Annotated in this window: 23 protein-coding genes; 12 read left to right on the forward strand and 11 right to left on the reverse strand. The window is 72.4% G+C overall.

Annotated elements, in window-relative coordinates; translation table 11 throughout:
* Positions 1-143 precede the first annotated feature (143 nt).
* On the reverse strand, positions 144-887 hold the full coding sequence (locus tag ACFVH0_RS34320) for a TetR/AcrR family transcriptional regulator (RefSeq protein WP_385826672.1): 744 nt from the start codon (positions 885-887) through the stop codon (positions 144-146).
* Positions 888-1,055: 168 nt separating this feature from the next.
* Here ACFVH0_RS34320 and ACFVH0_RS34325 point away from each other — a divergent pair, with 168 nt between their 5' ends.
* From ACFVH0_RS34325 to ACFVH0_RS34335, 3 genes are all read left to right on the forward strand, one after another.
* Positions 1,056-1,289, forward strand: coding sequence for a hypothetical protein (locus ACFVH0_RS34325; protein ID WP_385826674.1), 234 nt, complete (start codon positions 1,056-1,058; stop codon positions 1,287-1,289).
* A 118-nt stretch (positions 1,290-1,407) separates the two neighbouring features.
* Complete coding sequence (locus tag ACFVH0_RS34330; protein ID WP_385826676.1) at positions 1,408-1,797, forward strand: hypothetical protein; 390 nt, start codon at positions 1,408-1,410, stop codon at positions 1,795-1,797.
* 60 nt (positions 1,798-1,857) lie between these two features.
* The gene (locus tag ACFVH0_RS34335; protein ID WP_385826678.1) at positions 1,858-2,610 is read left to right on the forward strand and encodes a thioesterase II family protein; all 753 of its coding nucleotides are present in this window, start codon (positions 1,858-1,860) and stop codon (positions 2,608-2,610) included.
* A gap of 67 nt (positions 2,611-2,677) precedes the next feature.
* On the opposite strand, the gene ACFVH0_RS34340 is transcribed toward ACFVH0_RS34335, so the two are convergent.
* Genes ACFVH0_RS34340 through ACFVH0_RS34370 form a run of 7 tightly spaced genes read right to left on the reverse strand, consistent with a single transcriptional unit; the run spans position 2,678 to position 22,614 of the window.
* Entirely contained in the window at positions 2,678-4,726 is a 2,049-nt protein-coding gene (locus ACFVH0_RS34340) for a beta-ketoacyl synthase N-terminal-like domain-containing protein (protein ID WP_385826680.1), read from the reverse strand.
* A complete protein-coding gene (locus ACFVH0_RS34345; protein ID WP_385826682.1) occupies positions 4,723-8,022 on the reverse strand; it encodes an amino acid adenylation domain-containing protein in 3,300 nt (1,099 codons plus the stop codon). Before ACFVH0_RS34345 ends, ACFVH0_RS34340 begins: the two co-directional genes overlap by 4 nt.
* A gap of 5 nt (positions 8,023-8,027) precedes the next feature.
* On the reverse strand, positions 8,028-12,002 hold the full coding sequence (locus ACFVH0_RS34350) for an amino acid adenylation domain-containing protein (protein ID WP_385826684.1): 3,975 nt from the start codon (positions 12,000-12,002) through the stop codon (positions 8,028-8,030).
* Positions 11,999-16,678, reverse strand: a complete 4,680-nt coding sequence (locus ACFVH0_RS34355) for an amino acid adenylation domain-containing protein (protein ID WP_385826686.1) — start codon at positions 16,676-16,678, stop codon at positions 11,999-12,001. Before ACFVH0_RS34355 ends, ACFVH0_RS34350 begins: the two co-directional genes overlap by 4 nt.
* A complete protein-coding gene (locus ACFVH0_RS34360) occupies positions 16,678-17,730 on the reverse strand; it encodes a MupA/Atu3671 family FMN-dependent luciferase-like monooxygenase (RefSeq protein WP_385826688.1) in 1,053 nt (350 codons plus the stop codon). Before ACFVH0_RS34360 ends, ACFVH0_RS34355 begins: the two co-directional genes overlap by 1 nt.
* Positions 17,715-21,239: an amino acid adenylation domain-containing protein gene (locus tag ACFVH0_RS34365; RefSeq protein ID WP_385826690.1), complete on the reverse strand. Its 3,525-nt coding sequence runs from the start codon at positions 21,237-21,239 to the stop codon at positions 17,715-17,717. Before ACFVH0_RS34365 ends, ACFVH0_RS34360 begins: the two co-directional genes overlap by 16 nt.
* On the reverse strand, positions 21,223-22,614 hold the full coding sequence (locus ACFVH0_RS34370) for an MFS transporter (RefSeq protein ID WP_385826692.1): 1,392 nt from the start codon (positions 22,612-22,614) through the stop codon (positions 21,223-21,225). Before ACFVH0_RS34370 ends, ACFVH0_RS34365 begins: the two co-directional genes overlap by 17 nt.
* A 276-nt stretch (positions 22,615-22,890) precedes the next feature.
* Here ACFVH0_RS34370 and ACFVH0_RS34375 point away from each other — a divergent pair, with 276 nt between their 5' ends.
* Complete coding sequence (locus tag ACFVH0_RS34375; protein ID WP_385826694.1) at positions 22,891-23,277, forward strand: hypothetical protein; 387 nt, start codon at positions 22,891-22,893, stop codon at positions 23,275-23,277.
* Positions 23,278-23,417: 140 nt separating this feature from the next.
* Complete coding sequence (locus ACFVH0_RS34380) at positions 23,418-23,777, forward strand: hypothetical protein (protein ID WP_385826696.1); 360 nt, start codon at positions 23,418-23,420, stop codon at positions 23,775-23,777.
* Positions 23,778-23,878: 101 nt separating this feature from the next.
* Here ACFVH0_RS34380 and ACFVH0_RS34385 read toward each other — a convergent pair whose 3' ends face one another.
* The gene (locus ACFVH0_RS34385) at positions 23,879-26,569 is read right to left on the reverse strand and encodes a BTAD domain-containing putative transcriptional regulator (RefSeq protein ID WP_385826698.1); all 2,691 of its coding nucleotides are present in this window, start codon (positions 26,567-26,569) and stop codon (positions 23,879-23,881) included.
* Positions 26,570-27,169: 600 nt separating this feature from the next.
* On the opposite strand from ACFVH0_RS34385, the gene ACFVH0_RS34390 reads away from it, so the two are divergent.
* Together ACFVH0_RS34390 and ACFVH0_RS34395 are read left to right on the forward strand one after the other, a co-directional pair.
* Positions 27,170-28,531, forward strand: coding sequence for a helix-turn-helix domain-containing protein (locus ACFVH0_RS34390; RefSeq protein ID WP_385826700.1), 1,362 nt, complete (start codon positions 27,170-27,172; stop codon positions 28,529-28,531).
* A 52-nt stretch (positions 28,532-28,583) separates the two neighbouring features.
* Positions 28,584-29,510: an ornithine carbamoyltransferase gene (locus ACFVH0_RS34395; RefSeq protein WP_385826702.1), complete on the forward strand. Its 927-nt coding sequence runs from the start codon at positions 28,584-28,586 to the stop codon at positions 29,508-29,510.
* 235 nt (positions 29,511-29,745) lie between these two features.
* Here ACFVH0_RS34395 and ACFVH0_RS34400 read toward each other — a convergent pair whose 3' ends face one another.
* Together ACFVH0_RS34400 and ACFVH0_RS34405 are read right to left on the reverse strand one after the other, a co-directional pair.
* Entirely contained in the window at positions 29,746-29,958 is a 213-nt protein-coding gene (locus ACFVH0_RS34400) for an MbtH family NRPS accessory protein (RefSeq protein WP_093549323.1), read from the reverse strand.
* A gap of 141 nt (positions 29,959-30,099) precedes the next feature.
* A complete protein-coding gene (locus ACFVH0_RS34405; RefSeq protein WP_385826704.1) occupies positions 30,100-30,381 on the reverse strand; it encodes a hypothetical protein in 282 nt (93 codons plus the stop codon).
* Between the two features lie 262 nt (positions 30,382-30,643).
* Between ACFVH0_RS34405 and ACFVH0_RS34410 the strand changes: the two genes are divergently transcribed.
* From ACFVH0_RS34410 to ACFVH0_RS34430, 5 genes are all read left to right on the forward strand, one after another.
* Complete coding sequence (locus ACFVH0_RS34410) at positions 30,644-31,096, forward strand: cobalamin B12-binding domain-containing protein (protein ID WP_385826706.1); 453 nt, start codon at positions 30,644-30,646, stop codon at positions 31,094-31,096.
* Positions 31,093-32,499, forward strand: a complete 1,407-nt coding sequence (locus ACFVH0_RS34415) for a methylaspartate mutase (protein WP_385826708.1) — start codon at positions 31,093-31,095, stop codon at positions 32,497-32,499. Before ACFVH0_RS34410 ends, ACFVH0_RS34415 begins: the two co-directional genes overlap by 4 nt.
* Complete coding sequence (locus ACFVH0_RS34420; RefSeq protein WP_385826710.1) at positions 32,496-33,512, forward strand: asparagine synthetase A; 1,017 nt, start codon at positions 32,496-32,498, stop codon at positions 33,510-33,512. The genes ACFVH0_RS34415 and ACFVH0_RS34420 overlap by 4 nt, the downstream gene beginning before the upstream one ends.
* Positions 33,509-34,777, forward strand: coding sequence for a glutamate synthase-related protein (locus tag ACFVH0_RS34425; protein ID WP_385826712.1), 1,269 nt, complete (start codon positions 33,509-33,511; stop codon positions 34,775-34,777). Before ACFVH0_RS34420 ends, ACFVH0_RS34425 begins: the two co-directional genes overlap by 4 nt.
* 113 nt (positions 34,778-34,890) lie before the next feature.
* Positions 34,891-44,324, forward strand: a 9,434-nt coding sequence (locus ACFVH0_RS34430; protein WP_385826714.1) for an amino acid adenylation domain-containing protein, incomplete at its 3' end; no start/stop codon positions are given.

Below are 44,324 nucleotides of genomic sequence, written 5' to 3' on the forward strand. Positions count from 1 at the left end.
CCCGTGGACCGCCACGGGCGCCGGACCGGATCAGTGCCCCGGCGAACCCTCGTCCGCGCGGAAGACCGGCCGTCCCTGACCCGGCGGGCGGCTGCCCTGTCGATGGGCAGGGTTCTGATTGCCGAGTCGTTCATGGCAGGACTCTATGAGCCGCCTCTGACACCTGGGTCGTCTCCGGAGGTGATCTGGGCCGTGCCCGGAGTGCCGTCGGCGACGGACGGCGCGGGTACGCCGCCGCGGCCGGCGTCGAGCGCGCCGCCGCGCCCGGTGAGCGTGCCGATCTCCAGGCCGAGTTCGCGTTCGGCCGTGCTCACGGCCATCCGCGTGACCGCCTCGGGCCGGTCCGCGGCCTCGGTATTGGCGTGTGCGCCGAGGCCGTCGATGACGACCAGGATCTGAACGGTCGCCACATACGGGTCGGCGGTACGGAATTCACCGCAGGCCACGCCGTCACGCACGAGATCCTCCAGCCGGCCCCGCCACAGCGCCTCCTGGCGGCCCACCCGGTCGCGGAGGGCGGGGCGGTAGCGGCTGAGGTGCCGGGCGTTGATCCACAGCCGGCTGATGTCGTCGTACGCGGGGCCTGTCGCGAGCGAGAAGAAGCGGGCGAGCCGGTCCGTCGGCGGTTCCGTTGCCGGGTCCGCCGGGAGCAGAGTGTTCAGTTCGGCACCGGCGGCGGTGCCGAACGCCTCGGCCACCAGGTCCTCGACCGCCGGGAAGTAATGGCTGATGAGACCGGGGCGGACGCCGAGCTCTTCGCCGATCCGGCGCAGTGTGATGCACTCCAGCCCTTCGGTCAGGGCGATGGCCGCCGCCGCGTCGACGATTTCCGCACGCCGGTCCGCCGGGGACTTCCGGATCCGCTTCCGCTGAGGGCTTGACGACATACCGCCGATGCTATTGACGTCGCGACCAATGAGCAACCAGCGGGTGGACCGGTGGCCGGGGGCCACGGAAAGCCGCCCCCGAGCCGCCGCCGTAACTGCCGACCGGGGCGGAACGCGGACCCTAGCGTCGATTCCTGCAAGCCATCACCGATGCCATGGAGGACAGGGATGAACAACAGCATGCGTACGGCGGCCGCTGCCGCAGCCCTCGTTGCCGGTCTCGTCACGGTCGGCGGTACCACCGGTGCCGCCGCCGCCGAGCGCCCGGAGCGGATCACCAGCCAGGAGCAGCTCGCCAGAAGCATCGCGCAGGCGGTCGCGGCCGAGCAGCAGAGGGGCGCCGTCACCGACGGCGTCATCGGCGGCTTGGTGGTCAACTCGACCGGCCCGCGATCCTGCTGACGAATCGGAGGTGAGCACCGTGGACAGCACTGCGGACCCTGCCCGGGACGGGCGGGAAAGCCCCCTCAGATGGTGTCCGAGCGGCGATGCGAGCCGCCCGGAGAGCGTGGTTCTCGGCGTGCGGTCCGGGGAGGGTGACCAGGTCTCCTACCTGGCCGAACCCGTACCCGCCGCCGATGTTCTCGGCAGTATCCCGGAGGGGATCGCCCCCAACCGGGTGCTCCGGTTCGCCTCGCACTGCGTGTCGGACTGCGCGAACCGGGTCGGCGAGGCCTGCGGGCTGATCGAACGCATCACGAGCGTACCGGCCGAGCCCGGACCGGCCGCAGTGCCACGGTGCCACCTCCGCCCGCACTGCAAGTGGTGGAACCAGGTCGGTGTCGAGGCCTGCCACCGCTGCCCCGCCCTGACGACACTGGAACCCCGCGACGACGAACTCGCCGTTCTCGTCGCGGACCCGGCGACCACGCGTGAACAATTGGAGAGCTGGATCGCCGCGGCCCGATGAGCGGATACCGTTCACGGAGCCGGTCGAGGACCGGACCGAGGACATGAGAGAAGGGATGTCGTGGACAACTGGATACGGTGTTTCCGCCCGGCCCCCGACGCCGCAGCACAGTTGTTGTGCTTCCCGCACGCAGGTGGTTCGGCCAGTGGCTACGTCCCGCTGTCGACCCAGGTCGCGGGGACCGCGGAAGCACTGGTCGTGCAGTACCCCGGGCGGCACGACCGCATCGCCGAGCCGTTCGCCGAACGGTTCGGCGATGTCGTGCACGCGGTACTGGCCTCGCTCCCCGCGAGCGGTGGCCGGCCGCTGATTCTGTTCGGCCACAGCATGGGCGCGCTCCTGGCGTACGAGACCGCACGGGAGCTCGCGGCACAGGGGCGTGAGCCCGCGGCCCTGTTCGTCTCGGGCAGCGGGGGGCCGTCGCTGCCGCGGCGCTCGCGGCTGCCCGCCCGGCCCAGCGACGCCGAGCTGATCAGGGAGATGCGGCTGCTGTCCGGCACGGACGAGGAACTGCTGACCCATCCGGAGATCCTCGAACTCGCGCTGCCGCCACTGCGCGCCGACTACGCCATGCTGTCCTCCCGCGTCCACGTTCCCGGGCCGCCGCTGCGCTGCCCGGTCATCGCGCTGACCGGCGACAACGACCCCCGGGTCTCCGTCGAGGGCGCGCAGGCGTGGGAGCGGGAGACCGAGGGGCACTTCGAGCGGCATGTACTGCCCGGCGGCCACTTCTTCCTGGGCGACCATCTGCCCCTCGTCGCGGAGCTCATCGCCGCGCACGTGCCCGGACGAACGGCCCGCACGGGCGTCTGACACCGCACCGCACAGGGCTTGGGCCCCGACCCCTTCCGGGTCGGGGCCCAAGCCCTGTGCGCGTCACTCACTCCGCCTCGAACTCCGAGAGCAGGGCGTCGAGGGAGTCGTCGCCGTCCTGCGCCGTGATGATCCGGCGGGCCATCTCGTGCAGCGTCAGCTGCTCCAGGAACAGCGTGATCGGGACATCGAGGTCGAAGTCGTCCCGGAGGCAGCCGACCAGGTGGACGGCGGTCAGGGAGTCGCCGCCGGCCGCGAAGTACGTCATCTCCGGGTCGTCGGCGTCCTCCAGCCCGAGGGCCTCGGCGATCAGCGCGCGGACGTCCCGCTCCAGGTCGGCGGAGCGGCCGCCCTGCTTCGGCTGCTCCCCGGCCGGTGCGACCGGTGCGACCGGTACGAGGCGGTACGCGCCGTGGCTCTCACCGGCGAACGGGTACGTCGGCAGCGCGACCCGCCGGCCGGCCCCCTCCCGTACCACCTGGCCGCCCGCCAGCCAGGCCTCGCCGAGCGGGTCGGGCCCGCCGAGGCCCGCCGCACCGCCCGAGGCCAGCTCGGCGAGCAGATCCGCCGCCTCCGCCCGGCTCCCGGCCCGCACATAGCCGCGTACGGCCAACGGGGCACGGCCCACGCCGAGCGTGTGCGCGGTGTCGGCGAGGGACGGGGCCCCCGGGGCCCGCAGCGCCCCGGCCAGCCGGCCGGCCACCGCGGTCAGGGACTCCCGGGTGCGGGCGGACAGCAGCAGCACCTCCGGCGCGCCCTCGGCCTCCGGCGCCGCGGCGTCGCCGCGCCGGGGCGCCTCCTCCAGGACCACATGCACGTTGGTGCCGCCGATCCCGACCGAGCTCACCCCGGACCGCCGGGGGCCGTGCTCCGGCTCCGGCCAGTCGGTCGCCCGCCCGACCAGGTGGAACGGCGAGTCCTCGAAGCCGAGTTCGGGGTGCGGGCGGCCGGCGTCGGCGTTCGGCACCAGCGTCGCGTGCTCCAGCATGAGCACCGATTTGATCAGCGCGGCCACGCCCGCCGCCGCGTCCAGGTGGCCGATGTTCGACTTCACCGAGCCGATCCCGATCCGCCCGGTGCCGAGCGCCCCCTTGAACGCCGCGGTCGCCGCCGCCGCCTCGATGCGGTCACCGAGCGCGGTGGCCGTGCCGTGCGCCTCCAGGTACTGGGCATCGGCCGGGTCGAGACCGGCCGCCGCCCAGGCCTCCACGATCGCCGCGGTCTGCTGGTCGACGCCGGGCGCGGTGAACCCGACCTTGGTGGCCCCGTCGTTGGTGACGGCACTGCCCCGGATGACCGCCCTGATCGGGTCGTTGTCGGCGATCGCGTCGGACAGCCGGCGCAGCACCACCACACCCACCCCGTTGCCGGGCACCGTACCTCCGGCCCGCTCGTCGAAGGGCCGGCAGCGGCCGTCCGGCGAGTAGATGCCGCCCTGCTGGTGGACGTAGCCCCGCTTGCGCACCGTGTCCACGGCGACGCCGCCGGCCAGCGCCGTGTCGCACTCGCCGAGCAGCAGGGACTGCACCGCGAGGTGCACCGCCGTCAGCGAGGTCGAGCAGGCCGTCTGCACCGTCAGGCTCGGGCCCTCCAGACCAAGCCGGTAGGAGACCCAGGGGGCGAGGAACTCGCGGTCGGTGAGGATGCGCACCTGGAGCGCCCCGATGGACGCGGCGAGCCGCGGGTCGGTCTGCGCGGCCAGCATGTGCTCGGTGGGGCCGCCGCCGACGTACACGCCGGTACGTGCCGACCCGCCGAGCGGGCTGCGGCCGGCGTCCTCCAGCGCGGACCAGGCCGTCTGGAGGAGCAGCCGGTGCTGGGGGTCCAGGGCCGCGGCCTCGGTGCGGTTGAAGCCGAACAACTCCGCGTCGAAACGGTCCGCGTCCGCGAGATGGCCCTTGGCCGGTATGTGGTCGCGGCCGCGTACCTCCTGCGGGTCGGCGCCGTCGGCGATCAGCTCCTCCTCGGTGAAGTCGGTCACCGAGCAGCGCCCGCCGAGCAGATTCTCCCAGTAGGTGTCCAGGTCCGGGGCGCCGGGGAAACGGCCGCTCATCCCGACGACCGCGATCGCGGAGTCGGCGGCGAGGGGCTCGGCGGCGCTTGCGTTCTCGGTCATCGTGTGGAGCCTTTCCGGTAGCTGAGTCGTCGGGCGGCGGCGGTGCGTCGTGCGTGCCGGTCACCGCCGCGCGCGGCGGCCGTGTCGGCGGGAGGAGCGGTGTCGGGAGCCCCTGCGGCGGCCCCGAGGGCCGCCCGGTCGAGGTGGGCGGCCAGGGCGCTGACGGTGGGGTGGCGGAACAGGTCGACCAGGCTGAGTTCGCCGTACGTACCCAGCTCGCGCAGGGCGGACAGGACGCTCAGCAGCCGGATCGAATTGCCGCCCAGATCGAAGAAGTGGTCGGTGACGGCGACGAGTTCGAGGTTGAGCACCCGGGCCCACAGCCCGGCCACCAGCTGCTCGGTCGCGGTGCCCGCGACGGTGGTCGAGCCGTCCGGCCGGCACCGCACGGTGGCGGGTTCCGGCAGCCGGGCCCGGTCGATCTTGCCGTTGCTGCTGAGCGGCATCTCGTCCAGTCGCACGAACACCTCGGGCACCATCGATCCGGGCAGCCGCCGGGCGAGATGGGCGCGCAGCTCGGCATCCGCGGGCGCCGCCCCGTCCCGGCCCACGACATACGCCACGAGCCGCTGTGCCGTTCCCGTGCCGCGGACGGTGGCCGCCGCCAGGGCGACGCCCGGCGCACCCGCCAGCAGGGTCTCGATCTCGCCGAGTTCGATGCGTACGCCGCGCAGCTTGACCTGGAGGTCGGAGCGGCCGAGGTAGTGGATGAGCCCCTTCGCGTCGATCCGGCCGAGGTCGCCGGTGCGGTACATCCGGGTGCCCGGTGCGCCGTGCGGGTCGGCGACGAACCGTTCGGCGGTCAGGGAGGCCCGGCCGATGTAGCCGCGCCCCAGCGAGGCACCGGCCACGTAGATCTCACCGGCGACCCCGGCGGGGACCGGCCGGAGCCGCTCGTCGAGCACATAGACCCGGGCCCCGGGCACGGCGCCGCCGAGCACCACGGGCTCACCGGGTGAGAGGTCCCCGGTGGTCGCGTAGACGGTCACCTCGCTGGGGCCGTAGGCGTTCACGATCCGGCGTCCGGGCGCACTGAGCCGGCCGACCAGCTCGGCCGGGCACGCCTCGCCGCCGACCGCGACGGTCCGCAGCTCGGGCAGCTGCCCGGTCAGGTCGGGCAGCAGCATCGCGGCGGACGGCGGCAGGAACACATAGGTGATGCGGGAGTCCCGCAGCCGGTCCAGCAGGGCCTCGCCGATCCGCTCGTCCTCCTGCGGGATGTGCAGCTCCGCCCCGGCCACCCAGGGGAAGAAGAGGTCGGACACGGCGACGTCGAAGCCGAACGACACGAACTGCAGCACCCGGTCCCCGGCCTCGACCGGGAAGGAGTGCCGGACCGCCCGGGTCAGGTTGACCAGCGCCCGGTGCTCGATGGCGACCCCCTTGGGGACGCCCGTGGAGCCCGAGGTGAACAGGACGTAGGCGAGGTCCTCGGGGGCCGGCGCGGTGCCGGCCGTCGCGGGCGCCCCGGGTGTGACGGGGTCCGTGACGGCCGGGCGGTCGACCCGGATGCACGGCACCTCCAGGCCCGCCGCCTTCTCTGCCGTCTCCCGGGAGGTCAGCAGGAGCCCGGTGCCCGAACTGTCCACCATGTGGCGGAGCCTGGCCTCCGGGTGGGCCTGGTCCAGTGGTACGTAGGCGCCGCCCGCGCGCAGCACGGCGAGGGCCGCGATGCCCTGGTCGGCCGAGCGGGGCAGGAGCAGACCGACGCGGAAGCCGGGCCGCACCCCGGCGGCGCGGAGCCGGGCGGCCAGCGCGTCGGCCCGGTCGAGCAGTTCGGCGTAGCTCAGCCGGAGGTCGCCGCAGACCAGGGCCGTGGCGTCCGGGTGTCGGGCCGCCCGGTCGGCGATCAGATCGGGTACGAGGCGGTCCAGCGGCGCCGCCTCCGCGAGCCGGTCGGCACCGGCGATGGTGCGGCGGCGCTCCTCGGCCGGCACCAGCTCCACGGTGGACAGCGGTGCGGACGGGTCCGCGAGGAGCCCGGCCAGCAGGGTGCGGAAGTTGTCCGTCCAGCGGCGGACCGTCGCCGCGTCGAACAGGTCGCTGCGGTAGATGAACTGGGCGGCGAGCCCGGCGTCCCACCGCTCCACGAACAGGTGGAAGTCGAACTTCGCGGTGTCCAGCGTCAGCGCGAGCCGCTCGGTGGTGGCACCGGTCAGCCGCAGCTCCGAGGCGGCCTCGTCCTCGTAGCTGAGCGCCACCTGCACCACCGGGTCGTGGCTGGTCTCGCGGACCGGCGCCAGGGTGTCGACCACCGCCTCGAACGGCGCGTCCTGGTAGGGCTGTGCCGCCAGCATCGAGGCCCGGACGCGACGGGTCAGCTCGTCGAGGGACGGGTCGCCGGTCAGATCCACCCGCATCGCCAGGGTGTTGGTCAGCATCCCGACCATCTCCTGGAGTTCGGGCCGCTCGCGACCCGACGACGGGTAGCCGACGACCAGGTCCTCACCGCCCGAGAGCCGGGAGAGGAACGCGGCGTACGCGGCGAACATCGTCATGAACGGGGTGGCACCCGAGGCCGCCGCCACCTCGGCCAGGCGTTCCCTGACCTCGGCACCGAGCAGGAAGCGCTCGGTGCCGCCCGAAGCGGTGCGGACCGGTGGGCGCGGGCGGTCCAGCGGCAGTTCCATGGCGGTGGGCGCGCCGCGCAGCACGTCGACCCAGTGCTTCACGGACGCCTCGAACGCGCCGTCCGCCGCACGCTCGCGCTGCCAGGCCGCGTAGTCGGGGAACTGGAGCGGGAGTTCGGCCGGACGGTACGTCAGGCCCCGGGCCTCGTGCCGGTACCCCTCGGACAGCTCGTCCAGCATCAGGCCGAGCGACCAGCCGTCACAGACCAGGTGATGGGCTACGAGCAGCACCCGGTGGCTGCCGTCGTCGACGGTGTACACGGTGCAGCGCAGCAGCGGCCCGGCGGCGGTGTCGAAGGGGAGGGCGGCCTCGGCGCGCACCAGGGCGTCCGCACCGCCGGCCGGTACGTTCCGCCGGATCGCGAGCCGTACCCGCCCGGCGGCCGAGACGCGCTGCGCCGGGGTGCCGTCGTCGGCGGTCCGGAAGACGGTCCGCAGTGCCTCGTGGCGGGCGACCAGCGAGTCCAGCGCACGGCCGAACGCCGCGGTGTCGAAGGGCCCGCGCACCGCGAAGGCGACCGGCACGTTGTACTGGGGGGAACCCGGATTCAGCTGGTCGAGGACCAGCAGGCGGCTCTGGGCGTCGGAGGCGGGGAACTCGTACTCCTCGTCCCCGCCGCCCTCCCCGGCGTAGAGGTCGATGAGCTCGACGGCGTCGACGGTCATGGTTCTCAGTCCCCTCGGAGGGCGGTTTCGAGGACCGCGGCGATCATGGCCGCCGGGCCCTGGGTGAGTACGTCGCTGTGACCGCAGTCCAGTTCGTGCACATCGAGCGCGGCGGTCACGCGCTGCCAGGCCTCGGTCTTCTCGGCCGTGGTCGGCCAGTCGTCGTGCGTCGCCGAGAAGAGCGTCATCGCGCCGTCGTAGTGGGACGGGTGCCAGTCCCGTACGAGCCGGGTGTGATGCGCCCCGATGTCGACGAGGGTGTGCAACCGGTCCTCGGAGAGGCCGTCGAAGCTCGCCCCGCGGGTCCGGGAGAAGAGCGCGGTGCGCTCCAACGGCCCTTCAGGAAGGGGCAGTTCCGGTGCGTGGGAGTGGAACAGGATGCGCAGCATCTCGTCCTCGACGGCGGCGGGGTCCAGCGGGGTGCCCCTGATCCGCTCGGGCATCGGCATGGCGTCCACCACGGCGAGCATCCGGACCTCCTCGCCGGCCCGGCGCAGCCGCACCGCCAGTTCATGGGCGAGCGGGCCGCCGAAGGAACGGCCGAGCAGCAGATACGGTCCCCGTGGCCGGAGTTCACGGACGCTGCGCAGATACAGGTCCGCCATCTCGTCCATGGTGGCCGGGAGTGAGCCGGCACCGGTCAGCAGCGCCGGGCTCTGCAGCGTGTGCACCGGGCGGTCCGGTGCGAGGTGCGGCAGCAGGTTCACGTACGACCAGCTGAGACCGAGCCCCGGGTGCACGCAGATGAGCGGGGTGCGGTCGCCGCCGGTCCGCAGGGTGAGCACATGCTCCAGGCTGTTGTGGTGCGGCCCGGCCGGCGCGTTCGCGGAGCCGGGGCGTTCGCGGGCGGGACGCAGCGGAATCCGCGCGGCGGGGCCGTCGCCCGACGGCGGCGCGTCGAGCAGGGCGGCGAGACCGGCCGGAGTCGGCGCGTCGAACAGGGCGGAGACCGGGATCCGTACCCCGAGCACCGTCTCGACCTTCGACTTCAGGCGCAGCGCGGTCAGCGAATGGCCGCCCGCCTGGAAGAAGTCGGTGTCGGGCCCGACCGCGGGAACCCCGAGCACCGTCCCGAACAGGGCGCACAGCTCCCGCTCGCGCGGGGTGCGCGGCGCCCGGTCGGCCACCGGTTCCCCGGTGGGTCCGGGGTCGGGGAGCGCGGCCCGGTCGGCCTTTCCGTGGCGGGTGAGCGGCACCTCCTCGATCCGGGCCCACAGCGACGGCACCAGATGCGCGGGCAGCCGCTCGGCGGCATGTGCCCGCACCCGGGCGAGGGTGCGGCGCCACTGCTCCTCCGGGCCGCAGGAACCCTCGTCCGCGCTCCGCTCCGGCACCAGCCAGGCGGCCAGCAGCTTGCCGCCCGCCGCGTCCCGCCGGGCACCGACCACGGCCCGCGCCACACCGGGGCAGCCCGAGAGCGCGGCCTCGACCTCGGCGGGCTCCACGCGGAAGCCGCGCACCTTGACCTGGTCGTCGGCCCGGCCCGCGAACTCCAGGACGCCGTCCGGCGTCCAGCGGGCCAGGTCCCCGGTGCGGTACATGCGGCTGCCGGGCGGCCCGTACGGATCGGCCACGAACCGTTCCGAGGTGGCGGCCGGCCGGCCGAGGTAGCCCTGGGCGAGACCGCTGCCGCCGAGGTAGAGCTCCCCGGTGGCACCCGCCGGGACCGGCCGCAGCCGGTCGTCCAGGACATGGGCGCGGGTGTTGTCCAGGGGGCGCCCGATGGGAACGGCCCCCCTACGGCGGGCGCTCTCCCCGTCCGCGGTGTGGGCGGTGGCGAACACCGTCGTCTCGGTGGGGCCGTAGCCGTTGACGACCACCGTGTCCGGGCAGTGCTCCCGGATCCGGAGCACTGTGTCGGGTGCCAGGACGTCGCCGCCGGACCACACCTCACGGAGCCCGGACAGCGCGCCGGGCGCGATCTCCGCCACGGTGCGCAGCAGTTCGGGAGTGAGCATGAGCGCGGTGACCCGCCGTTCCCGTACCACCCGCTCCAGCAGGTCCGGGGTGACCGCCTCGTCGGGGGCCACGACCACGGTCCCGCCGTTCAGCAACGGGATCCACACCTCGTAGGTCGAGGCGTCGAAGGTGTACGGGTTGTGCAGCAGCACCCTGTCGTGGGCACCGCCCGCGAAGCGGCCGTCGGCGGCGAGTTCGGTGATCGCCCGCTGCGGGACGACCACCCCCTTGGGCTCCCCGGTGGAGCCGGAGGTGTAGATCACGCAGGCGGCGGACCCGGGATGGGCCTCGACCCGGTCGAAGGGCGCGGGCCCGGACGCCTCGGTGACGTCCAGCACCGCGACCCCGGCGGGCAGCCGTGCGGCACCCCGGCCCGTCCCCGAGGTCAGGACCAGGGAGGGGGCCGCCGCGTCCATCAGCCGGGCCAGCCGCTTTGCCGGGTGCGCCGGATCGAGGGGGAGCCAGCAGGCGCCCGTCTTGAGTACCGCGAGCTGGGCCACGATCAGGGACGCCGAACGGGGCAGCAGCAGGGCGACGGTGTGCCCCGGTGCCACACCGGCCCGGACGAGGTGGCCGGCCAGCCGGTCCGAAGCGGCGTCGAGCCCGGCGTAGCTGAGCGTCTTGCCGTCCGTGTCGACGGCCGGTGCGTCCGGGGTACGGGCCACCTGGGCGGCGAACCGCCCGGCCGGGGTGGCGGGTTCGGCGCACGAGCGGGCCGGGCCGTCGGCCAGGGCCAGCAGATGACGGCGCTCCGCCGCGGGCAGCGCGTCGATGTCCGCCACCGGCATCCGCGGCGAGTCGGCCAGCTGCTCCAGTACGTGCGCCAGCCGCTCGGCGACCGCGGTCGCCGATATGCCCCGGCGGCAGCTCACCGACAGCAGCAGCCGGTCCTCGGCGACCGCCGCGACCGTGACCGGGTAGTGCGTCGCGTCCGCCACCTTCACCAGGCGGACCGCGGCGGGAGCGCCTTCGCTCCCGGAGCCGCGCGGGAAGTTCTCGAAGGCGATGATCGAGTCGAAGAGCTCACCGGCCCCCACGGCCCGCTGCACCTCGGCGGCGCGGGCGTGGTGGTGTTCCAGCAGCCGGGACTGCTCGTCCTGGATCCGGCACAGCAGCTCGTCGACCCGCTCGTCGTCCCGCAGCCGGACCCGTACCGGCAGGGTGTTGATGAACAGGCCCACCATGGACTCGACGCCGGGCAGATCGTGCGGGCGCCCCGAGACGACCGCGCCGAACACCTGATCGCGGGAGCCGGTCAGCCTGGCCAGGACCAGCGCCCAGGAGACCTGGACCAGGGTGTTGAGGGTGACGCCCGCCGTCGCGGCCCGCCGCACCAGCTTCTCGGTGAGTCCGGTGGGCAGCCACAGCCGCGAACGGTCCGGTGCCGTGTCCGGTCCGGACGGGGACAGCAGCGCCGGCCGCTCCAGACCCTCCAGCGAATCGCACCACGCGGCTTCGGCCTTGTTCCGGTCCTGACCGCCCAGCCACACCAGATAGTCCCGGTAGGGCGCGGCGGGCGGCAGCGGCCGGCCCGCCACCAGGGCGGCGAGGTCCCGCTCGACGACCGGCAACGACCAGCCGTCCAGAAGGATGTGGTGGAAGGAAACGATCAGTTCGGCACCGGTGCCGTGCCGCAGGAACGTGGCACGGACCAGGGGCGGGCGGGCCACGTCGAAGCGGAGCGCCGCGTCCTGGCGCAGCACCTCCTCGGTCCGCGCGTCCGCCTCGTCCGGGGTGAGATCCGTCAGGTCCACCTCCGTCCACGGCAGCTTGACCGCCTTCGGCACGACCTGGACCGGCCGGTCCAGACGCTCGTGCCGGAAGCAGGCGCGCAGATTCGGATGCCGGTCCAGGAGCGCGGCGACCGATGCCCGCACCGTGTCCCCGCCGATCTCGGGGCCGATCCGGAACCGGGCCTGCACCAGATAGGGGTCCGGTCCCTCGGTCTGCCGGGCGGCGTGGAAGAGCAGGCCCTCCTGGAGCGGGGAGAGCGGAAGTACGTCCGCGATGCGCGCGTTCATCGCCGGTCCTCCTCGTCGGCGGTGTCGAGGTCGCCGAAGTCCATCTCCTGCGCGAGCAGTTCGAGCTGGTCCCCGGTCAGGTCGACGAGCGGGAAGTCGGACGGGGCGTGGGCGGCCGCGCCGTCCGGTCCGCAGTGGTCCGCGAGGACGCCGAGCGCCTCGGACCATGCCCCGGCCAGGGCGCGCATCTCGTCCTCGGTGAACGCGCCGGACGGGTAGGAGAAGCTCGCTTCCAGCACGGGCTCGCCGTTCTCCTCCCGGGCCAGCACATCCACCTCCAGGGTGTGCGCGAGCGGCACGGCGTCCGGGCCGGGTTCGAGCAGCCGCCCGCCCGCCGCGTCGGCCGCGGCGAACCGGCCCAGATAGTTGAAGCGGACATCGGGTGCGGGGAGCGCGGCGAGCGCCGGGCCGGTCTCCGGGTGGAGGTAGCGCAGCAGACCCCAGCCGAGCCCGCCGGAGGGCACCGCGAGCAGCTGCTCCTTGACGCACTTCAGGGCCTCGCCGGGCCGGCCGCCGGGCACCACCGATGCCGCACCGATGTCCAGGCGCACCGGGTACTGCGTGGTGAACCAGCCGACGGTGCCGGACACATCGACCGGGGCAGCGACGGCCTCGCGGCCGTGGCCCTCCAGGTGCACGACGAGCGAGGATCCGCTGCCGCGCCGCTGGACGGCCGCTGCGGTCAGGGCCGTCAGCATCACGGCGTCGGGGCGGCAGTTGAAGGCGCCCGGCAGGGTGAGAAGCACACTGCGGGTGAGGTCGGGGTCCAGATCGAAGGTGAGGGTTTCGCGCCGGCCACCCGGCTCCACGACCTCGGCGAGGCGAGCCGTGCGGTCCGCCAACTGACGTTCCCACCAGGGGAGTTCATCGAGCCGCAGCTCGGCCTCCCGGGAGAGCAGCCGGGACCACCGGGTGAACGAGGCGGACCTCGCGGGCGCGGCGTCGTCCTCGCGACGGCCGTCCAGCGCCGCGGCGAGCTCCTGCCCGAGCACCCGCCAGGAGAACCCGTCCACGGCCAGATGGTGCACGGTGAGCAGCAGGGCACCGGGCCGGCCGGAGCCCGGGTCGAGCCATACCGCCCGCACCATCTCGCCGTCCTCGGGACGCAGGGTGATGGTGCGCGCCAGCTCCGTCGCCCGGGAGTGCAGATCGGCGTCCGCCGGCACGGCCACCCGGACGGCCCGCGCACCCGAGGGCGCGCTCTCCTCGGGCACCCGGAGCTCCCAGCCGGTGCCGTCCTCGCACACCAGGCGCATCCGCAGCGCGGCGTGCCGCTCGGTCAGTACGCGGACGGCTCCCTCGATCGCGGCGAGTCCGGTGCCGGGCGCGAGGGGGAACAGCATGGACTGGGTGAACGTGGCGGTGTCCCGGACCTGTTCGCGCCACCAGTGCATCACCGGGGTGAGGGGCAGCCGCCCGGTCCCGGTGTCCTCCTCCTCAGGGGCGTCGCCCTCGGGCGTACGGGCCAGCACGGCCAGCCGGGCCGGGGTGCGTACGGTGAACACGTCGTGCGGCGAGAACACCAGACCGGCCGTGCGGGCCCGCGCGGCGAGCTGGATCGCCATGATGCTGTCGCCGCCGAGGCGGAAGAAGTCGTCCTCCGCACCGGCCTGTTCGACGTCCAGCAGCTCCGCGAACAGCCCGCACAGGACCTCCTCGCGCGCCGATCCGGGAAGCCGGGCGGTGTCCGCCCTCCGGGCGGCGGGCGCGGGCAGCGCGGCCCGGTCGAGCTTGCCGTGCGACGACAGCGGCAGCGCGTCCAGCGCCACCACGGCGGCCGGGACCATGGCCGCGGGCAGCCGCCCGGAGGCGTGCAGCAGCAGCGCGTCCTCGTCGACCGCCGCTCCCGGTGCGGGCACCACGTACGCCACCAGCTGCGCGGAGTCGGCCCGGTCGTGCCGCACCACGGCCACCGCCCTTTCCACGGTGGGGTGTTCGGCGAGCGCGGCGGCGATCTCACCCGGTTCGATGCGCAGCCCGCGCAGCTTCACCTGCTCGTCGCTGCGCCCCAGGTAGTACGTGTTCCCGTGGTCGTCACGGTGGGCGAGGTCGCCGGTGCGGTACATGCGGCTGCCGGGCGGACCGTAGGGATCGGCGACGAACCGCTCGGCGGTGAGCGCGGCCCGGCCCAGGTAGCCGCGGGCGAGCGCGCCACCCGCCAGGTACAGCTCACCGCCCGCCCCGGCGGGCACCGGCCGGAGCCGTTCGTCGAGGACGTAGGCGGTGGTGCCCGCCACCGGTGTGCCGATCGGAGGCGCGGTTCCATCGGCGTCCAGCGGTCCGGAGACGGTGGAGACGACGGTCGATTCGGTGGGCCCGTAGGCGTTGTGGAAGCGGCGGCCGGCAATGGCCCAGCGGGCCACCAGCTCAGGCGGGCAGGCCTCCGCGCCGACGACGAGGGCACGCAGCTCCGGGTGCGGCCCGGCCGGCACGGTCGCCAGCACCGACGGCGGGACGAACGCGCAGGAGATCTGCCGCTCGGTCAGTACCGCCCCGAGGTCCTCGCCCACGAGCGGACCCCGCTCCGGCAGCACCAGCGTTCCGCCGGAGCCGAAGGCCAGGCACAGTTCGCCCACGGAGATGTCGAAGGAGGGCGGCCCGAGTTGGAGGACCCGGCTGTCCGCGTCCAGTGCGAGGCCGTCCACCAGGCTCCGGGTGAGCGCCGCCACCCCGGCGTGGCTGACCACCACGCCCTTGGGGGTGCCGGTGGAGCCCGAGGTGTGGATGACATGGGCGGCGTCGTGGGGTTCGGGGCCGCCCTGCGGAAGCGGTTCCCCGGCCCAGGCGTCCTCGTCGAGGACCAGGGTCGGCAGACCGGTGTCCAGGAGCGCGGCGCCGGGTTCGGTGACCAGGAGCACCGGCGCGGCCTCGGCGAGGACCCGGCGGATGCGCTCGGCCGGGTGGGCGGGATCGACCGGCAGATAGGCGGCGCCGGCACGCTGCACGGCCAGCGCCGCCACCGGCCAGTCGCTGCCGCGGGCGAGCGCGAGGGCCACGATCCGCCCGGGACCGGCACCCAGGCGCACCAGCCGGCCGGCCAGCCTGGCCACCCGGTCGTCCAGCCGGGCATAGCTCAGGGTGTGCCCCGGGGACTCGATGGCCGGCGCGTCCGGCGTGCGGGCCGCCTGCCGGGTCACCAGCTCGGGCAGCGACACCGGGGCGGGAGCGGCGGGCCCGGCGGACCCGGCGAGCAGCTCACCGCGCATGGCCGACGGCACCACGTCGATGTCACCGATGAGCGCGTCCGGGTCGGCGGTGATCCGCTTCAGGAGCTCGACGTAACACTGCGTCCAGCGGGCCACCGTCCCGGGGCCGAAGACATCGGTACGCAGCCCGAAGCTGCCCTCCATGCCGTCACCGCTGTCCTTCACCACGCCGACCAGGTCGTGCTCGCCGCCCGTGTGGATCCGCTCGGGCTCCGCGAACTCCTTCATCACCGAGACGCTCGGCTGCTGCGTCAGGTGCATGAACACCCACTGGTACAGCGGGGCCCGGCCCGCGCTGCGCTCGGGCGCGGCGGCCGACACGATCCGGCCCACGGGCACGTCCGCGTTGGCCATCAGATCCGGGAAGTCGACCGCGAACCCGGCGAGCAGCTCGGCGAACGACCGGTCCGGAGCCACCTTCCAGCGGGTCGGCACGGCATTCATGACGTACCCGATGACCTGGTCGAGGCCCTTGGCCGCGCGGTTGGCGATGGGGGTGCCGATCACCAGGTCGTCGGCGCCGCTGACCCGGTGCGCCAGGACGGCGAACGCCGCCATGAGCACGACGTACACCGAGGCGCCGCGCTCCCGGGCCAGGGCCCGCACAGCGGCGGTGGTCGGCGCGTCGATGCGGAAGGGCACCTGCGCGATGCCCTCGCCCCCGGCGACACCGCCGTTGCTGCCCGGCACCGTCAGCGGACCGGGCGGGTCGGCGAGATAGCGCCGCCAGAAGTCGAGCCGGCTCGCGAAGACCCCGGACTCCGCCAACTCGCTCTGCCAGGAAGAGAAATCGGCGTACTGCACGGCCGGCCGGGTCAGCGGCGGCTCCAGACCGTCGCGCAGCGCGCCGTAGGCACGCGCGAACTCGTTCTGCAGCACATCGAAGGACCACCAGTCGCTGATGGTGTGGTGCAGACTCAGCATCAGCGTGGAACGCCGTCCGTCGACCCGGACGAACCGGGCCCGGATCAGCTTGTCCCGGCCGAGGTCGAAGGGGCGGCTGCGGAAGGTCTCGAAGGCCTCGTCGATCGAACGGCCGGTGCCCCGCAGATCCTCCCGCTCCAGGTCGAATGGCCCGTCGTCGGGGAACTCGACGTGCAGCTCGCCCGACGGGTCCGACACGATCCGGGTCCGAAGGATGTCGTGGTGACGCTGGATCAGCGTCAGCGCCTCCTCCAGGTGCGCCGGGTCGACGGGCCGCTCGAAGTGGTAGGCGGCGCACAGGTTGAGCGCCGGGGTGCCGGGATACAGCGAGTCGTACACCCACAGGTCGTGCTGCGCTGGGCTGAGCGGCACCCGGCGGGCCGGGTCGCGCGGCGGTATGACGGCGGGTATCTCACGGGCCCGGCCCGCCTCCAGGAGACGGCGCAGCAGACGGACCCGCTGCTCCCGGCCGAGCGCGCCGAACCGGTCGGCCATGGAGGGGGATGCCGCGACCGGGACGGTGCGCGAAACGGTGGGGGCGCTCATCACAGGTTCTCTTTCAGTTCGGCCAACCGGTGCAGCCCGGCCAGTACGTCGTCCCGTCCGATGCCGAAGTCGATGAAGCAGGCGACCTCGTCGACGCCCAGCTCCGCCAGATCGGCGAGCATCTTGTTGCAGTGGCCGGGGGAGCCGAGCAGGCTGCCCCAGCTCAGATAGCGCTCGAACGCGAAGTCGGCGAGCATCGCGGTCTGTTCCTCGGTGAGGCGCGCGGTCGTGGGGTCCGCGGAGCGGTTGGCCGCGGTCTGTCGTACGTACGAGGCGAGATAGGTCTTCAGGGGGGCGCCCGCCATCCGGCGGACCTCCGCGTCGTCGCTGCCGACGTAGGTGTGGGCCATCAGCGTGACCCGGCCGTGCGCGTCGGTGCCCCGCTGGTCGGGGGCCTCGGCGCAGGCGGCGCGGTAGCGGGCGATCTTCTCGGCCAGCTCGTCCCGGCTCTGCCCGACGGTCGCGCCGAGCACTCCGGCGCGCAGCCGTCCGGCCGCCTCCCAGGTCTCCGGGTTGCCGGACGTGGTGACCCACAGCGGCAGGGTGCCCTGCACGGGCCGGGGCTGGGGCGTGACGGAGACCGGGTCGCCCGTGCCGTCGGGGTACTCGGCGGGCTCGCCCGCCCACAGCGAGCGCAGCCGGGGGATCGTCTCCAGGGCGGTCCGCCGGCGGTCCGCGTACTGCTCGGGGGCCAGCGTGAAGTCCTTGGAGTGCCAGCCGGTGGCGACGGAGAGGCCGACCCGCCCGTGCGAGAGGTTGTCCACGACGGCCCAGTCCTCCGCCACCCGCAGCGGGTGGTGCAGCGGCAGGACGACACTGCCCGCGCGGATCCCGATCCGCTCGGTGGCGACGGCGAGCGCCGCGCTGAGCACCGGCGGGCTCGGGAAGACCTGTCCCACCTGCTGGAAGTGGCGCTCGGGGGTCCAGACGGCGTGGAACCCCAGCCGGTCGGCGGTCCGGGCCACGGCGAGGATGTCCTCGTACGTCTCGGTGTGCCGGGCCTCGCCGGCGGTGGTGCTGTCCGCACCGAAGAACATCACACTGAGGTCCACTGCCACTCCTCCTGCTTTCTGCTGGGCTGGGTCTGGGATTCCGTGCGGCGCGGCACCCGGGGGCGGCGCGGGATGGGGGAAGCGGCGGCGGGGGCGGGCAGTTCGACCGCCCGTTCCAGTTCGGCGGCGAAGGCGGCGACCGTGGGCGCGGCGAACAGCTGCGCCACCGTCACCTGCCGGTGCGCGCCGAGCCGGGCCACGGCGCGCACCGCGCGCAGCGAGTTGCCGCCGAGGGCGAAGAAGTCGTCGTCCGGGCCGGCGCTCGGCACCCCGAGGACCTCGCACCACACGGCGGCGATCTCGCGTTCCAGCGCGGTCATCGGGCGCTCGGCGGCAGTTTGTCGCCGGACCGGTGCAGCGATCCGGTCGCTCCGGACGGCCAGGCGTGGCGGTGCGGCGATGCCCAGCCGCGACAGGGGCGTGTCGGGGGCTGCCGCTGCCTTCTCCAGGGCCTGCGGGAGAGCGTCCGCGAGCCACTGGACGAACTCCGCCTCCAGCGCCTGCCCGCGGTACTCGAACGTCAGCGTCAGCCCGTCCGGTGCGCCCTCGGCCGAGGTGGAGTCCGTGACGTCCACCAGGAGTTCGAACCGGGCGGCGCCGGTGCGTACCACTTCGACGCCGTCCTCGGCACCGGGCAGCGCGACCTCGGCCCGTGCGTTGTTCTGGAGCGCCAGCACCACATCGGTGAACGGCTGACGGCCTGGGGAGCGCGGCGGGTTGAGCGCGCCTACCACGTCCTCGAACGGCACGTCCTGGTGGCTGAACGCGGCGAGGTCCGTCTCCCGGACCCGGGCGAGCACCTCGGCCGTGGTGGGGTCGCCGGACAGATCGGTGCGCAGCACCAGCATGTTGACGAAGAACCCGACGACGTCCTCGACGCTGCCGTCCCCGGCGCGTCCGGCCACCGGCGCGCCGATCGCCAGGTCCTCGCCCGCCCCGGCCCGTACCAGCACGGTGGCCAGCGCGGCGTGCAGGGCCATGAAGAGGGTGGCGCCCCGGGTCCGGGCCGATTCGACCGCCCGGGCGTGCGCCGCCGCGTCGAGGCGGCGCACCACGACCTGCGCGGCGGGACCGGGGACGGCGGGGCGCCCGGCACGGCGGGGCAGCAGCGGACCGTCGGCCGCCAGCCCGTCCAGCTCCTTGCGCCAGTAGGTGAGCTGGCGGGCGGCGAGGGCATGCGGATCGGACGGTGAGCCGAGCCGGTCGAGCTGGTGACGGGCGTGCTCCGCGTACTGGACGGTGAGCGGGGGCAGCCCGGCCGCGTCCGTGCCGTGGACCCGTGCCCGGTAGGCGCGGGACAGATCGCGGAAGAGCGGCCGCAGCGACCACCCGTCCCCGGCGATGTGGTGGACCAGGACCAGCAGCGCGTGCTCGTCCGGCCCTTCCCGCGAGGTGAACAGGGTCGCGCGTACGGGGAGTTCGGCACGCAGATCGAAGCGGTGGCGGGCCTCCCGCTCGATCTCCCGGTCCATCGAGTCCCCGGCGGTCCGAAGGTGCCGGAACGGAGGCCGTGCGGCCGCCCCGCTCAGTACCCGGCGTACGGGCGAGCCGTCGCACTCCTCGAAGACGGTGCGGAGGACTTCGTGGCGTTCGGCGACCCGGGCCAGCGCGTCGTCCAGCGCGGCCACGTCGACCGCACCCCGCAGCCGGACCAGCATCGGCAGGTTGTACGCGGCGCCGGCCCCGATCCGGTCCAGGAACCACAGCCGGTGCTGCGCGTGCGACACCGGGAGCGCCCCGGAGGCGTCGACCGGCGCGGTGGTGGGCGCGGGGCCTGCCGGGGGAGCGGTGTCGACGAACGGGGCGAGCAGCGCCGCGGTGGGTGCTTCGAAAAGTCCGCGGATGTCGATCTCGGCGCCGAGCACGGTACGGATCCGGCCCAGCAGCCGGGCGGCGAGCAGCGAGTGGCCGCCGAGGGCGAAGAAGTCGTCGTCCGGGCCGACCCGGTCCGTGTGCAGCACCTGGGCGAACAGCTCGCACAGCGCGGCCACGGTGCCGCTCGCCGCCGCCCCGCCGACGAGGGCCGTCGCGGTGCCGGGCTCCGGCAGGGCGGCCCGGTCCAGCTTGCCGCTGGCGGTCAGCGGCAGCTCGTCCAGTGCCACGAAGACCGCCGGGACCAGGTAGTCGGCCAGCACATCGCGGGCGTAGGCGCGCAACTCCGCCTCCCGGAAGCCCTGCCGGGCACCGCCGCTCGGTACGACATAGGCGGTGAGCTGGCGGTCGCCCGCCGGGTGCTCATGGGCGAGGACCGCGGCCCGGTCGATGCCGGGGTGCCGGGTCAGTACGCTCTCGACCTCGCCCGGCTCCACCCGGAAGCCCCGGATCTTCACCTGGCTGTCGGCCCGGCCCAGATATTCGAGGACGCCGTCGGCACGCCGCCGCCCGAGGTCACCGGTGCGGTAGACCCGCTCACCGGACGGGGAGGCGACGAAGCGCTCGGCGGTCAGCGCGGGCCGTCCGCGGTAGTCACGGGCGAGGCCCGCCCCGGCGGCGTAGATCTCACCGCTCCGCCCGTCCGGCACCGGACGGAGCTCCTCGTCGAGGACGTACAGCCGCTTGCCCGCCAGCGGACGGCCGATCGGCACCGGGCCCGAACCGAGTTCGGCGGCGCTCACCGGGTGGACGGTCAGGAAGACCATGCATTCGACGGGGCCGTAGCCGTTGCTCAGCCGCAGCTCCGGCCGGCGCTCCAGGGCGCGTGCCGCGTGCGGCGCCGACATGGCCTCGCCGCCCACCACGAGCTCCCGCAGTCCGTCCATCACCTGCGGGTACTCGTCGACGACGACGTTGAAGAGGGAGGCCGAGAGGTACATGGAGGTGATGCCGTGCTCGGCGACGAGCCGGGCCATCAGGAAGGGTTCGGGGCGCTGTCCGGGATGCAGGACGCAGGTCCCGCCGTTCATGAGCGGCCCCCACAACTCCAGAGCGAACGCGTCCCAGGACAGTGGCGCGCACTGGAGCCAGACCGCGCCGGGGCCGAAGGACGCGAAGTCCTGCCCGGTGAGGGTGGCGGTGATCGCGTGGTGCGAAGCGGCGATGCCCTTCGGCCGCCCGGTCGATCCGGAGGTGAACATCACGCAGGCGATGTCGTCGGGCCGTACCGGGACGGCGCCGCGCGGCAGCGGCCGCGCCCCGGCGGCGTCCGCCACGTGCACCCGGGTCATGTCGAGTGCCCCGGGCGCGGTGTCGCCGGCCGTGACGACCACGGCGGTTCCCGCGTCCTCGGCCATCGCGCGCAGCCGTTCGGCGGGGAAGCCGGGGTCCAGCATCACGTAGCCCGCCCCGGCCTTGAGGATGCCGAGGACCGTCACGACGAGTGCGGCGGAGCGCTCCAGGTACACGCCGACCGTGTCGCCGGGCCGGATGCCCCGGGCGGCCAGCAGGCCCGCCAGCCGGTCGGCCCGGTCGTCGAGTCCGGCGTAGTCGATCCGTTCGCCGCCGTCGATCAGCGCCGTCGCGCCGGGCGTCCGCGCCGCCTGCTCCTCGAACAGTTCATGCACGCACCTCATCGCGGTCACCTCCCCGGCTCTCGCTCTGCCCGGCCGGGTCCTGCGGTGCGTCGAGGTCGGGCAGCAGGGTGTCGATGTCCCTGATCGAGCGGCTGGCCAGGCCCCAGAGGGCGACCGCGGTCCCGCCGATTCCGGCGAGGAGCAGCATGGCCGCCATGCCGGTGCCCGGGCCGTCGCCGACGAGGGGGCCGAGCACGGTGAAGAGCCCGGAACCCCGGGCGGCCATCGGTTCGAAGACGTGGTCGGCGAGCGGACCGGAGACCGCCATCGCCAGGGGTACGGAGATCTGCGACAGGAACATCACCGCGCCGAAGACCCGGCCCTGCCATTCGTGCGGGACCTTGGTCTGCACGATCGTCTGCATCGAGGCGTTGACCGTGGTCATGAGCAGGGCGCCGATCAGGATGGCCAGGCACCAGCCGGTCACATTGCCGACCAGGCCCATCACCACCAGGGCGGACAGGCACATGCCGACCACGCCGAGCATCATGCCCCGGCCCCGGTTCGCTGGACCGCCCCAGGCCGCCATGAGCAGGGCACCGGCCACTCCGCCGATGCCGACCGAGGTGTTGACCGCGGCGAGCGCGCCGTTGCCGGCCCGGAGCAGCACCATCGGCGAGATGAGGGCGAAGCCGAAGACCATCACGAGGTTGACGACACAGAAGTTGACGATCAGGTCGCGCAGGCTGGGTATCCGGAACAGGTAGCGCAGCCCTTCGACGGCATCCGCGGTGATCCGCCTGCGCGGTGCGTCGGGGTTCTTCGTCACCCGGTCGCCGTTGAAGCGCACGATCTGGATGCCGATGAGGGCGAACGCGTAGCTGGCCACGTCGACCAGGAGCGTCGGCCCGATCCCGAAGAGCGCGACGAGCAGACCGCCCAGCGCGGGGCCGCCGATCCCGGCGGCACTCTTCGCACCGGCCAACAGCCCGTTGGTGCGGTCCAGCTGGTCCTTGCGGACCAGCAGGGGAACGGCCGAGGACAGGGCCGGGAACTGGAAGGCGGCACAGACGCCGAGCAGGACGGTGGCCGGATAGACCTGCCAGGCATGGAAGGCGCCGACGTAGTGGAGCAGGGCCAGGGCGCCGACGACGAGGAGTCCGCCGGCGTCGGCTATCCGCAGCGCGGTGCGCTTGGGTATACGGTCGACGATTGCGCCCGCAATGGGACTGAACACGGCCTGCGGCAGCATGGCGCACAGGGAGAGGACGGTGACGGCGGTCGCCTTCCCGCCGGCCGACCAGACCTCGACGATGAAGGCGAACCGGACCGCCGCGCTTCCCGCCAGGGACACCGCCTGACCGGACCAGACAAGGAGAAAGGGCCCCATTCCCGAGAATCGACCGGGAATGTCCGCTGATATCCGGGTGCCCATCAGGATCCGGATCCCTTGTGCACCGACATCCGGCACACGGTGCCGGAGCCGTCGAATGGTTTGGTTGCCACGCCTCAATCCCCCAGGATGTCGCGTCCTCTGCGGATCACCACGGATCCCCGTCTGAATCGAACGGCGTCATCATGCGGTGACCGATTACCGCTGCGTTCCCTTCGCGAACGCGGGAACGGGAAGGAAGCGGGAACGGTTCGGGAGGGAACCGGGAGCAGGGAGGGCAAGGGTTGCCCCGTAGTTGTCTGCAGAAGGAGTAACTCCGTGAAGGACCCCAGGGATCGTTCGCCCGACGGGACGGAACTGCGCCAGGCCCTCCAGGACCTGTCCACCGTGGAACGGTGGGCCGAGCGTGTGGCGTCCGGTGTCCAGTCCCATCCGTACACCGCGCCGGAGTCCTGGGAGGGGCCCCAGCTCAGCGTCGAGACCAGAACCGAGAACGGCATGCACACGGTGGCCGGGATCGTGACGTGGCCGCCCGGGGACGGTGCCGGTCCGGCGGCCCTGGACGAATCGGAGCGCGCGGTGCTCCGTTCCCTGGTGAGATCGCTGCTCGACCTGGCCGGCCACGAGTCGGGAACGGCCCGCACGCGCGTGGTCCTCACCCCGCTCGGCCCCCGCGTCGCCGCCTGTCAGCTAGACGCGGAATAGGCGGTTGCCGGTCCGTTCCCGCGGCAGTTCCCGGAGGCGGTATCGGGGCAGGAACGGACCGGGAACGCCGATCAGCAACATCAGTGGTGTCGGGAAGCGGAACACCGCAGAACCTCACAAACACCACTTAGGGGCGGGACATGGGACGCAAGCTTGCTGGGCTCTTCGGGATCATCGCGGCGACGCTGGCCTTCGGCATCGGCACGGTGGTCGAGGCGGGGCAGTCGCACGACGCCCGGAGCATCCAGCAGGTTCTCGCCGACGACAAGGGCCCGACGGTGATCGGTACCACGGGCGCCGACGACGACAAGGGCCCGACCGTCATCGGCACCCACCTGGTCGCCGACGACAAGGGCCCGACCGTCATCGCCCGGACGATCACGGACGACAAGGGCCCGACGGTGATCGGCACCACCGGTACCGACGACGACAAGGGCCCGACGGTCGTCGGTACCACGGGCACCGACGACGACAAGGGCCCCACGTCCCCCGTCATGTGACCCCACCGCCTCGACACCCGAGCCCCGCACCGGACCACGGTGCGGGGCTCGTCGCTGTACGTCCCGGGGTACGGGGACGGTGACGGCGGCGCTGTCGGACGTCAGCTGCGCCGGTGATCCGGGGGCACGCCCATCCCGTCGAAGAGCTGCTCGGCCTCCGCCCGGTACTGGGCCGCCTCCGGTGTGTCGCCGAGGGCATCGGCCATGCCCGCCAGGGCGTAGGCCTGCTCGATGCGGTAGCTGAGGGTCGAGGCGAGCTTGTGGGCATGGGTGTGCAGCGAGAGCGCCGCCGCCACATCGCCCTGCCGTCGGCGCAGCCGGCCCACGATGTTCTCCACCTTGGCCCGGCGCAGCGGCGAGGGGTTGGTCCGCATCATGTCGAGAGCGAGCTCCGCCTGGTCCGGGTCGCGCGGCGCCATGCCCAGCCGGTGCTCCACATCTGCGGACAGCGCCAGGGTCAGGGCGAGGTTCACCTCGTTGCCGGCGTCCCCGTACAGCGCGCGGGCCTCCGCCAGACAGCGGTCGGCCTCCTCGTACGCGCCCAGGCCGACATGGGCGAAGGCGAGGTCGGTGATGGCGCCGGGAAGTCCCTCGTGCTGTCCCAGTTGCCGGCTCAGTTCGGCCGAGCGCCGGGCCGCGTCCCGCGCCTCCTCGTACCGTCCCCACTGCTCGTAGAGGGTGCTGAGCATGGTCAGGCTCTCGGCCTCCGCGCGCGGCATGTCCAGATCGCGTTCGTGCGCGATCGCCGTCTCCATGTGGCCCAGGGCCGCGGAGAAGTCGCCGAGCAGGCTGTTGAACTGGCCGAGGATGCTCTCGCTGTGGGCCTGGGTGTGCAGATCGCCGAGCCGGACCGCGACGTCCCGGCTCTCCCGGGCGGCTTCGAGCCCCTCGGCGAGACGGCCGAGCTTCCAGCAGGCGACGCCCAGGTTGGACAGGCTCACCCCCAGCAGCGCCAGGTCCTGGAGCCGGCCGGCGGCGGAGACCGCGACCCGGCTCAGCTCACCGAACTCCTCCAGCAGCCCCAGGTCGTTGAGCTGGAAGACGAGATTGCGGGCCAGGCACACCACATAGCGGTCGTGGCCCCGGCGCTCGGCGAGCTTGACGGCGGCGAGGAGCGAGCTCTGTTCGCGCAGGAACCACTTCCGTGCCGTCTCGGGGGTGCCGAGGTCGGGCAGTTCGGCCTTGGAGGGCTCGATGCCGGTGTTGCGCCGGCGCCGCCCGGAGTAGAGGAGATCGCAGGCCACCTCGGTGGCGGTCAGGTAGTAGCCCAGCAGCCGCTCCACCGCCACGGAGTCCTCGGGGGACTCGACGAGCAGGCTGTGCGCGAAGCTGCGGACCAGGTCGTGGAAGGTGTAGAGACCGATCTCCGGCTGCTGCACGAGGTGCACGTCGAGCAGCATCTCCAGCAGGTCCTCCGCGTCCCGGGCGCCCGAGCCGAGCAGCGCACCGGCGGCATGGATGTCCATGTCGCTGCCCGGGTGCAGGGCCAGCGTCGAGAACGCGTTGCGGCACTCCTCGTCCAGGGCCTGGTAGGACAGGCGAAGGGTGGCGGAGACGCTCCGGGCACCCGAGCTGAGCTCGTCGAGCCTCCGGGTCTCGTCGCGCAGCCGCTCCGCCAGGTACTGGAGGGTCCAGCGCGGGCGGTTGCGCAGCCGGGCGGTGGCGATCCGCAGGGCGAGGGGGAGATGGCCGCAGAGCCGGGCGATCTCCGCGGCGGCCTCGGGCTCGGCGGCGACCCGCTGGGCCCCGAGGGTCTCGGCCACCAGCATCGCGCTGTCCTCGGGCGGCATCACCCCGATGGAGATCCACCGGGCGCCGTCCAGATCGACCAGCCGGGCCCGGCTGGTGACCATGACGAGACTGCCGGGGGAGACCGGCAGCAGCGGGCGGATGGCGGCGGCGTCGGCCGCGTTGTCGAAGAGGATCAGCAGCCGCTTGCCGACCAGGGTGGCGCGCCACAACGCGGTGCGGGCGGGCACGTCGTCGGGGATGAGGTTGCCGGGTACGCCGACGGCCCGCAGCAGGCTGTCGAGCGCGATGCCCGCGGTCACCGGCTGGTCGCCCGGCGTGTATCCGCGCAGATCTATGTGAAGTTGACCGTCCGGGTACTGCGGCGCGAGCCGGTGCGCGGCCCGTACCGCGAGGGAGGTCTTGCCGCAGCCGCCCATGCCGTCGATGGCGACGATCTGCGGGCCCTGCTCCCCGCCGGCCTCGGCACCACGCAGGATCTCGGCCAGTTCCCGGTCCCGGCCGGTGAAGTCCGCGAGGTCGTACGGGAGGGTGCTGGGGGGTTCCGCGGGCAGCGCCACGGCCAGCACCGGGGCGGCGGCCGGCTCGGGACCGGCCAGTTCGGGGCTCTCCCGCAGGATTCCCTCGTACAGCTTGGTGAGGTTGGGGCCGGGGTCGATGCCGAGCTCCTCGGCGAGGAGTTCGCGTACCTTGCCGTACTCGTCCAGGGCCTCGGCCTGCCGCCCGGACCGGTACAGGGCGATCATCAGCTGGCCGCGCAGGGACTCGCGGAGGGGGTGCTGCTGGACCAGTTCCCGCAGTTCGACGACCAGTTCGGCGGACTCGCCGAGCGCGAGGTGGAGTTCGAAGAGCTGCTCCGCCGCGGTCAGGCGACGCTCCTCGATGGAGGTCGACGCCGCCTCGATGACGGGGCCGCCGCTGCCCGACAGAACAGGCCCCCGCCAGAGGGCGAGGGCGCTGCGCAATATCTCCGCGGCTTCGGCCGTACGGCCGTCGGACGCCGCGATCTTCGCTTTGCGTATCAGTAGGCCAAATTCGGCCACATCGATTTCGCATTGTTCATGGGCGACGCGATAGCCGGGCCCGTCGGTCAGGAGGACCTCGGCGCCGCCGGGTATCCGTCTTCGGAGATCCGCAACTGCCTTACGCACTTGGTGCGGTGCCGTCGTGGGCGGTTCCTCGTCCCATGCCGCCTCGACCAGCCGGGAAACCGGAAGCACTTTTCCGGGATCCAGGAGCAGGGTGGCCAGAACTCGCTCCTGTATGACTCCGCCCAGTCGCAGTCGAGTCCCGTTGGACCAACCCTCAATCGGACCAAGAATGTTGAAGCGCAGCCGAAACTCTTCCGTAGATGACACGCATCCTCCCCCTCAGCTCTGCGCACCCGCAGCGCTTCCCCAGCGCGAGGCGATCGTAGCCCCTGCCATGAGGAACGCGCGGTACCGCACCGGGAAGAGTTCGGGAATGGCTCGATGAAGGCTGTTCATCGACGGCAGGCCTTCGCTGCCACGGAGAGTACGGAGCGCACGGAGCGTGAGCGGACCGGAAAGATCGGGCACCGTGCCATGTGTTCCGGACACTCCTGGGCGGCCGGGTAACCGGCCATTGCGTTTTCTGAGCATGTGGAGACCGAGGAGACAATGATGAATTCCCAGCCCGCACCCGGGCTCGACGTTCTGCTGCAGAATGCGCGCCGGCGGGCGGGACTCACCCAGGAACAGCTCGCCGGCCTTTCCACCGTCAGCGTCCGGGCCATTCGCGACCTGGAACTCGGACGGGTCCAGCACCCGCGCAGGGAAACGCTGAAGCTTCTCGCCAATGCCATGCGGCTGAGCGACGCGCGACGCGTCGAGCTGGAACTCGCCGTCGATGCAAAGGCGGTGGGGCGTGTCTTCCAGGACATCTACGGGGTGGGCCTGGCCACACCACCCCCTCCGCTGCGCCCGCTGATCGGGCGGCGCCCCGAACTGGAGGCACTGACCGCCCGGTTGCGCACGGACCACGAACGCCTGCTGACCCTCGTCGGGCTGCCGGGGGTGGGAAAGACCCGGCTCGCCCAGGAGGCCGCCTCGGTGATCCACGCCCGGGACCGGGTTCCGGTGCTGTGGGTATCCCTGGACGAAACGGCGGAGACCGCCGGAGCAACCCCCAATACCCCTCAGTCGACCGTGACCGGGTGGGTGCGCGCACTCGTCCGCGACGGCGAGGAATTCGAGGAACTGGCCGCGCTCATAGGGGCCAAGCCCACCTTGATCGTCCTGGATGGTCACGATGCGTCACCATCTGTCACTCCCAGGCTGCTGAGTCTGCTGCGTGCCTGCGAGCGCCTGAAAATACTCACCACCACCGACCGGCCGCTCCAGCTGCCCGGCGGGCGGCTGCTGCCACTGGCCCCGCTGCCGGTGCCGACCGCCTCCGATCTCGCCGCCGAGCCGGTGGGCGGCTCCCTCGTCGCGGACCGGCACGCCGTCGAGCTGACGCTCTCCCATGTCAGCTACATGCGGCCCGACTTCCTCCCCACCGACTCCGTCGTCACCACCGTCGCCCATATCTGCCGGGCCCTGGACGGCATGCCGCAGGCGCTGGAAGCCGCGGCCTCCTGGCTGCTGCTCTACTCCCCGCAGCAGCTCCTGGACATCGCCCGCACCACACCGCTCGTCCTGCTCGACGGGGTCACGCCCGCCGATCCCGCCGCCGGCCCCACCCTGGGCGAGCGGCTCACCACCGCCGTGACCGGACTCGACCCGAAGGCCGCCGCGCTGCTGCGCACACTGGCGACGCTGGAGGACCCCTGGACGGTGGACGGTGCCGCGCGCGCCTGCGGCACCTCGCTGGCCGGGGCCGCCCGCGATGTGCACGCCCTGCTGGTCCGTGGCCTGATCCGCCGCCTCCCCACGACGGCGGGCGAACCGGTCGGCTTCACCGTGCTCAACCTGGTCCGCGCGGTGCTCGACGCGGACCGGGAGACGACGCCCGTCGCTCTCGCCGCCGCCCTGAGCGAGTGAGCACCGCCCCTCACATACCCCCGTTCCCGCCCTCATGAAAGGCACCTCACCCATGCGCAACCTGATCTCCCTCGCCGACCTCACGCCCGCCGAGCTGGACCACATCGTCCGACGCGCCGTCTCGTTCGGCCGGGACGGCATCGTGCCGAAGCCGCTGGCCGGACGGCAGGTCGGTCTGTACTTCCGCAAGTCCTCGACCCGGACCCGGACGTCCTTCTGGAGCGCGGCGACCCGGCTGGGCGCCGACGTGATCACCTTCGGCCCGAACGAACTCCAGCTCACCACCGGCGAGACGGTCGAGGACACCGCCCGGGTCCTCGGCCAGTACCTGGACGCGCTCGTCGTCCGTACCAACGGGGACGTGGAGGAGATCCGCCGGCTCGGCAGCAGCTCGAACCTGGCCGTCGTCAACGCCCTGAGCCTGGACGAGCACCCGACCCAGGCCATCGCCGATCTCGCCACGCTGGCCGAGGAGTTCGGCTCGCTCGACGGTCTGCACCTGCTCGCCGTCGGTGAGGGCAACAGCTCGGGCGCGGCCCTGGCGCTGGCCGCCGCCCTCACTCCCGGCCTCCGCCTCACCCTGCTCTGCCCGCGGGGCTACGAGGTGCCCAAGGAGACGCTGGACCTGGCGGCCGAACTCAGCGACGGCAAGGCCCTGGTGAGCCAGGTCGTGTCGGCCGACGAGGTCGAGGGCCCGGTGGACGCGGTGTACACCAGCCGGTGGCAGACCATGGGCGTGACGAAGGAGAACCCGGACTGGCTCAGGGACTTCGACGGGTTCCAGATCAACCGCGCGTTCCTGGACCGCTTCGCCGGCCCACGCACCGTCTTCCTGCACGACCTGCCCGCGGTCCGGGGCGAGGAGGTCACCGACGAGGTGCTCGACGGCGCGTCGAGCCGGGCCTGGCGGCAGGCCCACCACAAGATGACCGCCGCCGCGGCGGTACTGGAGTGGTGTGTGCGCGGCGTCCAGAGCTGACCGCCCGCCCCGCCGCCCGGCTCCCGGCAGTCATGGGTTCAGGACCCCGTGAATGCCGGGAGTTCCTTTTGCCCGTAGCCCGTAGCCCGTAGCCCGTAGCCCGTAGCCCGTAGCCCGTAGCTCGTAGCCGACCGCCGACCGCCCAGCTGCCCACGCGGGCCGACGTGTAGAAGGGCGGGTGCGGGCGTTTCTCGCGCCTCGCACCCGCCCTTTCGGAACGGGAGAACTCCTGGGTTCAGCCACCCATGGCAGCGACCACGGAACGCGGCCGCATGTCGGTCCAGTTGGCCTCGATGAATTCACCGCATTCCTGCTTGCTGCCCTCGTCCTTCACCAGTTCCCAGCCCGCCGGCTGCTGGATCCGGGCCGGCCACAGCGAATACTGACCCTCTTCGTTGGCCAGCACTACATAGCGGCCCTGGGAGTCCTCGAACGGGTTGGTTGCCATGATTTCCACCTCGGTTGGACGAAGTTATTCGTGAAGTCGTCAGGTGCGCCAGAGTTTTTCGGCTGCCTCAAAGACTAGGAGCCGCGGACCGGTCCGCCGGGCAGAAGCCCAGGCAGATCGGCGGCACCACCGGCCGCGCGGTCAGGTGAGCACCCGGGCCGTGTGATGCGCGTACGTGAGGGCGACCCCGGTCGCCACCGTGGCCGCGCGGACCGCGCCGAGCGCCTCGCGCACCAGCTCCGAACGCTCCACCGGCATCACCTCGAACCCCGGCTGACCTGCGCGGACGATGTTCACCGCGGCTTCGAGCACGGCGACCTGGGCCTCGCCGAGCGCCTCCCGCCGGTCGACCCGCTCCCGTACCTCCGCCAGCACGTCCGCGAGCACGTCCGCCGCACGGACGCTGTGGCCGGTCTCTGTCATGTCATGACTCCTCGGTCGTTCGCCGGCGGTGTGCAACGGGCCGGGCGCTGAATTCTGCGGGTGCAGTGCGGTCAGTCTCACGTCCCGTCGACGGCCCGGCACCGGGCAGTGGGCCAACTGCTGCTCTGCTGCCGCCCAGTTGCCGCCGGTCACGCCGGAAACGCCGCCGCGGCGAATCTACGGTTGTGGCCGAAAGGAAGTTCCGGGACAGCCCCGGACCTCTTTCTCCCCTTGTCATCCAATGATGTGGACGAAGCGAACAATGAAGCCTGCGGAATGGGCGGCTCGTCATCGATCCGGGCCGCTGGATGTTGTTGTCACCGGACTGCAATCCGATGCGCACACCTGGAATCTCATCTACATCCAACTGCTGCTCGAAGACCTCGGGCACAAGGTCGTCAATCTGGGTTCCTGCGTGCCCGAGGACGAGATCGTCGAGTCCTGCTGCAAGTTCCAGCCCGACCTGCTGGTCGTCAGCAGCGTCAACGGGCACGGCTTCCACGACGCCGAGCCGCTGATCGGGGCGATCCGCTCGCGCTGGGAGCTGACCGGCCTGCCCGCCGTCATCGGCGGCAAGCTCGGCGTGTCCGGAAACGGGGAGGAAGAGGCCGACGCCCTGAAGAGGGCCGGGTTCGACGCGGTCTTCCAGGACGGCGTCGACATCGCCGCCTTCGAGTCCTACGTCGACTCGCTGCCCAAGGAGGTGGAACGATGACCGCGCCGGTCCAGGAGGCGGCCCCCACGAGCCGCACCACCGTCCACCGGCGCCCCCTTTCCTTCGGCCGGTTCGTCGCCGGGGCGCAGGCCCGCGGCACCCTCGTGGTCCAGCCCCGCATGGGCTTCTCCGACCCCGCGCTGATGCGGGCCGGCCTGCTGGCCACCAAGGGAGCGGCCGACGCGGTCGTCGGCACCATGACGATCGACAGCTACACCCGGGTCAACGACGAGGCGTCCGCGGCACGTGCGCTGGACAGCGGCGTCCCGCTCAACGGATTCCCCATCACCTCCTACAGCCCGCACACCTCGCGCTGGGTCCTCGACGGGGTCCGCGACGCGGGCTTCCCGGTGCAGATCCGGCACGGATCGGCACGCCCCCAGCGCATCGTCGCCGCCCTGGCCCAACTGGGCCTGGACGCGACGGAAGGCGGCCCGGTCTCCTACTGCCTGCCCTACGGACGCACCCCGCTCCTGGACTCCGTACGCAACTGGCAGGAGAGCTGCGACGTCCTGGCCGGACTCCGCGCCACCGGGGCGGAACCCCATCTGGAGACCTTCGGCGGCTGCATGCTCGGCCAGCTCTGCCCGCCCGGACTGCTCGTCGCGATCAGCGCGCTGGAGGCGCTCTTCTTCCACCGGGCGGGGCTGCGCAGCATCTCGCTCAGCTACGCCCAGCAGACCAACGCCGCCCAGGACCGCGACGCCATGCATGCCCTGCACCGGCTGGCCGGCGAGTTCCTGCCGGACACCGACTGGCACATCGTCCTCTACACCTACATGGGCCTCTATCCGCAGACCCGGCACGGATCCCTGGACCTCCTGGAGCGCTCGGCCGAACTGGCCGTGGAGACCGGGGCGGCCCGGCTGATCGTGAAGACGGCCGCCGAGGCGCACCGCATCCCGACCGTGGCGGAGAACGTCGAGGCCCTGCGGGTCGCCGCCCGGGCCGCCGCCCGGCACCGCGCCGCGACCGGCGCACGCCCCGGGAACGCACCCGCCCCGCACACCGACCCCGCGGACAACGCCGTGTACGCCGAGGCCCGCGCCCTGGTCGACGCGGTGCTGAACCTCGACGAGGACCTGGGCCAGGCCCTGCTGAAGGCCTTCGCCCGCGGATACCTCGATGTCCCCTACTGCCTGCACCCCGACAACGCGGGCCGCACCCGGAGTCACATCGACGGGTCCGGCCGCCTCACCTGGTCCGAGATCGGGGCGATGCCCCTCGGGCCCGTCCGTGACCGCGGCCGGCGGCTCACCGCCGCCGGGCTGTTCGACGCCCTGTCGTTCGTACAGCGCCGGCACGACCGCGTCATTCCCCAGCACGTATCCCGCTCCCCGCTTCCCCCGGCGGCCCGTCGCCCGGCAGCCCATCGGCAGCACACCCAGGAGGTAGCACCATGACCAGCACGATCGCCGAGTCCGACGGCCGCGTCGCGCCCTCGTTCCCGTCCTCTCCCGACCAGCACCTGATCGCCGAGCCGACCCGTGCCACGCTGCGGGTGCAGAGCCGGATGCTCGCGGCGACCCGCGCCTTCCTGACCGCGCAGGGTTTCCAGGAGCTGCTGCCGCCGGTCATCGGACCGGTCACCGACCCGGGCATCCGGGGCTCCAAGCAGGTGGACGTCGACTTCTACGGCCACAAGTACAAGCTGATGACCAGTGCGATCCTCTACAAGCAGGCATCGCTGCTGGCCTTCGACAAGATCTTCTACATCGCGCCGAACGTACGTCTGGAACCGCTGGAGACGGCCGTCACGCACCGCCATCTCGCCGAGTTCCACCAGATCGACGTGGAGATCCGCGACGCCCGCCGCGAGGACGCGATGGAGCTCGCCGAGCGGCTCGTCGCCCATGTCGTCGACGAGGTGGTCCGCGAGATGCCGGGAGACCTGGAGCTCCTCGGCCGCGACCGGGACGCCTTCCGCGAGGTGGTCCAGGGGGCGTTCGGCCGCACCACGCACCGGGAGGCCACCGCGGACCTGGTGGCGCTCGGCCACCCGCAGGACCCCGGCGCCGAGATCGACTGGGAGGGCGAGGAGATCCTCTCCGCGAAGACCAGTCGCCCGTTCTTCGTCGTCGACTACCCCAAGGGCTCGCGGGGCTTCTACGACCAGGAGGACACCGACCGCCCCGGCATCCTCCGCAACTTCGACCTGATCGCCCCCGAGGGCTACGGCGAACTGGCCAGCGGCAGCGAGCGCGAGCACGACTACGCGGCCCTGGTCACCCGGATGCGCGAGACCGGCGAGAACCCCGCGAAGTACGGCTGGTACCTCGACCTGGCCCGCCGCGGCATCCCCGCCAGCTCCGGGTTCGGGATCGGCCTGGAGCGCTTCACCCGGTACGTCACCGGCCGCACCGCTGCCTGGGAGGCCAGCGCCTACCCGAAGCTCCCCGGAGTGGTGTCGGCATGAGCACCGTACTGAGCGCCGCCGGCTTCCCCGAGGAACAGGTGCGGCACCGGGCCAGGGCCGGCGCGGCGGGGGCCTTCCCCGCGCTGGAGTCCTACGGCAGCAGCCTGCTGGGCGCGATCCCGGCCGGTCAGGACCCGCACGACCTGCTGGAGCGGGCCAGGATCGTACCCCCGGTATTCATGCCGGAGCGGCTGAAGAAACTCATCGACCTGGCGCGTGAGCCGCTGTACACGGACGTCGAACTCGACACACGGCTCGGCGGGTTCGCCTCCCGGCTGCCGCTCTACGTGTCCGCGTTCGGTTCGACCCAGGTCGCCAGCCACGACCTGGGCGAGGCGGCCGGACAGCAGGCCGGACAGCTCGGCATCCCGATGGTCATCGGGGAGAACGTGGTGCCGGTCAACGGATTCCGTGCCGCCGCCGACTCCGGAGTCTCCCCGCTGCTCGGCCGGATCGCCGCCTACACGGCCGCCGCCGACGACGAGCACGGCGGCGTCGTGGTGCAGCAGTCCACCGAGGACGCCGACGCGGAAGTGTGGAACCTGGTCTACAGCGACCCGGTGTCCGAACCGCTGCTCGCCACCGGCCGGCTCGCCTTCGAACTCAAGGTCGGCCAGGGCGCCAAGCCCGGGCTCGGCGGGCTCACCGTCCTGGGCCGCGAGGCCGGCGACAGGGTCGCCGAACAGTACGCCATGGACCCGGTGTTCGGTGCCGACAGCGAATCGGTGCTGCGGATCAGCAGCCCCGGCACCTTCACCGAGGAGATCCTGCGCCAGCAGATCCGGCTGATGCGGAACAACTTCCCCCGCGTCAAGGTGTGGGTGAAACTGCACCCCGGCCGCGACATCGCCCACGCCGCGGCCACCGCCTGGGCGGCCGGCGCGGACTCCGTCACCGTGGACGGCGCGGAGGGCGGCACCGCATGGGCGCCGACCGCCTTCCTCGGCCAGGTGGGACTCCCGCTCGGCGAGTGCCTCACCCGCATCGGCCGCACCGACCACTGCCTGCTCGCCAGCGGGCGGATCTGGGAAGGCAGCAGGGCCGCGAAGGCACTGGCCCTGGGCGCCCGCGCCGTCGGCCTCGGCCGGGCCGCACTGCTCGCCGTGGACGAGGACGCCGAAGCCGGCCTGGTCCGGCTGGTCGAGTCCATCGCCCTGGAACTCCGGCTGCTGATCAGCTCCGTCGGCAAGTACCGCGCCAACGCCCTGGAAGCGGACGACGTCCTGCTGCCGAACGACGCCGCGACGGCCTCCCGTACCGGCTGATTCCCCGCCCCACCGCCCCGCTCAGCACCATCCGCACGTCATCCACCGTGGCTCCGTCGGTCTCCCGGCACGCCGCGAGACCACGAGATCCGAGCTACCAAGAAGGTGTCGAGATGTCCCAGCCGCAAACCGATCCAGCTCTCTCCCTCGGCGTCGTCGTCCCCGCGCACGTCGCCGCGTACAACGACACGGCCGAGAACCTTCCCGAGGGTGCGCTGCACGCTCTCTTCGCCGCGCAGGCCGCCCGCACCCCGCAGGCCGTCGCACTCGTCCGCGAGGACCGCAGTCTCACCTACCGGGAGCTGGACGGCGCGGCCAACGCTCTCGCACACCGGCTCGTCACCGAGGGCGTACGGCCCGGCGACGCCGTCGGCCTCCTCTTCGACCGCTCGTTCGCCTACGTCATCACGGTCCTCGCCGTGCTGAAGAGCGGCGGCGTGTACGTGCCCCTCGACCCCCGCCAGCCCGAGGAGCGCCTCGCCTGGATCCTCGGCAACACCGGGGCCGGCCTCCTGGTGACCGACCGCCCGGCCGGGAAGACCGGCTTCGCCGGGGACCTGCCCGCCCTGCGCCTCGACGACATGAGCGCCACGGCCGACACGGCCGACACGGCACCCGAGGTCACGGTCCACCCGGACCAGCCGCTGTACATGATGTTCACCTCCGGCTCCAGCGGCACCCCCAAGGGTGTGGTGAACACCCACCGCAACGTCGTCGAACTGGCCCTGGACCCGGGCTTCGGCGCCACGGCCCACGAGCGGGTGCTCGCCTACTCGCCACTGCCCTTCGACTCCTCCACCTACGAGCTGTGGGTGCCGCTGCTGCGCGGCGGACTGGCCGTCGTGCTGTCCGCCCCGAAGGTCGACATCGGCGAGCTCGCCGACGCCATCACCCGCTACCGGGCGACCGCCGCCTACTTCACCACCGCCCTCTTCGACGCCATGGCCAGCGAGGCGATCGACGCCCTGGGGCAGTTGCGCGAGATCTGGACCGGCGGCGACGTGCTGTCCGCCACCGCCCTCCAACGGGCCCTGGACCACTGCCCGGACACCACGTTCGTGCACGTCTACGGCCCCACGGAGGCGACCGTCTTCTGTAGCTACCAGGCGTTCACCCCCGAGGCCCGCACCCTCGACCGGCTGCACCTCGGCATCCCGATGGCGAACACCGCCATGTACGTCCTGGACGGCGAACTCCGCCACACCGCCGAGGGCGAGACCGGCGAGCTCTACGTCGCGGGACCGCACCTCGCCCAGGGCTACGCCCGGCTGCCCGGCCTGACCGCCGAGCGGTTCACCGCCGACCCCTACGGACCGGCCGGCAGCCGCATGTACCGCACCGGCGACCTGGCCGCCTGGAACGAACACGGTGAGATCGTCTTCCTCGGCCGCGCCGACCAGCAGGTCAAGCTGCGCGGCAACCGCATCGAGCTGGGCGAGATCGAGACCGTACTGGTCCGCCACCCCTCCGTGGCCCAGGCCGCGGTCATCGTCCGCGAGGACCGGCCCGGCGACAAGCGCCTGGTCGCCTACGCCGTACCCGCAGAGGAAGGCGTCCTGGACGGAGCCGAACTCCTCCGGTACGCGGCCGAGCAGCTCGTCGAGTACATGGTGCCCTCGGCGGTCGTCCCGATGGGAACCCTGCCGCTGACCCCGAACGGCAAGCTGGACCGGCGCGCACTGCCCGCGCCCCGGGCCGGCGCGGCAGCCGACGGCCGCGCCCCGCGCAACCCCGTCGAGGAGGTCCTCTGCGGCCTGTTCGCCCACTCCCTGGGCCTGCCGACGATCGGCATCGACGACGACTTCTTCACCCTCGGCGGCCACTCGCTGCTGGCGACCCGGCTGGTGAGCCGGGTGCGCACCGTCCTCGACGTCCAGCTCACGCTGCGGCAGTTCTTCGAGTACCCGACCGTGGCGCTGCTCGCCGAGTACGTCGCCACCGGCGGAGAGGAGTCCACCCGCCCGGCCCTGACCGCCCAGGAGCGGCCCGAGCCGCTGCCGATCTCGGCGGCCCAGCAACGGCTCTGGTTCCTCGACCAGCTGGAGGGCCCCTCGGCGACGTACAACATCCCACTCTCCGTCCGGGTCCGCGGCGACCTCGACGTAGCCGCCCTGGAGTCCGCGTTCACCGATGTCGCGGGACGCCACGAGAGCCTGCGCACCGTCTTCGGCCAGGCGGAAGGACAGACGTACCAGCGGATCCTGCCCGCCGACAGCGTCAGGGTGGAGCTGCCGGTCACCCCGGCGACCGAGGACGAGGTCGCCGCACTGCTCACCGCCGAGTCCGAGCACATCTTCGACCTGGCGGCCGATCTGCCGTTCCGCGCAAGGCTGTTCAGGCTCGGCGAGCGCGACCACGTACTCCTCGTGGTCATGCACCACATCGTCTCCGACGGCTGGTCCTACCAACCGCTGATGCGCGACCTGAGCACCGCCTACGCGACCCGCTCCCGCGGTGAGCGCCCCGCCTGGGAACCGCTGCCCGCCCAGTACGCCGACTACACCCTCTGGCACCGCGACGTACTCGGCGACCCCGCGGACGAGGAGAGCGTCGCCTCCCGCCAACTCGACTACTGGCGGCGGACCTTGGCCGACCTGCCGGAAGAGGTCACCCTGCCCGCCGTGCGGCAGCGTCCGGCCGTCGCCTCCTACCGGGGCGCCACCCACACCGTGCACTGCTCGGAGGAGATCCACTCCTCGCTCGCGGAACTGGCACGCGAATCCGGGGCCTCGGTCTTCATGGTGGCGCAGGCCGCGGTGTCGACCCTGCTGTCCCGTTCCGGCGCCGGCCACGACATCCCGCTCGGATCACCCATCGCAGGCCGGACGGACCAGGCCCTCGACGACCTGGTCGGCTTCTTCGTCAACACCCTCGTCCTGCGCACGGATCTGACCGGCGACCCGAGCTTCCGCGAACTGCTGACCCGGGTCCGGGAGACCGACCTGGCTGCCTGGAGCCATCAGGACCTGCCGTTCGACCGGCTGGTCGAAGCACTCAACCCCGACCGGTCCGCCGCCCGGCACCCGCTCTTCCAGGTGATGCTGACACTCACCGACGCGGCCACACCGACGCTCGTCGCCGGAGAACTGGACACCGAGTCGGAGTTCACCTGGCTGCGGTTCGCCAAGTTCGATCTGACGTTCTCGTTCGCGGAGCGTCGTTCGGTGGATGGTCGGCCGGGTGGGTTGGACATCACGATCGAGTATGCGACGGATCTGTATGACGCTCGTTCGGTGGAGTTGGCGGGTGAGCGTCTGGTGCGGTTGTTGGGTGCTGTGGCTTGTGCGCCGGATGTGCCGGTGGGTGAGTTGGAGTTGTTGTCGGGTGGTGAGCGTGGGTTGTTGTTGGGGGAGTGGTCCGGTGCGGTGACCGGTTCTCCGGGTGTGGGTGTCGGGCGGTTGTTCGCGGCGCAGGTGGCGCGGACGCCGGATGCGGTTGCGGTGGTGGGTGAGGGTCGTGAGCTTTCGTATCGGGAGTTGGAGGGTCTGGCCAATGGGGTGGCGCGTCGGCTGATCGCTGAGGGTGTGCGGCCGGGCGGTCGGGTGGCGTTGTTCCAGGAGCGTTCGGTGGGTGCGGTGGTTGCCACGTTGGGTGTGGTGAAGGCGGGTGCGGTGTATGTGCCGTTGGATACGCGGTATCCGGCGGATCGTGTCGAGTTGATCGTGGGGGAGTCGGGGGTCTCGCATCTGGTGACGGACCGGGATCCGGGTTCGTTGGTGGTGCCGGCGGGTGTGCGGGTGCTGGGTCCGGTGTTTGGCGGCGGGGACGACGATGCGTCGGATCCTGGGGTGCCGGTGCATGTGGATCAGCCGGTGTACGCGATGTTCACGTCGGGCTCGACCGGGGTTCCGAAGGGTGTTGCGGTCACGCATCGCAATGTCGCGGACCTGGCCGCGCAGACGATGTACGCGAACGGTAGCCACTCCCGGGTGTTGTTCCACTCGGCGATGGCGTTCGATGCCTCGACGTATGAGATGTGGGTGCCGTGGCTGAACGGCGGAACCCTCGTCGTGGCCCCCGCAGGACATCTCGATGCGGCAGCGTACGAGGGCCTGATCGCTGAACACGGGATAACCGCACTGTGGTTGACGGCGGGTCTGTTCCGGGTGATGGCGGAGGAGGCGCCGGGCGCGTTCGCCGGGGTGCGTGAGGTGTGGGCGGGTGGTGATGTGGTGCCGCCGGAGGCGGTGCGCCGGGTCATGGAGCGCTGTCCGGACCTGACCGTTGTGAACGGTTACGGTCCGACGGAGACGACCACGTTCGCCACGACTCACCGGATTCACCGGCCGCTCGATTACGCGGGTGCCATTCCGATCGGTGAGCCGCTGGACAATCACCGGCTGTACGTCCTGGACGAGGGGCTGCGGCTGGTCCCGCCGGGCACGCCGGGCGAGTTGTACATCGCCGGTGCCGGTCTGGCGCAGGGGTATCTGGACCGTCCGGCGCTGACCGCCGACCGGTTCGTCGCGGACCCCTACGGCCCCTGCGGCACCCGGATGTACCGGACCGGTGACCTGGTCCGCTGGAACCTCGAAGGCTCCCTCGAATACCTCGGCCGCGCCGACCAGCAGGTCAAGCTCCGCGGCTTCCGCATCGAACCCGGCGAGATCGAGACCGCGTTGACCTCCCAGGCGGAGGTGGCCCAGGCCACCGTCGTCGTCCGCGAGGACCGGCCCGGCGACAAGCGCCTCGTCGCCTACCTCACCGCCGCCGAAGGCGCCCGGATCGACATCGGGACGGTGCGCCGCGAGATCGCCGGCACGCTCCCGGAGTACATGGTCCCGTCGGCCTTCGTGGTCCTGGACGAGATCCCGCTCACCGTCAACGGCAAGGTCGACCGACGCGCCCTGCCCGCACCCCGGCAGAGCGCCGACACCGCCGGGCGCGCGCCCCGGGGACCGGTCGAAGAGGTCCTGTGCGGCCTCTTCGCGGAGGTCCTGGGACTGCCCTCGGCCACCATCGACGACCACTTCTTCAACCTCGGCGGGCACTCGCTCCTCGCCACCCGCCTCATCAGCCGCATCCGGCAGACCTTCGGCGTCCAGATCACCGTCCGGGATCTCTTCCAGGGCCCCACGGTGGCCGGACTGGCCGAGTACGTCGAAGCGGGCGGCGACGCCGTGCAGCGGCCCGCGCTCCGGGAGGCGGCCAGGCCCGAGCGGGTGCCGCTCTCCTCCGCCCAGCAGCGCCTCTGGTTCCTGCACCACCTGGAGGGGCCGTCGGCGACGTACAACATCCCGCTGGCCCTGCGCCTCACGGGCACGCTCGACCCGGAGGCCCTTCAGCTCGCGCTCACCGATCTGGTCGTGCGGCACGAATCGCTGCGCACCCTCTTCGGGATGGCCGACGACGCCGCCTACCAGTGGCAGCTCCCGGCCGCCGAGGTCCGGGTGGAGCTGCCGGCCCTCGCGGTGGCCGAAGCGGACCTGGAGGCGGAACTCGCGGAGCACGCCGCCCGCAGCTTCGACCTGGAGTCCGAACTCCCGCTCCACGCAACCCTGTTCAATCTTGGGGACCAGGATCATGTACTGCTGGTGGTGATGCACCACATCGCCTCCGACGGCTGGTCCACCACTCCGCTGCTGCGTGACCTGGCGGCCGCCTACACCGCCCGTGCCGAGGGCGTCGCCCCCGCGTGGGAGCCGCTGCCGGTCCAGTACGCCGACTACACCCTCTGGCAGCAGGAACTGCTCGCGGCCGACGGGGAGCGGCAGTCCGAGTTCTGGCGCCACACACTGGACGGGCTGCCCGACGAGGCCACCCTGCCGGCCGACCGGCCGCGCCCGGCGGTCGCCACCTACCGCGGCAACACCCACAGCGTCCACGTCCCCGCGGAGCTGCACGACGGGCTGACACGGCTGGCCCGGGAGACCGGCAGCACGCTGTTCATGGTGGCCCAGGCCGCCGTCGCCACCGCACTGTCCCGTTCCGGCGCGGGGGAGGACATCCCGATCGGCGCCCCGATCGCGGGCCGCTCGGAGCAGTCCCTCGACGACCTGGTGGGCTTCTTCGTCAACACCCTGGTGCTGCGCACGGATCTGGCCGGCGACCCGAGCTTCCGTGAACTGCTCAGCCGGGTCCGGGAGGCCGACCTGGCGGCCTGGGCCCACCAGGACCTGCCCTTCGACCGGCTGGTGGAGACCCTCAACCCCGAGCGTTCCACCGCCCGGCACCCCCTCTTCCAGGTGGTTCTCACCCTCCAGGAAGCCGTCACCCCCACCCTCGAACTCCCCGGAATCACGGCCGAGTCGGGCTTCACCGCGCTGGAGATCTCCAAGTTCGACCTGACCTTCTCCTTCCACGAACACCGCACGGCCGACGGCCGCCCCGGTGGGCTGGACATCAGGGTCGAGTACGCCACCGACCTGTACGACGCCGGCACGGTCGAGGCAGTCACCGCCCGACTGGTACGGCTGCTGGGAGACGCCGTCGAGCGCCCCGAAATCCCCGTGGGCGAGCTGGAGTTCATCGGTGCGGACGAGCGCCACCGGCTCCTGGAGCAGTGGAACGGTGCGGTCACCGGCTCCCCGGACGCGGGCCTCGCGGAGCTGTTCGCCGCGCAGGCCGCGCGCACCCCGGACGCGATCGCCCTGATCGACGGTGACCGGGAGCTGACCTACGCCGAGCTGGACGAGGACACCAACCGGCTCGCCCACCACCTCGTGGGCCTCGGCGTCCGTCCGGAGAGCGTCGTCGCCGTACTGATGGAGCGGTCGGCGCAGCTGCTCACCGGACTCCTCGCGGTGGTCAAGGCCGGAGGCGTATACGCCCCGCTCAACACCGCGGACCCCGACACCCGTCTGCTGCGGATCCTCACGGAGACCGGGGCGCCGGTCCTGCTCACCGACCGGGCGCTGGCCGATCACCCGATCGTGGCCCGGACCGGTGCCGAGACCGTCGTGCTCGACGGGACCGCCGGATTCGCCCACCTCCCCTCGACACCCCCGGCCCCCCACGCCCATCCCGACCAGTGGCTGTACGTGATGTTCACATCCGGTTCGACGGGTGTGCCGAAGGGCGTCGCGGTCACCCACCGCAATGTGGCGGACCTGGCCGCGCAGACCATGTACGCCAACGGCAACCACACCCGGGTGCTCTTCCACTCACCGCACACCTTCGACGCCTCCACGCACGAGATCTGGGTGCCGTGGCTGAACGGGGGCACGGTCGTGGTGGCGCCCCCCGGGTACCTCGACCCCGGGATGCTGGGCGGGCTGCTGACCGAGCGCGGGATCAGCTCGCTGTGGTTGACGGCGGGTCTGTTCCGGGTGATGGCGGAGGAGGTTCCGGAGGCGTTCGCCGGGGTGCGTGAGGTGTGGGCGGGTGGTGATGTGGTGCCGCCGGAGGCGGTGCGCCGGGTCATGGAGCGCTGTCCGGACCTGACCGTTGTGAACGGTTACGGTCCGACGGAGACGACCACGTTCGCCACGACTCACCGGATTCACCGGCCGCTCGACTACGCGGGTGCCATTCCGATCGGTGAGCCGCTGGACAATCACCGGCTGTACGTCCTGGACGAGGGGCTGCGGCTGGTCCCGCCGGGCACTCCCGGCGAGCTGTACATCGCCGGTGCCGGTCTCGCCCGCGGCTACCTCGGCCGGCCGGGCATGACGGCGGAGCGCTTCGTCGCGGACCCGTACGGCCCGTCCGGTGCGCGGATGTACCGGACCGGTGACCTGGTCCGCTGGAACCTCGAAGGCTCCCTCGAATACCTGGGCCGCGCCGACCAGCAGGTCAAGCTCCGCGGCTTCCGCATCGAACTCGGCGAGGTCGAGACCGCGTTGACGGCCCACCAGAGCGTGGGCCAGGCAACCGTGGTGGTCCGTGAGGACCGGCCCGGCGACAAGCGCCTCGTCGCCTACCTCGTCGCCGCCGAAGGCGCCCGGATCGACGTGGCCGAACTGCGCGGTCACGCCTCGGACGCCCTGCCCGAGTACATGGTCCCGTCAGCCTTCGTGGTCCTCGACGAGATCCCGCTCACCACCAACGGCAAGGTCGACCGACGTGCCCTGCCCGCACCCCAGGTCTCCCACGCCACCAGCGGCCGCGCCCCGCGCACACCGCAGGAAGAGGTGCTCTGCGGGCTCTTCGCGGCCGTTCTCGGACTGCCGTCGGTCACCATCGACGACCACTTCTTCCACCGCGGCGGCCACTCGGTGCTCGGCACCCGACTGATCAGCCGCATCCGACGGGCGTTCGGTGTCCAGCTCGGGGTGAAGGACCTGTTCCGTAACCCCACGGTGCTCGCGCTCTCGGAGTGCGTCACCGCGGGCAGCGGCGAGCTTCCCCGGCCGGCGCTGACGGCCGAGGAACGGCCGGAGATCGTGCCGCTCTCCTCCGCCCAGCAGCGGCTGTGGTTCCTCGACCAGATGGAAGGCCCGTCCGCGACCTACAACATCCCCCTGGCCCTGCGCCTCAAGGGCTCACTGGACCATCGGGCCCTTCGACTCGCCCTCACCGACGTGACCACCCGTCACGAAGGACTGCGGACCGTATTCCCGACCCACGAAGGCACGCCCCACCAGCACATCCTTCCCCCGACCGCCATCGACCTCCCCCTGATCGACACCACCGAGGAGGAACTCACCGCACGACTGGCCGAGCTCTCGTCGGCCACCTTCGACCTCTCCGTCCAGGCGCCGATCCGTACACACCTGCTGTCGCTCGGTGAGCAGGAGCACATCCTGCTGGTGGTGATCCACCACATCGCCTCCGACGGCTGGTCCAACGGACCGCTCTTCCGCGACCTGGCGACCGCCTACGAGGCCCGCACCGAGGGCACCGCCCCCGCGTGGGAGCCGCTGCCGGTCCAGTACGCCGACTACTCCCTCTGGCAGCAACGAATCCTCGGGAGCGACGAGGAACGCCAACTCGACTACTGGCGCGCTGCGTTGGCTGATCTTCCGGAGGAAGTGACGCTCCCGGCGGACCGCGCCAGGCCGGCCACCGCGTCCAACCGTGGCACCACCCACACCGTGCACTGCCCGGCCGGACTGCACGAGTCGCTCAGTGCGCTGGCCCAGGAGACCGGCAGCACACTCTTCATGGTGGCGCAGGCCGCGGTGTCGACCCTGCTGTCCCGTTCCGGCGCCGGCCACGACATCCCGCTCGGCTCGCCCGTCGCAGGGCGCACCGACCCGGCCCTCGACGACCTCGTCGGCTTCTTCGTCAACACCCTCGTCCTGCGCACCGACACCAGCGGCGACCCGAGCTTCCGCGAACTGCTCACCCGGGTCCGGGAGACCGACCTCGCCGCCTGGAGCCATCAGGACCTGCCGTTCGACCGGCTGGTCGAAGCCCTCAACCCCGAGCGCACCACCGCCCGCCACCCCCTCTTCCAGGTCATGCTCACCGTCGGCGACATGTCCGCCGAAGCTCCCGAACTCCCGGGGCTGGAAGCCACGTACGAGTTCTCGAAGGTGGAGATCGCCAAGTTCGATCTGACCTTCGGCTTCGCGGAGCGTCGTTCGGTGGATGGTCGGCCGGGTGGGTTGGACATCACGATCGAGTATGCGACGGATCTGTATGACGCTCGTTCGGTGGAGTT

The sequence above is a fragment of the Streptomyces sp. NPDC127117 genome (genome assembly GCF_042677325.1).
In the GTDB taxonomy this organism is placed as follows: domain Bacteria; phylum Actinomycetota; class Actinomycetes; order Streptomycetales; family Streptomycetaceae; genus Streptomyces.

Excerpts from the sequence above, each read along its gene's own strand:
- ACFVH0_RS34320 (WP_385826672.1), bottom strand. The coding sequence starts at position 887 with ATGTCGTCAAGCCCTCAGCGGAAGCGGATCCGGAAGTCCCCGGCGGAC.
- ACFVH0_RS34325 (WP_385826674.1), top strand. The coding sequence starts at position 1,056 with ATGAACAACAGCATGCGTACGGCGGCCGCTGCCGCAGCCCTCGTTGCC.
- ACFVH0_RS34340 (WP_385826680.1), bottom strand. The coding sequence starts at position 4,726 with ATGACCGAGAACGCAAGCGCCGCCGAGCCCCTCGCCGCCGACTCCGCG.
- ACFVH0_RS34345 (WP_385826682.1), bottom strand. The coding sequence starts at position 8,022 with ATGACCGTCGACGCCGTCGAGCTCATCGACCTCTACGCCGGGGAGGGC.
- ACFVH0_RS34350 (WP_385826684.1), bottom strand. The coding sequence starts at position 12,002 with ATGAACGCGCGCATCGCGGACGTACTTCCGCTCTCCCCGCTCCAGGAG.
- ACFVH0_RS34355 (WP_385826686.1), bottom strand. The coding sequence starts at position 16,678 with ATGAGCGCCCCCACCGTTTCGCGCACCGTCCCGGTCGCGGCATCCCCC.
- ACFVH0_RS34365 (WP_385826690.1), bottom strand. The coding sequence starts at position 21,239 with ATGAGGTGCGTGCATGAACTGTTCGAGGAGCAGGCGGCGCGGACGCCC.
- ACFVH0_RS34370 (WP_385826692.1), bottom strand. The coding sequence starts at position 22,614 with ATGGGCACCCGGATATCAGCGGACATTCCCGGTCGATTCTCGGGAATG.
- ACFVH0_RS34380 (WP_385826696.1), top strand. The coding sequence starts at position 23,418 with ATGGGACGCAAGCTTGCTGGGCTCTTCGGGATCATCGCGGCGACGCTG.
- ACFVH0_RS34390 (WP_385826700.1), top strand. The coding sequence starts at position 27,170 with ATGAATTCCCAGCCCGCACCCGGGCTCGACGTTCTGCTGCAGAATGCG.
- ACFVH0_RS34395 (WP_385826702.1), top strand. The coding sequence starts at position 28,584 with ATGCGCAACCTGATCTCCCTCGCCGACCTCACGCCCGCCGAGCTGGAC.
- ACFVH0_RS34400 (WP_093549323.1), bottom strand. The coding sequence starts at position 29,958 with ATGGCAACCAACCCGTTCGAGGACTCCCAGGGCCGCTATGTAGTGCTG.
- ACFVH0_RS34405 (WP_385826704.1), bottom strand. The coding sequence starts at position 30,381 with ATGACAGAGACCGGCCACAGCGTCCGTGCGGCGGACGTGCTCGCGGAC.
- ACFVH0_RS34410 (WP_385826706.1), top strand. The coding sequence starts at position 30,644 with ATGAAGCCTGCGGAATGGGCGGCTCGTCATCGATCCGGGCCGCTGGAT.
- ACFVH0_RS34415 (WP_385826708.1), top strand. The coding sequence starts at position 31,093 with ATGACCGCGCCGGTCCAGGAGGCGGCCCCCACGAGCCGCACCACCGTC.
- ACFVH0_RS34420 (WP_385826710.1), top strand. The coding sequence starts at position 32,496 with ATGACCAGCACGATCGCCGAGTCCGACGGCCGCGTCGCGCCCTCGTTC.
- ACFVH0_RS34425 (WP_385826712.1), top strand. The coding sequence starts at position 33,509 with ATGAGCACCGTACTGAGCGCCGCCGGCTTCCCCGAGGAACAGGTGCGG.